The sequence below is a fragment of the Rathayibacter sp. VKM Ac-2929 genome, assembly GCF_022815495.1.
GTDB lineage: Bacteria > Actinomycetota > Actinomycetes > Actinomycetales > Microbacteriaceae > Rathayibacter > Rathayibacter festucae.
Genome location: NZ_JALGRV010000004.1, coordinates 625,473 through 668,480 on the forward strand (window position 1 = coordinate 625,473; position 43,008 = coordinate 668,480).

A 43,008-nucleotide genomic window follows, 5' to 3' on the forward strand; every position below is an offset into this window, starting at 1 on the left:
GCGCGGTGGTGAGGGTCATCGGGCACTCTCCAGTGCTTCGGGGGCGACGGCGCCGGAGGCGATCGCGAGCACGCGGTCGACGCTCAGCTCGCTCCGGGGCAGCTCGGCGCGCACGGCGCCGCGGTGCAGCACGAGAACGCGGTCGGCGAGGCCGACGAGCTCCTCGAGATCGAGCGAGACGAGGAGGATGCCGGCGCCCTCGTCGACGAGCCGGTCGACCAGCGCGTAAACCGCGGCGCGGCTGCCGATGTCGACGCCCGCCGTGGGCTGATCGAGGACGAGCACCCGCGAGCCGGCGGCCAGCCACTTCCCCACGGCGACCTTCTGCTGGTTGCCGCCGGAGAGCGTCCCGACCACGGCCTCCGGATCGGCGGGGCGCACGTCGAGCGCGGCGATCTGCTCGAGCGCGAGCGCCCGGTCGCGACGGCGGCTGGGCAGCAGGCCGCCCAGGCTGATCCGCCCGAGCGAGGCGATCGAGAGGTTCTCCCGGACGGTGTGCGCGAGGAGGACGCCGTCACGGCGCCGGTCGCTCGGCACGTAGCCGCCGCCCGCGGCGACGAAGGCCCGGGCGGAGGAGGTGGCGGTGCCGGCCACGCGCACCCGGCCGCTGCGGCGGGAGAGGCCGACCACGGCGTCCGCGAGCACGTCGACCCCGGAGCCGACGAGGCCGGTGACGCCGACGATCTCGCCCGGGCGGACCACCAGGTCGAGGGCGTCGAGCGCGCCGGGAACGGTCAGCGCCTCGAGCTCGAGCAGCGGCGGGACGTCAGCGGCGATCACGCGGTCGGAGCGGAGCGCGAACTCCTCCACGTCGCGGCCGAGCATCAGCTCGACGATCCGCGCGCCCTGCTCGGCGTCGCCGTCGATCAGGTCGAGCCCGCCGACGTTCGCGCCGTTCCGCAGCACGACCACGCGGCTCGCGACGCGCTGCACCTCCTGGAGGTAGTGCGAGATGTAGATCACGGCGACGCCGCGCGCCTGCAGCCGGCGGATCGAGGCGAACAGCGCCGCCACCTCCTCGGCGGCCAGCGGCGCGGTCGGCTCGTCGAGCACCAGGATCCGCGGCTCGACCAGCAGCGCCCGGGCGATCTGCAGCTGCTGCTGCTCGGCGACGGTGAGGTCGTCGACGAGGGTGCCGCCGCGGACGACGAGGCCGACCAGCTCGGCGAGCACGGCCTCGGCCGAGGTGCCCCGGCGGCGCAGCCGCTCGTGGCCGAGGTAGAGCTGCTCCGCCACGGTCAGGCGGCCGGCGAGGTGCCGGTCCTGGTGCACGACCCGGATGCCCGCCCGCTCGGCGTCGCGCGGGGCGGTGATCGCCACCGGCTCCCCGTCGATCGCGATCGAGCCCGCGTCGGCCGAGTACAGGCCGGTGAGGATCTTGATCAGCGTGGACTTGCCCGCGCCGTTCTCGCCCACCAGGGCGACGACCTCGCCGCGGCCGACGGTGAGACCGACGTCGCGCAGCACCGGCACGCCGGCGAAGGACTTGGAGATCCCCGCCATCTCGAGCGCGGGCGGCTGGACAGCCGCGGGACTAGCCACCGAGACCCAGCTCCGCGGTCTTCTCGGCGATGTTCGCCTTGTCGATGAGCACCGGGGCGAAGTAGGTGGTCGGCGTGACCGCGTCCGCCTCGCCGCCGAGGAAGCGGGCCACGTTGTCGGCCGAGCCGGCGCCGATGGCGAGGTTCTGCTGCGCGACGGTCGCGGTGTAGGAGGAGTCGGGGTCGGCGATCAGGTCGAGCGCGCCCTGGTCGGCGTCGACGCCGTAGATCTTGATCTCGTCGCGGCCCGCCGCGTCGACGGCCTGCGCGGCGCCGATCTGCGGGGTGTCCCAGCAGGACCAGATCGCCGAGATCTCGCCCTTCGGGTAGCGCGAGAGCGCGTCGCCGATCTGCTGCTTCGCGTCCTCGATCGTGCCCTCGTACTTGTCCTGCAGCTCGGGCTGGAGGATCGAGATGTCCGGGTAGTCCTCGAGGACGAGCTTGAGCTCGTTGTAGCGGATGCGGCAGGGCGCGACGCCCGGGAAGCCGTTGAAGACCAGGATCTGCCCGGAGCCGCCGATGTCCTCGGCGATGGTGCGGGCGAGGGTCGAGCCGATCTGCCAGTTGTCGCTGGTGACGTTGTTCTCGGAGTACTCGGACACGTTGTCGATCGTGAACAGCGGGATACCCGCGTCGTGCACCTCCTTCAGCGCCGGTGCGAGGGTCGTCGCGTCGCCGAGGATCACGATGATCGCGTCGGGCTTCTGAGCGACGAGGTTCTCGATGTCCGAGACGTGCTTGTCGTCCTTGGCCTCGGCCTGGGTGGCGACGACGGTGCCGCCGAGCGCCTCCACACGGTCCTGCACCGACTGGTACACGATGCGCGAGAAGTCGTGGACGATGTCCTTCGCCGCGACGCCGACCGTCTTGCCCTCGAGGCTCGGGACGTCGGCGGTCGAGGCCGCGGCGGTGGTCGCCTCGGCGGCGGCGGCGTTCGCGGCGTTCGCGCCGGAGGACTCCTCCTTGAGCGAGCAGCCGGTGAGGACCAGCGTCGCGGCGGCGAGGAGCGCCACCGCGGCGGTGAGGGAGCGGAATCGCATGGGAGGGCCTGCTTCGGGAGGAGACGGATGCTGAGGGGCGCCGGTCCCGCGGAGGAGCGGGCGGCGCTGCTGGCCATCGTGGCGGGGCCGCGGCGGCGCGTCACGTCCGCCGGTCACGCACCGCAACGCGGCGTCACACGGCGCAACACGGCGGCCGTTCGTTACGCCGGGTTGCGCCCCGGCCGACGCGGTGTCGGCCGTCCCTCCTAGGGTCCGAAGCGCACCAGCCCCGAACCGAACGGAATCCCATGGCGTCCCGCATCGTCCTCAACGCCTTCGACATGACCTGTGTCGGACACCAGGCGCCCGGCCTCTGGCGGCACCCCGACTCGCAGGCCGACCGCTACAACGACCTCGAGTACTGGATCGACCTCGCGAGGACGCTCGAGCGCGGCACCTTCGACGCGCTCTTCCTCGCCGACGTGCTCGGCGTCTACGACGTCTACCGCGGCTCCGTCGGCCCCGCGCTGATCGACTCCGCGCAGGTCCCCGTCAACGACCCGCTGCTGCAGATCCCCGCGATGGCCGCCGCCACGAAGCACCTCGGCTTCGGCGTCACCATCTCGCCCACCTACGAGCAGCCGTACGCCCTCGCGCGCCGGCTCTCCACGCTCGACCACCTGACCAAGGGGCGGATCGGCTGGAACGTCGTCACCTCCTACCTCGACAGTGCCGCGCAGAACCTCGGCCTCGAGCGCCAGATTCCGCACGACGAGCGCTACGACATCGCCGAGGAGTTCCTCGACGTGAGCTACAAGCTCTGGGAGGGCTCCTGGGAGGAGGGCGCGGTGCTGCGCGACCGCGAGCGCGGCGTCTTCACCGATCCGCGGAAGGTGCACCCGATCGGCCACTCCGGCACCCACTACCGCGTGCCGGGCATCCACCTCTCCGAGCCGTCGCCGCAGCGGACGCCGGTGATCTTCCAGGCGGGGGCCTCGCCCCGCGGCATCGACTTCTCGGCGAAGCACGGCGAGGCCGTCTTCATCAACGCGATCCGACCGGAGCTGACCCGGCGGACCACCGACGCCATCCGCGACGCCGCGGAGAAGCACGGCCGCGCGCGCACCGACCCGAAGATCCTGATCCTCGCGACCGTGATCGTCGCCGAGACGGACGCCGAGGCCCAGGCCAAGTACGCCGACTTCAAGACGTACTCGTCCCGCGAGGGCGCGCTCGCGTTCTACGGCGGCTGGGCGGGGCTCGACCTCTCGCAGTTCCCGGCGGACGTGCCGCTCGACTACGTCGACACCGACGCGGTGCGCAGCGCCCTCTCGATCTTCACGAAGGCGGATCCCGACCGCGCCTGGACCCCGGACGACGTCGCGGAGTACCTCGGCATCGGCGGCATCGGCCCGGTGATCGTCGGCTCGCCGAGCACCGTCGCGGACGAGCTGGAGCGCTGGGTCGACGTCGCCGGGATCGACGGCTTCAACCTCGCCTACGTGGTCACCCCCGGCACCTTCGAGGACTTCGTCGACCTCGCCGTGCCCGAGCTGCGCCGGCGCGGCCGGGTCTGGGAGGAGTACGAGGGCGCGACCCTCCGCGAGTACCTCCAGGGCCCGGGCAGCGCCCGCGTGAAGGACTCGCACCCCGCCGCCGCCTACCGCGGTGCGTACACCGGCTCGCCCAGCGCCGCCGACGGACTGCCCGACAGCGTCCTCTCCGTCCTGCCCGCCCTCGACCCGGAGCCCGTCCGATGACCCAGACCGCCACTGCCCAGACCGCCACTGCCCCGACCAGCCCCGAGTCCCGCCCCGAGCGCCCGCGCTCGCACTGGGACCGCGTCGCCACCGCCGCCGAGCACGCGCACTGGGACGCCGTCGCGTCCGGCGTCGCCGAGATCCTCGCGGCCGACGTCCTCGAGCGCGACCGCGGCAACCTCGACCCGACCACCGAGCTCGAGCCGCTGCGCTCCTCGGGCCTCGTGAACCTGCTCGACCCGGCCGAGTACGGCGGTGGCGGCGCGGTCTGGAGCACAGCGTTCCGGGTGATCCGGATCCTCGCCGCCGCGGACGCCTCGCTCGCGCAGATCCTGCTGTACCACTACGTCAACTCGGCCAACATCGCGTTCTCGGCGCCGGAGTCGGAGCGCGAGCGGTTCTACCGCGCGACGATCGAGGGCCGCCGGCTCTGGGGCGACTCGGTGAACCCGGTCGACCCCGACCTCGAGCTGACGCCCCGCGGTGACGGCTTCGAGCTGAACGGGCTCAAGCGCTTCTCGACCGGGGTCTCCTCGGGCGACGCCGTGCTGGTCAACGCGGTGATCTCCGGCGGCGACCGCTCCGGCGAGACGCTGACCTTCGTGCTCCCCCGCGACCGCGCGGGCATCGAGCCGCTCGGCGACTGGGACTTCCTCGGCCAGCGGCAGAGCGCCTCCGGGTCGGTCCGCTTCACCGGGGTGCGGGTGGACGCGACCGAGATCCTCGGCGCGCTGGTCGACGAGCCGTTCGCGACCCTGATCACGCCGTCGATCCAGCTCGGCTTCGGCAACCTCTACCTCGGCATCGCCCAGGGCGCGCTGGCGAAGGGCCGGGGGCTGACCCTCGGCCGGAAGAACTCCTGGTTCCTCTCCGGCGTGGAGACCTACGCGCAGGATCCCTTCGTGCGTCGGCTCTACGGCGAGCTGGTCGCGCACACGGCCGCGGCGGAGGCGCTGGCCGACCGCGTCGGAGCGCTGCACGACGCCGAGGTCGCCCGCGGCGCGGCGGTGACGGCCGAGTCGCGCGCCGCCCAGGCGATCGAGATCGCGAAGGTGAAGATCGTGACGGACGCGCTCGCGCTCGACGTGACGACCCGGATCTACGAGGCGACCGGCTCCTCCTCCGCGAAGAGCTCGATCGGGCTCGACCTCTACTGGCGCAACGTCCGCACCCACTCGCTGCACGACCCCGTCGACTACAAGAAGCTCGAGGTCGGCGCGAACTACCTGACCGGCGACGTCCAGCCGCTCTCCCTGTACACATGAGCGGCGCGGGATCCGAGGGCCTGGCGGAGGCGCAAGCCGCGTTCCGCCCGGTCTTCGACGAGATCGCGGCGGGCGCCGTCCAGCGCGAGCTCGACCGCGAGCTGCCCTTCGAGCCGATCGCGCGACTGCGCGCGGCCCGCTTCGGCGGTCTGCGGGTACCGGTCGAGCACGGCGGCCGCGGGTTCAGCCTGCGCGAGACCGCGTCGCTGCTGATCGAGCTGGCGACGGCGGACTCGAACGTGGCGCAGGCGCTGCGCGGCCACTTCGCCTTCGTCGAGGACCAGCTGTCCTTCCCGCCGTCGCCGGCGCGCGACGGCTGGCTGCGCCGGCTCGCGGCTGGTGAGCTGGTCGGCAACGCCTGGAGCGAGATCGGCACGGCCGCGGTCGGCGTCACGCAGACCACGCTCACCCGCCGGGGCGACGAGCTGGTCGTGAACGGCACCAAGTACTACTCCACCGGCACGATCTTCGCGGACTGGACCGACGTCGTCGTTCGCCGCGAGGACGGCACGGACACCGCCGTGGTGGTGCGCGTCGACCAGCCGGGCGTGGTCGCGACCGACGACTGGTCGGGCTTCGGCCAGCGGCTCTCGGGCAGCGGCACCACGGTCTTCACCGAGGCGCTCGTCGAGCCGGAGCACGTCTTCGCCTCCGTCCTGCGCGCGCCGCACCAGACGCCGTTCTTCCAGCTCGAGCTGCTCGCGGTGCTGGCCGGCATCGCCGCCGCCGTCGAGCGCGATGCCGTGGCCGCCGTCCGCACCCGCTCGCGGGTCTACAGCCACGGCCTGGCCGATCACGGCCGGGACGACGCGCAGATCCAGGAGGTGGTCGGTGCGATCTCGGCGATCGCGTTCGGCGCCCGGGCCGCGGTGCTGGTCGCGGCGGAGGCTGTCGGCGAGGCTGCAGTGGATCCGTCACTGGTGCCCGCGGCCGGCGCCGAGGTGTACCGGGCGCAGGTGCTGCTCACCGAGTCGGTGCCGCGCGCGGCGACCCTGCTCTTCGACGCGCTCGGCTCCTCGGGCGTCGCCACCACCGCGGCGCTCGACCGGCACTGGCGCAACGCCCGCACGGTCGGCGCGCACAATCCGGTGATCTACAAGCAGCGGATCGTCGGCGAGTGGGCGCTGAACGGCACGCCGCCGCCGCTCGCCTGGTCGATCGGCGTCGGTCGGCCGCAGGGCTGAGCCTCGGATCAAGCGTGCCGGCTCAGCGCCCCGCCTGCACCGCGTGCAGCGTCGCGTAGCGCCCGCCCGCCGCGAGCAGCTCCTCGTGGCTGCCGGTCTCGACGATCCGCCCGCGCTCGAGCACGACGATCGTGTCGGCCGAGCGGATCGTCGACAGCCGGTGCGCGACGACCAGCGTGGTGCGGCCGCGCATCAGCCGCAGCAGCGCCTCCTTGACGGCCGCCTCCGACTCCGGATCGAGCGCGCTGGTCGCCTCGTCGAGCAGGAGCACCCGCGGGTCGCGGACCAGGGCGCGGGCGATGGCGATGCGCTGGCGCTGCCCGCCGGAGAGGCGGGCGCCGCGCTCGCCGACGACCGCGTCGAGCCCGTCCGGCAGCTCGCGGACGAACTCCAGGGCGTTCGCGTCGCGGAGGGCGGCGAGGATCCGCTCCTCCCCGACGCCGGTCAGCCCGTAGGCCACGTTGTCGCGGATCGAGCCCTCGAAGAGCACCGAGTCCTGCGGCACGACGGAGACGGAGCGGCGCCAGGTGCGCAGGTCGAGGGTCTCGGCGTCGACGCCGTCCAGGAGGATGCGGCCGCCGGTGGGGCGGAGGAAGCCCAGCACCAGGTTGAGCATCGTCGACTTGCCGGAGCCGGAGGAGCCGACGAAGGCGACGGTCCGGCCGGGCTCGATGTCGAGGTCGATGCTCCGGACGCCGACGGTGCTGGCCGCGCCGGCGCCGCTTGCGCCACCGACCCCGTCCGCGCCGTAGCGGTAGGTCACGTCCTCGAGCCGGATGCGCCCGCGCACCTGGGCCGCGCGCGCCTTGCCCTCGTTCTGCTCCAGGTCCGGGTCCTCCAGCAGCTCGCCGATCGAGCGGATCGACTCGGTGCCGCGGGCGATGACGGGCAGCAGCATCAGCAGGTTGGTCATCGCGCCGGTCAGCAGCGCGAAGTAGGAGCTCAGGAGCACGACCTGGCCGGGCGTGATCGGCAGCCAGCCGCTGATCGAGACCCACGCGGCGAGCACCAGGCAGCCGATGCCGAGCAGCTGCAGGCTCACCCAGGAGAGCGAGGCGAAGCGGCCGTTCAGCAGGTCGAGGCTGTAGCCGGCCGAGCGGACGCCCTCGGCGCCGGCGGCGACCCGCGCGACCGCGGTCTGCTCGAGACCGTGAGCTCGGGTGATCGGAATGAGCGTCGCCATCTCGCCGACGCGCGCCGAGAAGTGCTCCACCTCGCGGCGGAACTGCTCGTTGCTGCGGCGCGAGCGGCGGCCCAGGAAGGCGCGCAGCAGCACCGCGAGCGGGATGGCGCAGGCGTAGACCGGGAGGAACGCGGGCACCTCGATCGCGGTCATCACGACCGCGCCGATCGCCACCATCGTCGCGGAGAGCAGCGGGTGGCCGACCTGCTGGTACATCGTCTCGATGTTCTCCACGTCGCGCACGACCTTGGTCTGCACGATCGACGAGCTGGCGCGGGAGTGGAAGCCGATCGAGAGGTTCTGCAGCCGGGCGGCGAGCGCGTTGCGGAGGTCCGTGCCGGTCTGGCGCACGGCGCTCATGTAGAGCCGGGTGTACATCACGTGGTTCGGGTAGTTCTGCAGCAGCGCGAGCAGGGCGATGCCGGCCCACAGCCAGAGCGTCGACTCCGGACCGCCGGCGACGACGACGTCGACGATCGCCCCGGTGACGACCGGGAGCAGCCAGAGCGGGGTGTCCTTGACCGCGAAGAACAGCACGGCGACGACCACGCGCGGGCGGTAGCGGCCGAGCAGGCGGAGGGCGGAGCGGCCGGGGTGGCGGCGGTCGAGCAGCAGCGGGGCCTGCGAGGGACGGGCTTCTCTCACGAGACGGTCGACTCCGATCGGGGTGTCCGCAGCGCCTTCGGGAGCGACCGCTCCGACGGGGACGCCCTCGACGCTACCCGGGCGGCGCGGTCGTGGGCAAGCGTTTTCCTGGCTAGGGTTCTGCCGACCGATGCGCGCGGGCGAGCCGGTGCGCCAGACCCGTGAGGATCCCGATGACCGAGCCGATGCCCCTGCGCGAGGACGCCTTCGCCGTGCCCTACTGCGATCCCGTGTTCGACGGACCGACCGACCCGGTGCTGGTCGCCGACACCCTCCGCGGCGAGTGGCGCCTGTTCTACACCCAGCGGCGCGCGACCCTCGATCTGCCCGGGGTCGAGTGGGTCCACGGCAGCGCGATCGGCGTCGCGGTGTCGAGCGACGGCGGGGCGACCTGGCAGTACCGCGGCACCGTCCCCGGCCTCGACGCCGGGCTGTCGGCCGAGCTGCCGACGCTCTGGGCGCCCGACGTCGTGCGGATCGGGGATCGCTGGCAGATGTTCCTCACCCGGATCGACGGCACCCCCGGCGACTGGACCGGGCGGGCGACGATCGCGCAGTTCGAGAGCGACGACCTCGAGACCTGGCGGCTCCTCGGCGAGATCGACCTCGGCTCCGAGCGGGTGATCGACGCCGCCGTCGCGCGCACCGGCGACGGGCGCCACCGGCTCTGGGCGAAGGACGAGCGGCGCGACTCCAGCACCGTCGTCGCCGTCAGCGACGATCCCGGCGACCCGGCGTCCTGGCGGCTCGAGGGCGTCGCCGTCGGCGGGCGCGCGCACGAGGGGCCGAAGGTGTTCCCGCTGGCCGACCGGTACTGGCTGATCACCGACGAGTGGCGCGGGCTGGCCGTGCACCACTCCCCCGACGGCCTCGGCGACTGGCGGCGTCAGGACGAGCGGGAGGGCCTGATCCTGACCGCCCCGGAGCGGCTGGACGGCGCGCCGATCGTCGCCCGGCACGCGGACGTCGTCCCGCTCGACGAGGACCGCGCCCTGATCGTCTACTTCACCCACCCCGGCTGGGACGGCAGCGACCTCGCGTCGATGCCGCCGAGCGCCGCGATGCGCCGCTCGCACGTCCGCGCGGCCGTGCTCACCGTCGTCGACGGCGCGCTGTCCTGCGCCGCCGACACACTGCTGGTCGAGCAGCCGCCGCAGGCGGCGTATCGAGACCCCGCCGCGAGCCCGGCTTGACGGGCGAGACCCCGGCACGTATTTTGGGGCAAACGCTTTCCCGAAACGTTTCATTGCAGTTCGGGGCTCGAAACGATGATGTTCTCGAAAGGACGACGATGTTCCGCTCACACAGCAAGCGCTACTCGGCGGTGGCCGCCGTGGCCGTGGCCGCCCTCGCTCTGACCGGCTGCTCCGGTGGAGGCTCCGGGGCCTCCGCCACCCTGGACCCCGACGAGGAGATCACCCTCGACTACACGTTCTGGGGCAACGACGACCGCGCCGCCCGCTACGACAAGGCGATCGCCCTGTTCGAGGACGAGCACCCGAACATCACCATCAACTCGACCTTCACCGACTACCCCGGCTACTGGGAGAAGCGCCAGACCGAGGCGGCCGGCGGCGGACTCCCCGACGTGATGCAGTTCGACTACACCTACCTCCGCCAGTACGGCGACAACGGCCTGCTCGGCGACCTGTCCGAGTACTTCGGCGGCGCGGTCGACGAGAGCACCATCTCCCCGGAGCTGCTCGCCACCGGCGAGCTCGACGGCGCGACCTACGCGATCCCCACCGGCTACAGCGCCTGGGCGGTCTTCCAGAACCAGGACCTCCTCGCCGCGAACGGCGTCGAGCCCTACGCCGGCGGCGGCAGCTGGGAGGACTACGCGGCCTACGTCGCCGACGTCACGGCGAAGACCGGCGGCGCCGTCTACGGCGGCACCGACTACACCGGCCGCATCCAGAACTTCGAGCTGCAGCTGCGCGCCGAGGGCAAGGAGCTGTTCACCGAGGACGGCGAGCTCGGCTTCACCGAGGACGACCTCGCCGCGTTCTGGGAGCAGGGCGACGAGATGCGCACCAGCACTGGCGTCCCGGCCGCCCGCCTCCAGGAGCTGCTGCCCAAGTCCGGCTTCGGCGCCGGCATCGCGACCAGCGAGATGAGCTGGAGCAACTTCCTCGGCGGCTACATCGGCGACAGCGGCGCCTCCGAGATCGTGATGACCGCTCCCCCGACCGCGGACGAGGGCAGCAAGGACCTCTACCAGAAGGTCGGCCTGATGCAGGCGATCTCCTCGGCGACCGAGCACCCCGAGGCCGCCGCGACGTTCCTCGACTTCCTGATCAACAGCCCCGAGGTCGGCGAGATCTTCGGCGCCACCCTCGGCATCCCCGCCTCCTCCGAGCAGCTCGCCGGCGCGAACCTCGAGGGCCCGGACAAGCAGGTCGCGGACTACCTCGACTCCGTCGAGGACCGCCTCGGCGAGGCCCCGGCCGCTCCGGTCGCCGGCTACGGCGCCATCGAGGCGAACTTCCTCGACCTCGGCACCAGCCTCGGCCTCGGCGCGGTGAGCGTCGACGAGGCGGTCCAGCAGTTCTTCGACGAGACCGACGTCACGCTCCAGAACTGACCCGGCCGCACTGACCCGACCGCCCCGCACCGCTCCCCACTGATCCCCTTCATCCAGGCCAGGAAAGGCATCACATGACGACGACGTCGACCCCCAGCGGCACCGCCGCGGACGGTCGCGTCGCGCCGATCGCCGACCGGACGAGCACTCCTCGTCCGGTCGGCCCTCAGGCGCGGCGACGCCCCAAGCGGGACACCCTGGCCGGCTACGTGTTCCTCTCGCCGTGGCTGATCGGCTTCGTCGGGCTCACGCTCGGCCCGATGCTGATGTCCCTCTACTTCTCCTTCACCGACTACAACCTCTTCCGGGCACCGGAGTGGATCGGCACCGGGAACTTCGAGCGCCTGTTCGGCGACCCGAAGTTCCTCCAGTCGGTGCAGCTCACCCTCGCCTACGTCTTCATCGGCACGCCGGTGAAGCTGGCCGCCGCCCTCGTCGTGGCGATGCTCCTCAACTACAGCGCGAAGGGCACCGGCTTCTTCCGCTCCGCCTTCTACGCGCCGTCGCTGATCGGCGCGAGCGTCAGCATCGCCATCGTCTGGCGGGCGATGTTCTCGACCGACGGACCGGTCGACTCGGGGCTGCAGATCTTCGGCATCCAGATCGGCGGCTGGGTCGGCGTGCCCGCCCTGATCCTGCCGATGATGATCATCCTGGCCGTCTGGCAGTTCGGCGCCCCGATGGTGATCTTCCTGGCCGGCCTCAAGCAGGTCCCGGCCGAGCTCTACGAGGCCGCGATGGTCGACGGAGCGGGCCCGTGGCGGAAGTTCCGCAGCGTCACGCTGCCGATGCTCTCGCCGGTGATCTTCTTCAACCTGCTGCTCGAGATGATCAACGCCTTCCAGGTCTTCGCCTCGGCGTACATCATCGGCAACGGCACCGGCGGACCGGCCGGCGCCACGAACTTCTACACGGTGTACCTCTACACCCGCGCCTTCACGAACAACCAGATGGGCTACGCCTCGGCGATGGCCTGGGTCCTCCTCCTCTTCGTCGGCGTCCTCGCCTTCGTCCTCTTCAAGACCCAGAAGAGCTGGGTGCACTACTCGGGAGACACACGATGACGACCTTCGACACCACGCTCCCCTCGGCCGACACGCAGGTGCTGACCGAGCCGTCGCCCCGCCGGCGCCCGCGCCGCAAGCGCCCGAAGACGGGGACGCTGGTCTGGATCGCGGCGATGATCGTGCTCACCGCGATCGTGCTCTACCCGCTGGTCTGGATGGGCGCCGCGGCGTTCAAGCCGAACAGCGAGTTCGGCGGGCAGACCTCGCTGCTGCCGCAGAACCCGACGCTCGACAACTTCGTGAAGGTGCTCGCCGGCGTCGGCGGAGTCCCGCTCTGGCGGTTCTTCCTCAACTCGACGATCCTCGCGGTCGGCTCGGTCATCGGAGTGGTGATCTCCTCCTCGATGGCGGCCTACGCCTTCGCCCGGCTCGACTTCCGCGGCCGCCCGCTCTACTTCGCGCTGATGATCGGCACGCTGCTGCTGCCGATGCACGTCCTGCTCATCCCGCAGTACACGATCTTCCGCACCCTCGGGATGATGGACACCTACTGGCCGCTGCTCATCGGCAAGTTCCTCGCCACGGAGGCGTTCTTCGTCTTCCTGATGGTGCAGTTCATCCGCAACCTGCCCCGCGAGCTCGACGAGGCGGCACGGATCGACGGCGCCGGCCACCTGCGCATCTTCGGCTCGATCACGATCCCGCTGATCCGCCCCGCGCTGATCACCTCGTCGATCTTCGCCTTCATCTGGAGCTGGAACGACTTCCTCGGCCCGCTGCTCTACCTGAACACGCCCGACCAGCAGCCGCTGCCGCTCGCGCTCCGCGTCTACAACGACCAGACCTCGGCGTCGGACTACGGCGCGACGATCGCGGTCTCGGTGCTCGCGCTGCTGCCGGTGCTGATCTTCTTCATCGTCTTCCAGCGCTTCCTGGTCGACGGCGTCGCCACCCAGGGTCTCAAGGGATGAGCCGCGCGTCACGGGCGCAGCGCGAGGCCAGCGCGGCCGCCGCCGACGGCACGGCCCTGCGCTGGCCGGGGGCGGCGAACCGGTTCGCGCTGTTCGCCGAGGTCCTCTTCACGGGGCTCCTCGTCACGATCCTCGCGCTGCCGCTCGTGACGCTGCCGCTCGCCCTCGCGGTCGGGGCGCGGCACCTGCGCCGCTTCGTCCTCGACGAGCCGTCCTCGCTGCGCACGGCGCTGGCGGAGGCGCGCGCCGGGGTCCTGCGCTCGCTGCCCGTCGGTCTCGCGCTGCTGGCGCTCTCCGCTGTGCTCGGTCTCGACCTGCTGGTCGCCTCGACCGGCGCCCTGCCCGGAGCGACCGCGGTCGCGGTGATCTGCGCGGCACTCCTCGCGGCCGCGCTCGTGGTCGTGCTGACGGCGTCCGCGCTCTGGGTGCCCGACTCGCGCTGGGTCCCGCTCCTCCGCGAGGCCGCGACGCTGGCGGTCCGCGATCTGCGCGGCTCCGGGGCGCTGCTGGTGGCGCTGGTGCTCGCCGCCGTGGTCACCTGGCAGCTGGCACCCTTGGTGGTGCCGGCGCTCGGCTGCACGGTGTTCGCCGCGCTCGCGGTGCGGCTGTCGCGGACGGCGCCCGCGGCGCGCTGAGCACGACACCACGACGATCGTCTCCGCGACGATCACCACCACGACTCGACGACCACCACTCGACGCACCACTCGACGACCACGACGACCACGGAAGGCCCACGGCACGGATGATCCACTACGGCGGCGACTACAACCCGGAGCAGTGGGACGAGAGCGTCTGGCCGGAGGACGCGCGGCGGATGCACGAGGCCGGCGTCACGACCGTCAGCCTCGGCATCTTCGCCTGGGCGCGGATCCAGCCCGATGAGGACACCTTCGACTTCGGCTGGCTCGACCGGATCCTCGACCTGCTGCACGAGCACGGCATCGCCGTCGACCTGGCGACGGCCACGGCCTCGCCGCCGCCGTGGGCCACGAGCAGGTACCCGGGCATCCTGCCGCAGGACGAGAACGGCGCGACCTACTGGCCGGGCAGCCGCCAGGCCTACCGCCCCACCTCCCCCGACTACCGCCGGCTCGCGGCCCGGCTGGTCACCGCGATCGCCGAGCGGTACCACGACCACCCCGCGATCGTGCTCTGGCACGTGAACAACGAGTACGCCTGCCACCTGCACCACGACTACTCCGACGACGCGGCCGCCGCGTTCCGGGTCTGGCTGGAGCGGAAGTACGGCTCGATCGACGAGCTGAACCGGCGCTGGGGCACCTTCTTCTGGTCGCAGCGCTACGCGTCCTTCGCCGAGATCGTGCCGCCGCGGAAGGCGCCCTACAGCCACAACCCGGCCGGGCTGCTCGACTTCCGCCGCTTCACCTCGGACGCTCTGCTCGAGCTCTACACGATGGAGCGCGACATCCTCCGGGCCTCGGGTGCGACGCAGCCGATCACGACCAACTTCATGGGCGCCTTCCCGCCGCTCGACTACTGGAAGTGGGCGGCCGAGGTCGACGTCGTCAGCGACGACAACTATTTCGATCCCGCCGACCCGGAGTCGTTCCGCACCGCCGCTTTCACCCGCGACCTGATGCGCTCGCTCAAGCCGGGCGTGCCGTGGCTGCTGATGGAGCAGGCGACCGGCGCCGTCAGCTGGCGGCCCTCGAACGCTGTCAAGGCGCCCGGGCAGATGGCCGCGCTGTCGATGCAGGCCGTCGGGCGCGGCGCGGACGGCGTGCTGTTCTTCCAGTGGCGGCAGTCGCGGCGGGGCAGCGAGAAGTTCCACTCGGCGATGCTGCCGCAGGCGGGCGTCGGGACGCGCACCTGGCGCGAGGTCGTCGAGCTCGGCCGGGTGCTCGGCGAGCTGCCGGAGCTGTCGGGGGAGTCCTCCACCGGCGGATCGGCCGGTGGCTCGGCCGACGGATCGGCGGGCGGGCCCACCGGCTCCGGCGCCCGCATCGCGCTCGTCCTCGACTGGGAGAACTGGTGGGCGATCGGCAACCCGGACCACCCGGTCGTGCTCGACTTCCTGGAGCTCGTGCAGCGCTGGTACTCCGCGCTGCACCGGCAGAACCTCGCGGTCGACCTGGTGCTGCCGACGGCGGACCTGGCCACGTACGACCTCGTGCTGCTCGCCCACTCCTACCTGCTCACCGACGCGGCGGCGGAGAACCTGACGGCGTTCGTCGAGCGCGGCGGCCGGCTGCTGGTCACCGCCTTCAGCGACGTGGTCGACGAGGACGACGCCTTCCGCGAGGGCGGCTTCCAGGTCGGGCTCCGCGAGGTGCTCGGTGTGTCGGTCCTAGAGTTCGCGGGGATCGGGGCGGACGGCGCGGAGGTCGCCGGCGCTCCCTTCGGCGTCCTGCGCGGCGAGCTGCTGGCGGAGGAGCTCGGCGTGCTCGTCGACCCGTCCGACGAGCGGCCGGTCGAGGTCCTCGGCCGCTACTCCTCCGGTCCCGCGGCGGGCACCCCGGCGCTGACCTCGCGGCGCACCGGCACGGGCACAGCGCACTACCTCGCGACGATCCCGGACGACGCGGGCATGCTCGCGCTGACCGCCTGGCTGGCCGAGCAGTCCGGCATCTCCCCCGTGCTGCGCACCGGGAGCCCCTGGGTCGAGGCGGCCCGCCGCGGCGACGTCCTCACGGTGATCAACCACGGCCAGGACCCCGTCGACGTCGCCGTCTCCGGCACCGACCTCGTCACCGGCCACCCCGTCGACGCCGTGCACCTCGCCCCCTACGCCTGGACCCTCCTCCGCCCCTGACGCCCTCTCCCCTCTCCCCCTCCGCGAGATGCCACTTGTGCACGCTTCTACCGGCGTGTCGCGCTCACAAGTGGCATCTCGCGGGGGGCGGAGTGGGTGGCCGCGATGTCGGCGGCGACGGCGTGCAGGGCCGAGCGGACGAGGCGGGCGGCGGGGTCGAGCTCGCCGGACCAGGCGACCCGGAGCGAGCGGCCCGCCCAGCGCGGTCCCGCCACCGGCACGGCGACGACGGCGCGCGGCAGGCCGGCGATCGCGAGCGCGGGAACGGTCGTGACGCCCAGGCCTGCGGCGACGAAGGCGAGGCGGCTGCTCCAGCTGTCGATCTCGGCGACCACCCGCGGCAGCGCGAGCGCCGGCCACGCGCCGAACTGCGGCTCGCCCCGCGCGCCGCGGCCGACCACCCAGTCCGCGCCCGCGAGATCGTCGACGCTCAGCTCCCGCGCGTGCGCCCACGGGTGCCGCTCGCCGACGGCGACGTGCAGCGACGCGGCCGGCAGCACCTCCGTGTCGATGCCCTCGAGGCCGTAGCCGTCGGGCTCGGCGCCGTCGGGCTCGGAGCCGACCGCGACGACCGCGAGGTCGAGGCGCCCCGTGCGCAGCCGTCGTAGCTGGACGGGTGTCGAGGACTCGACCAGGACGACGTCGATCGCCGGGTGCGCGCGGGTCACCCGGGCGATCGTCTCGGGCGCGAGGTGCATCGCGGCGGTCGCGAAGGCGCCGAGGCTCACCCGGCCGAGCATCGGACGATCGAGGTCGGCGATCTCGCGGGCCGCGGTGTCGAGGTGGTCCAGGATCGCCGCGGCGTGCCGGGCGAGGCCGAGGGCTGCCGGGGTGGGCACGACGCCGCGCGGCCCGCGCTGGAAGAGCGGCGCGCCGACCGCCTCCTCGAGCGCGGCGATCTGCTTCGAGACGGCGGACTGGGTGAAGCCGGTCTGCTCGGAGGCGCCGGTGAAGGAGCCGGTGCGCAGCACGGCGACCAGCGCGCGGAGCAGCTGCGGGGGCACGTCGAGGGTCACCGCTCCAGTATGCGGGCGGCAGTCCATCGAGGAATGCCCGCGGTGCCGATCATTCGCTACCGGAAGGAGCGCGAGCCGGGGAGAGTGGCGGCATGACGACTCCGAGAACCTGGTTCCTGACCGGCACGTCCAGCGGCTTCGGCCGGCTCTGGGCCGAGGCGGCGCTCGAGCGCGGCGACCGCGTCGCGGCCACGGCCCGCGACCCCCGCAGCCTCGACGACCTCGCCGAGAGCTTCCCCGACCGCCTGCTCCCGCTCGCGCTGGACGTGACCGACCGCGACGGGGTGCTCGACGCGGTCGACCGCGCGGAGCGGCACTTCGGCGGGATCGACATCGTGGGTAACAACGCCGGGTACGGCCACTTCGGCATGGTCGAGGAGCTGACCGAGCGCGAGATCCGCGAGCAGCTGGAGACCAACTTCTGCGGCGCGCTCTGGGTGACCCAGGCCGCGCTCCCGGCGCTGCGCCGCTCCCGGGGCCGGCTGCTGCAGGTCACCAGCGAGGGCGGCGTGCGCGCCTTTCCCGGCATCGGCGCGTACCACGCGTCGAAGTGGGCGCTCGAGGGGCTGAGCGAGTCGCTGCGGCAGGAGGTGGCGGGCTTCGGCGTCCGGATCACCTGCGTCGAGCCCGGCCCCTACGCCACCGACTGGCTCGCACGCGGCTCGCGCCGGAGCGCCGAGCTGCCCGAGTACGCGGCGGTGCACGCGGACGGGCCGGACTTCTCCGTGGGTGACCCCTCGGCGACGAGTGCCGCGATCCTGCAGCTCGTCGACGCGGAGGAGCCGCCGGCGCGGCTCATCCTGGGGACGGTGCTGCCCGCGATCGAGGAGCTCTACGCCGAGCGCCTGCGCACCTGGCGCGAGTGGGACGACGTCTCGGTGCGGGCCTTCGGCACGCCGCAGTGAGCGACGCGGCGGAGGGTCCGCTCGGCCCGGTCCCGGGCTGGACCGGCGTCGCGGTGCGCGAGGTGGTCGACCCGCACGACCACGAGGTGACCGCGCCGGCGACCGACGCGCTGCAGCTGATCCTGGTGACCGCCGGCTCCTACCTGGTCGAGAGCGCCCGCCCGCACGGCCGCTGGGCGCACGGGCACGCGGCGCCGGGACGCTCGGCCGCGACCGCGCCGGGGCGCGAGATCCGTGCGGCATGGCGCAGCACGAGCTCCGAGACGTTCCGGTCGCTGCACGTCACCGTCGCCGCGCCGCTGGTCGCCGGGGTACTGGCGGGCGTCCCCGGGGCGTCCGCCGACCGGCTCGACTTCCTCGCGGTCGGCGACGACTTCGTCCGCTCCGCGATGCTCGAGCTCGCCCGCGCCGCGTGGGCCGGAGCGCCGTCCCTGCTCGCCGACGCGGTGGGCACGGCGCTGGTCGCGCACCTGCTCTCCCTGCCGGAGCCCACACCGGGCACCGCCGGGCTCTCCCGCACGCAGCTCGCCCTGATGACCGACCACCTCGCGGCCCGGCTCGCCGACCCGGTGACCCTCGACGAGCTCGCCGCGCTGGTGCACCTCAGCCCCTTCCACTTCCTGCGCCGCTTCTCCGCCTCGACCGGTTCGACGCCGATGCGGTACCTCACCGCCCTGCGGATGGAGCACGGCCGAGACCTGCTGCGCCGCTCCGACGCACCCGTGGCGGCGATCGCCGCGGCCTGCGGCTACGCGACGCCCGCCGCCTTCGCCGCCGCCTACCGCCGCCACCACGGCGCCAGCCCGCGCGAGCACCGGCCGCCCCGCTGACGCGGCCGGCGCTCTGCCGGCGAGACGTCCCGCCGCCGTCGAGGCGTCCTGCTCCGCGTGGACGCCTCGACCGCACCGGGACGCCTCGCCGTTCGGACGGAGGGTGACTCGGAGTCAGGCGCCTCCCCGCCGCGTGCGACCGCGCAACGCCAGAACGGCCGCGGCGCTGAGCATCGCGCAGCCCGCCGCGGCGACGGTCGCCGCGACGACGGTCTCCGTCCACGGGGTCGTGTCGAAGGACTGGTAGCCGGTGATCGCGGGCGCGACGACGGAGGTCGCGACCAGCAGTCCCGGGAGGGTGCTGCCGAGCAGGCAGGCGTACGCCAGCGCCGCCGACACCGACCTCCGGTGCGCCTTCGCGGCGAGGGCTCCGAGGCCGACGACGGGCACCAGCCCGAGCATCATCTGCAGGAAGGGGAGCTGGAGCGGAGTGGGGGCGCCGATCAGTCCCGACAGCACTCCGTGCAGCCCGTTCAGCCCGAGGACGCCGGCGACCAGGAGCGCCGTCAGGCGAAGGAGCGCGCCCCCGCCGATCGCCCGCGCCGACACCGGCAGGGCGATCGCGACGAGCAACAGGCCCGCGCCGTGCACCTGCGCCGCCGTGCCGAGGGGCTCCCACGGATCCGCGGGGATCATGTAGTCGAAGAGATGGTCCTCGACCGACCGGTCCGTCGCCGTCCAGCCCTCGCTCGCGATGACCCAGCGCTGCAGCGAGGCCTGCAGCTGCAGCAGCGCCGCCCCGAGCAGGAGCGCGGCGGCGAACAGCACCCCGCGCGGCGATCCCTGTCCGCTCCGCACGTTCGCCGCGGACGTGCGCACCGTCTCTCGCTCCGCCATGGGCGGCACGCTAGCGCCGCCCGGCCAACGGCGGGAGAACGAGCGGTGCACGGCCCGGGAGGCGCCGGCCTCGTGCCCGCCCTGTGCCGACGCGGATCCCGGATCCCGCTCGCCGAGGAGCGCTGACCGCCGAGCTCGGGCTCGCAGAACGTGCTCCGGCTCGTCGGAGCACGCGGGTTCCACGAGCCGAGGCGGTTCCGACGAGCCGGACGTTCGCGGGCCGGTCAGCGCCCGTCGCCCGCGGCCAGCAGCTCCCGGACCGTGCGCGGCTCGCGCCCCAGCAGGCTCGCGAGCGTCGGGTCCGTCCCCGCGAAGAAGCCGGCCGCCGCCGCCTGGTGCATGCCGAGCAGGAAGCGCGCCTGCGGCTCCGGCTGCCCGGCGGCGACGCGGCGCGCGAGCCACTCGTCGTCGCCGAGGATCCGGAACTCGATCGGCCGCCCCGCGACGTCCGCGGCGAGCTCCGCGACCTCCGCGAAGGTCGGCGCCTCGAGGGCGGTGAGGGTGACCGGTCCGTCGTGCGCCTCGTCCGCGAGCAGGAGGAGAGCGGCGGCCTCCGCGGCGTCCTCCCGCGCCGTCCACGAGACGGGGCCGTCGGACGGCACCTCGATGACGCCGGTCGAGCGCCAGTCGCCGAGGAAGAACGCGAGGCTGTGGGCGTAGAAGCCGTTCCGCAGCGAGGTCCAGGCGACTCCCGACTCCGCCAGCAGCTGCTCGGTCGCGGCGTGATCTCGGCCCGGCCCGAAGGGGGTGTCCGGCGAGGCGCCCTGGTGGCTGGTGTAGAGGATGCGGCCGACCCCGGCCTCGACGGCGGCCTCGACCGCGGCGCGGTGCAGGGCCGGCGCATCGGCTCCCGGGTCGTTCGAGGAGACGAGCAGCAGCTGGTCGGCGCCCGCGAACGCACCGGGCAGGGACGCGGAGTCGGCGTAGTCACCGCGCCGCAGCGCGACACCCCGGTCGGCGAAGCGCGCGGCCTTCGCGGTGTCCCGCGCGACGACGACGATCTCGGAGGCGGGCAGGGAGTCGAGGAGGTGGTCGACGGTGGCGCCGTTGAGCGCTCCGGTGGCGCCGGTGACGATGATCATGGAGGGCCTTTCGAGAGGAGACCACCGAGGTATCGGTGATACTGCTCGAACGATAACCCTGGAATGCCAGCGATAGCAAGAGTGCGATATCGTCGATCCATGACCGCGCCCCCCACGGACACCCGAGCCCGCATCGTCGACGCGGCGGCCCGCCTCCTGCGCGAGGCCGGCCCATCGGCCGTCACCACCCGCGGCGTCGCGGAGGCGGCCGGCCTGCAGGCTCCGGCGATCTACCGCCTCTTCGGCGACAAGGACGGCCTGCTCGAGGCGGTGGCCGAGCACGTGCTGAGCAGCTGGGTCGCCGAGAAGTCGGCCGTCGTCGAGGAGGCCGCGGCCGGCGACGTCGACCCGATCGAGGATCTCCGCGCCGGCTGGGCGGCGCAGATCGAGTTCGGCCTCGCGAATCCCGCACTCTTCCGCCTGCTCAGCGACCCGGCCCGCGCGGCGGCCTCACCGGCGGCGACGTCGGGGAGGCGGGTTCTCGCGGCGCGGGTCCACCGGGTCGCGGCCGCCGGTCGCCTCCGCGTCCCCGAGGAGCGCGCCGCCGGGCTGATCCAGACGGCGGGGACCGGCGTCGTGACGACCCTGCTCTCCTCCCCCGCGGCCGAGCGCGACGCGGGTCTCGCCGACGCCGCGTTCGAGGCGGTGCTCGCCGGGATCCTGACCGAGCAGCCGCCTGCCGCGGACGACGCGCCACTCGCCGCCGTCGTCGCCGTCCGCGCCCTTTCGCCGCGGCTCGCCGACCTGCGGCCCGCCGAGCGGGAGCTGCTGCGCGACTGGCTCGACCGCGTGCTCGACGGCGGCGTGCGGCGGCGGACCGCGGAGGACTGACAGGATCGCCGGGTGCCCTCCTCCGCCGCCCGATTCCGCCGCGCGCTGCCGATGGTCGTGCTGCTCGCCCTCGCGGCGGCCGGCTGCACGGGCACCGTTCCGATGCAGGCCGCCCCGACCGCGGCGGCGGTCGGCTGCGCGGCGATCGTGACGCGGCTCCCCTCCGACGTCGTCGGTCTGGCCGAGCGGGAGACGGACGCCCAGGGCACGGGGGCCTGGGGCGAGCCGGCCCAGGTCCTGCTGCGCTGCGGAGTCCCGGACCCCGGCCCCTCCGCCGCGTGCATCACCGAGCGCGACGTCGACTGGACGATCGACGACAGCGACGCGGCCGTCGTCGTCGCGACGAGCTACGGCCGGGACCCCGTGGTCGAGGTCGTGCTGGACGCCGGCCTGTCCGGTGGTCGCGAGATCCTCGCCGCCCTCGCCCCGGCGGTCTCCTCGGTGCCGGCGACACGGAGGTGCTCGTGAGCGGCGCGGGACCCGGAGGCTCGGCCGGCCGCGCGCCCGGAGCTCGCGGGCGCGAGCACGCCGTCCGCGCCGTGCTGGGCGCGATGCTGGCGCTCGTGCCGCTCGCGATCGGGGCGCTCGTCGACAGCGCGAACGGGACCGCGGCCACTCCCCTGTCGGCCGACCCGGGCTTCGTCCTCCTCGCCCTCGGCGGGCTCGCCGTCTGCGCGGCGGTGGCGAGCCTGCCGGTCGGCGCCGCGACGTACCTGCTGGACCGCCTGATCGAGCGCGTCTGGATGAGCAGCGGAGGGCGCCTGGCCGCGCAGGTCGTCGCGAACGCCCTCGTCGGCGGCGCGGCCGGCCTGCTCCTCGGCGGACTCGTCGCCCCGCTCTGGCGTCCGATCGAGCGCGCACTCGTCTTCACCGGTCCGTGGGCGCTGGCCGCCGCCGCCCTGGTCCTCCTCTCGGCCGTCCTGCGGAGCCGCCGACCTTCCTGCTGATCGAGTTGTCCGCGCAGCGGGCGTATCGAGACCCGCCGGCGCCGGCACGAGAGCCTGCAGGCCCGACGCCTCTGCGGTGGGCGCATCGAGATCCACCATCGTCCGAGCGTCACTCCGACGCGTTCTCCTTCTGCGGCGGGCAGTCGCCGCCGGGCTCGGTCGCCAGCTCGAAGTGCCACATCTCGTTGCCGTAGGTCTGGCAGAGGCCGTAGTCGGCGCCGTGCTGGCTGAGCCAGCTGTCCGCGTCGGTGTAGCCGATGTCGATCGCGTCGCCGGTCACGTGCGCCGACAGCTCGGGGGTGCTCACCCACTTCCGGGCCTCCTCGAGGCTGCCGTACTCCTGCACGGCGTCATCGAGGAGTGCCTGCTGGTACGCGGCGCTCCGCCAGCCGGACGTGACGACCGTGTCGACGCCGTCGGCCGCCATCGCGTCGACCGCCGCCTCGACGGCCGCCCGCAGCGCGGGGTCGAGGTTCGCGATGACCGGCAGGTGGTCGTCGTGGATCGAGACGGAGTCGCCGACGCCGAGGTAGCCGTCCTCGACGGAGCGGCCGGTGTCGCCGGACACGGTGGTGAGGCCGGCGAGGCCGCCCGAGACCTGATCGGCGGCAGTGCAGCCGGTGAGGCCGAGTGCCGCGACGAGGAGGAGGACGCCGGCGCGGGCCCGGGTTCGCTGGTGGTGCTGCCTCATGGTCGATCCCTTCTGCGGCCGCCGTTCGGATCGGCGGTGCGGGGACCACTCCACCGCGGAGGGTGTTGCGGGGGCGTAGGGCTTTTCCGAGACGCCCGCGATACACCGCGGCTCGTAGCATCGACCGCATGCGTGTTCTGGTGGTCGAGGACGAGCCCCTGATGGCGGAGGCGATCCGCGACGGGCTCCGCCTCGAGGCGATCGCCGCCGACCTCGCCGGCGACGGTGACACCGCGCTGGAGCTGCTGGGACTCACCGCCTACGACCTCGTCGTCCTCGACCGGGACATCCCGGGCCCGTCGGGCGACGAGGTCGCCGCCGCGATCGTCGCGTCCGGGAGCGGCGTCCCGATCCTGATGCTCACCGCCGCCGACCGGCTGGACGACAAGGCGTCGGGCTTCGAGCTGGGCGCCGACGACTACCTGACGAAGCCGTTCGAGCTGCGCGAGCTCATCCTGCGCCTCCGGGCCCTGGACCGCCGACGCGCGCGCAGCCGCCCGCCGGTGCGCGAGATCGCGGGGCTGCGCCTGGACCCGTTCCGGCGCGAGGTGCACCGCGACGGGCGCTACGTCGCGCTCACCCGCAAGCAGTTCGCGGTGCTGGAGGTCTTGATGGGCGCCGAGGGCGGCACGATCAGCGCCGAGGAGCTGCTCGAGCGGGCCTGGGACGAGAACGCGGATCCGTTCACGAACGCGGTCCGCATCACGATCTCCGCCCTCCGCAAGCGCCTCGGCGAGCCGTGGCTGATCGGCACGCTGCCCGGAGTCGGCTACCGCATCCTCACGGACGATGCCGGCGACGAGAGCGGCGACGGCATCCGTGGCTAGGCCGCCCGGCATCACCGCCCGCGTCCGGCTGACCCTCAGCTACGCCGGCTTCCTGCTGCTCGCCGGCGGGCTCCTGCTCACCGTCGTCTGGCTGTTCCTGCTGCGCTACATCCCCGCGGAGGCGGTGGTCGCCGGCGACGGCACCGGCGGCTTCCGCCCCGGGCGCGACGACCTGCTCCGCGCCTTCACGCCCGCCGCCGCCGCCGCCCTGGCGCTCCTGCTGCTCTTCGGAATGGTCGGCGGCTGGTTCCTGGCCGGCCGGATGCTCGCCCCGCTGCGGCGGATCACCCGAGCCACCCGACTCGCCGCGGCCGGTGACCTCTCGCACCGGATCGCGCTCGAGGGCCGGCGGGACGAGTTCCGCGAAATCGCCGACGGCTTCGACGCCATGCTCGAGCGGATCGAGGCGCACGACGCGGAGCAGCGGCGGTTCGCGGCGAACGCCTCGCACGAGCTGCGCACCCCGCTCGCGATCACGCGGACGCTCCTCGAGGTGGCGCGCGACGATCCGGACCGCGACGTCGACGCGCTGGTCGCCCGCCTCGGGAGCGTGAACACGAGGGCGATCGAGCTCGTCGAGGCGCTGCTGCTGCTCGGCCGCGCGGATCAGCGCTCCTTCGCCCGCGAGAGCGTGGACCTGTCGCTCCTGGCGGAGGAGGCGGTCGAGACGCTGCTGCCCCTCGCCGAGCGGGGCGGCGTCGCCCTGGAGACCGCCGGTGGCGTGTCCCGCACGTCGGGCTCGCCGGCGCTGCTGCAGCAGTTGAGCGTCAACCTGCTGCACAACGCGATCGTGCACAATCTGCCGTCGGGCGGCTGGGTGCGGCTCGACACGAGCGTCGACGCGGGCTCCGCCGTCCTCGTGCTCGAGAACTCCGGGGCGCACCTCGATCCGCTGTCCCTTCCCGCGCTGACGGAGCCGTTCCAGCGCGGAGCCGCGCGGGTCCGCTCCGAGCACGCGGGGACGGGCCTCGGCCTCGCCATCGCGGCGAGCATCGTCCGCGCTCACGGCGGCGAGCTGGACCTCACCGCACGACACGAGGGCGGGCTCCGCGTCGCGGTGCGGCTGCCCGAGGCCTGAGTCCGGCGCTGCTGAGCCCGGGCTACTGCTCGCCGCCCTGCTCCCCCGCGGCGAGCGCCGCCTGCAGCGTACGGATGAACGCGCCGAGCGCGCCGGAGGCCAGGAGTCCCGGCCCGAGCGGACCGGACGGGTCTTCGCCGAGCAGCGGCAGGCGCGCCAGGGCCGTCCGCACCGGGGCGCTCATCCCCGCCAGCTGCCGGTCGATCTCGGCCGCGCCGCCGCGGCCCGGGTCGGCCAGCTCGGCCGCCTTCGCCGCGAACGCCCCGGCGCCGAGCGCGTGCGCGCCGAGGTGCGCGACTCCGGAGGCCTGCCCCGCCGACCAGGCCGCCGCCTTCGCCGCGGGCGACGTCGCCGACTGCGACGCCCGGCCCGCCTCGAAGCGGCGCCGGATCTCCCCGGCCGCGCTCAGCTCGCCGCGGGCGAAGGCGCGTGCCCGGGCGATCCCGTCCCGGGCCCGGTCGTCGTCGGGAGCCTCTGCCTCGAAGAGCGGCAGGACCCGCTCGGCGCAGTCGGCGGCCCAGGCGGCGACGAGCCGGCGGTCCTCCTCGGTCAGGGTCTGCGGAGAGGGCATGCCAGCACTCTGGCAGACGCCCGGCGGACGCTCCGGGCGCGGATCCTCCCCGGCCTCTTGTCGTGCCGCGCACTTCTGGGCAGTGTTGCCCGCATGAGCCTCTACCTCTCCTGCCCCGTCGCGAGCGTCGAGCGCGCCACCGCCTTCTACACCGCCCTCGGCTGGAGCCGGAACGAGGCGATGTCGAACGAGAACGTCGCCTGCTTCGCGATCGCGCCGGATCAGTACCTGATGCTCAGCAGCCGCGAGATGTACGCGAGCGTCGGCGGCTCCGAGGAGCTGATCGGCGGCCCGGACACCCCGTCCAAGATCACCGTCTCCTTCGACCTCGGCAGTCGTGAGGCCGTCGACGAGCTCACCGAGCGCGCCGGCGCCGCGGGCGGCCGCATCGGCGACACCGACGAGTACCCCTTCATGTACCAGCGCCAGTTCGACGACCCCGACGGCTACCACTACTCCCCCTTCTGGATGAACCCCGACGCCTGACGCCCGCACCGGCGGCAGTCGAGGCGTCCTCGCACCGTCGAGACGTCCACCTGCGCCGGGACGCCTCGACCGTTCGGGGGCGCCTCGACCGTTCGGGGACGCCTCGGCGCCGCCGCCGGGCATAGTGGAGGCATGAGTGCTGCAGCCGACGTCCTCCTCAGCGGGCCCCGGGGGCGCCGCCTCTGCTGGGAGTACGCGACGGCGGCGGACCCCGAGCTGCGCACAGCGGCGTTCCTGCTCGCGCACGCCGCGGGCGGTCGCGGGGAGTCGGTCCTGCTGTACGCCTCCGAGGACGGCGCGGACGCTCGCGATCTGCCGGTCCCCACTCCCGACGGCCTCGCCGCGATGTTCGCGGCACTCCCGCCGACCCCGGCGGAGGACGACGCCGTCCGCGCCGCGTTCCGCAGGAGCGTCGACACGGCGTACTCCTGGCAGGAGCCCGACGCCGAGGACGTCCTCGCCGCACTGCCGGAGCTCCGCGCCGCGCTGCTTCCCGTCGCCGAGCGCGTGCTCGCTTCCCCGGACGCGGCGACGTGGACGAGCCCCGCCACCCGGACTCAGTGGGCCGTCGACTGGCGCCCCGACACCGCCCGGCCGCTCCCGACCGGCGCCGCCGCGCTCCTGGACGAGTGGTCCGCCGCCCGCCGCGCCGACGAGGAGCAGTCCGCGCGGGAGCGCCCGGCCGACCCGCGCGCGAGCTTCTCCGGCTCGTGGTGGTCGCTCCCCCTGCGGCTGCTGCGCACGCAGTCCCGGATCGAGGACCTGCTCGAGCTGGTCGAGGACTCCGCCGGTCTCGACGCCGCGACCGTGATCCCGGTGAGCGGCGCGGGCCGCACGCTCGAGATCGGCGGCGCCGAGGACTGGGCCGAGCTCTGCCGCGCCTTCCCGGCCGAGGTCACCGCCTCCCGCCGGCACGACTGGTACCAGGTGACCGGCTGGGAGGGCCGCTGGCTGATCCCGGACTGGCAGCGCGTCGCCGCCGAGTGGGACGCCGTGCACCTCACCGTGCTCGGCTACCTCTCGAGCGCGACCCGGCTGATCCCGGTCGACGACGGCTACGCCTCCGTGATCGCCGGCTGGGCTCCGGACAGCACACTGCGGCTGACGGACACCGCCCGGGAATCGGACGGGCCCCGCCAGCAGTGGCGCCGGAGCGGCCGGGACCGCTGGGAGCGGACCGGCTGACGGCGCGGGTTCAGCCGAGCTGCGTCAGCGCCTCCCGCAGGCGGTCGAGCGCGGCGGTGGCGAGGGCCGGCAGCTCGCCGTCCCGGCCCTCGGACCACTCGGCGAACGACTCCTTGAAGGCGAGCACCCCGAGCTCGGCGGCGGCATCGGCGACCGCCGGGGCGACCCCGCGCTCGCGAAGGGCGTCCGCCATCGCCGTCGCCATCCCGACCTTCTTCAGCAGAGCCCGCTGCTGCAGCTCGGCGCTGGTGGCGATCACCGCCTCGAGCCGCGGCCCGAGCTCACGGTTGAAGGGCGTCATCGCGCCGGACGCCGACACCAGACCGGCGGCGACCGCCTGCATCGGCGTCGCCCCGGCCGGAGCCTCGCGCACCCCCTGCGCGAGCAGCGCCGAGAGCGTCTCCTGACCGGCGGCGAGCACGTCGCGCTTGTCGGGGAAGTGCCGGAAGAACGTGCTCCGGGTCAGCCCGGCCCGGTCGGCGATCTGCGCCACGGTGGTCTCGTCGTAGCCCTGCTCAGTGAACAGGTGCAGAGCGGCGGAGACGAACCGCTCGCGGGCATCGGGTTCCCAGCGTGGCATGGGGAGATCCTACCGTGACGCGACACGCGTCCCATCACGGGGCTACAGTGATGGGACATCGATCCCATCACTCAGAAGGAGTCCTCCCATGCGCATCCTCCTCACCGGCGCCCCGGGCGCCATCGGCCTCGCCGTCACCGAGGATCTCGTCGCCCACGGCCACGAGGTGCTCGGTCTCGCCCGGTCGGAGTCGGCCGTCCGCCGGGTCCTCGACGCCGGCGGCGAGCCCCTCCGCGGCGAGCTCGCCGACCTGGAACTGCTGGCGGAGGCCGCCCGTGCCGCCGACGGCGCGATCCACCTCGCCTTCAGCAACGACTTCTCCGACCTCGAGCGCAGCATCGCGGAGGAGGGCGCGGCGATGGACGTGATCGGCGCCGCGCTCGTCGGCACCGGCAAGCCGTTCTCCCTCGTCTCGGGCACGACCTTCTCCGCGGGTGCCGTCGCGACCGAGCACGATCCGCTGACCACCACCGGCCCGGTCGGCGGCCGCGGCGCCAACGCCGCGCGGGTCCTGGGTCTGGCGGAGCAGGGCGTCCGGACGACCGCCGTCCGGCTCCCCCGGTCGGTGCACGAGCGCGACGTCGCCTACGGCTTCGCCGGCCTCCTCATCCAGGCCGCGCAGCGCTCCGGGGTCTCCGCCTACGTCGGCGACGGCGGCCAGCGCTGGCCGGCCGTGCACCGTCGTGACGCGGCGTCGCTGTTCCGCCTGATGATCGAGCGGGGCGAGGCGGGGACGGCCGTGAACGCCGTCGCCGACGAGGGCGACACGATGCTCGCGATCGCCACGGTCATCGGGCGGCGCCTCGGCCTGCCGGTCGAGCAGGTGCCGGCGGAGACGTTCGGACCCCTCGGCGAGATCTTCGCGATGGACCAGCCCGCGTCGAGCGCCTGGACCCGCAGCACCTACGGCTGGGCGCCGACCCACCCGAGCCTGCTCGCGGACCTCGAGGCGGGCGACTACCCGGACCGGAGCTGACCCCGGCCTCCGTGCGATTCGGCGGTCGAGCGCCGCGCGTCGCCGTCCGCCCGGGCGGCGCGCAGGCCCTACCGTGGGTGGTCGGTTCCGGGGAGGCGACGTGCGCAGTGCAGTGGTGAAGGACGGTGTCCGCAGGCGGACGCCGCTGCGGGACCCGGACACCTCGTCGCGGGCGGTGATGACCCGCCGCGCCTGGTGGCTGCTCGGGCTCGGCCTGCTGATCCCCGGGTCCGCGCAGGTGCTCGCCGGCTCGCGGCGTCTCGGCCGGATCGGTCTCGCCGCGACCCTGCTGCTGTGGGCGGTCGTCGTCCTGCTGCTGCTGGCACTCCTCGTCGTCCCGTCGCTCGTCTTCTCGGTCGCCGCGCTCGACGGGACGCTGGCCGTCCTGCAGGTCGTCCTGTTCGCCTGCGCCGCGCTCTGGCTCGTGCTCACCCTCGACACGCTCAGGCTGACCCGGCTCGTCAAGCTCCGGCCGCGCGCCCGCGTCGCGCTCGGGGTGGCGACGGTGCTCGCGCTGCTCGTCTCGGTCGGGTCTGCGGGTTACGGCGGGCACCTCGTCGGGATCTCCCGTGGACTTCTGTCGACGGTGTTCGGCGACGGGCCGGTGGCCGCGCCCGTCGACGGCCGCTACAACGTCCTGCTCCTGGGCGGCGACGCCGGCGAGGACCGCGCGGGACTCCGCCCGGACAGCATCTCCGTCGCCTCGATCGACACGGCGACCGGAGCGGCGACGGTCATCGGGCTGCCGCGGAACCTCCGGTGGACGCCCTTCCCCGAGGACTCGCCGATGCACGAGCTCTATCCGGACGGCTATCCGTGGAAGGGCTGTGCGGTCGATCCCTGCATGCTCAACTCCATCCACACGGAGGTCGAGCTGAAGAGCCCCGAGCTCTACCCGGACGCGGTGGCCGACGGCAGCTCCCCCGGCATCGAGGCGACGCGCGACGCCGTCGAGGGCGCGCTGGGGCTGCCGATCCAGTACTACGCCTTCGTCGACATGCAGGGCTTCGCGAGCCTGATCGACGCGCTCGGCGGCATCGACGTCGACTACACCGGCGACGGCGACCTCCCCTTCGGCGGCGTCCTCGACGAGACCACCGGCGAGCTGGTCGGCGTGAACGCCTGGCTCGCCCCCGGGGAGCACCACCTCGACGGCAGCAACGCGCTGGCCTACGCCCGCTCCCGCTACGGCTCGGCCGGCGGCGACTACGACCGGATGGTCCGCCAGCGCGAGGTGCAGGGCGCGATCCTCGCCCGCCTCTCCCCGGTGAACGTGCTGCTGCAGTTCCAGGGGATCGCGGACGCCGGCGCGCGCGTCGTCCGCACGGACATCCCGCAGGGCGCGCTGGGCGGTTTCCTGCAGCTCGCGCTCCGGACCCGCTCGCAGCCGATCGGCTCGGTCGAGCTGACACCCCCGGCGGTCGACCCCGAGGACCCGGACTACGACGCGATCCACGCGTCGGTCGCCGAGGCGCTCACAGGCGGCTGACCCGCCCGCGTCGGGGGGACTCGCCGCGGAGAGCGGCCGCGCCGCTGAGACGCGGAAAGTCGACGAGCGCGATGTCGCGGGGTCGCGGTAGCGTCGACAGTGGTCGTCAGCCCTCACCAGAGAACGGGAGAACGCCGTGAACGCCGTGAAAGCCGTGATCCATCGCCTCCGATCCGTCGCCGCAGCGCTGCGGAGCGCTGTCTCGAGGACTCCGGCCGAGCTGCCGGTCGACCCCTTCGGCGAGCCGCCGCGGGCGCCGCACGATCCGCACGCCTACCGGACGGAGGCGTGGAAGGCGCCGTCGCCGTCCACGATGAACTTCCACTGACCGTCGGAGCTCGATCGTGCGCGGGACGTGCGGCGCACTGGCGGTCGTTTCCGCGGTCGCTCTGCTGCTCTCCGGGTGCTCCTCGGAGCCGGAGCCGGTGCTCGTCGGAGCCACGGGCGACCTGCACGTGAGCCCCGACGGCGAGACGCGCTTCTGCGAATCGGTCATCGACACCGGCTTCGGCACGGACTGCCGCGACGGCGTCCCGACGGCCGGGATCGACCCGGCGGCTCTCGCGAGCACGCCCGGCGACACGGTCGTCCTCTCCCGCCAGGGCGAGCGGTCGACCTCCCCCGGCGGCCTGGTGCGCACCCTCGAGGACGGCACCCGGGTGTACTCGCTCTTCCTCGTCGGCACGAGGGACGCCGACGTCTTCACCGTCTCCTCGATCGGGACCGCGGACTTCACCCTCCCCGACGAGTACCGGGAGCCGGACGTCGACGTCCCCGGCGGCTTCCTCGTCCCGGTGGTCCCGACGGGCTGACCGTCCGGGCCGGGCGAGCGCGTCGGTGCCGAGCCGCGCGCCATCACGGCAGTGCGCCATGAGGGCACTGCGCCATGCCGGCACTGCGCCATGATCGAGTCATGGTCGCGTCGGTCGAGGTCGTCACCCGCTCGGAGCGGTCGGTCGAGGACCTGTTCGACCGCGCGCGGAGCATCGACCTGCACACGGAGTCGCAGGCCGCGGCCGGTGAGCGGGCCGTCGGCGGAGTCGTCAGCGGCCGCATCGGCCTCGGCGAGGAGGTGACCTGGCAGGCCCGGCACTTCGGCGTCCGCCTGCGGCTGACCAGCCGGATCACCGCCTTCGACGCGCCGCACTCCTTCACGGACGAGCAGACCCGCGGCCCGTTCCGCTCCTTCCGGCACGAGCACCGCTTCGAGCCGGACGGCAGCGGCTCGGTGATGACCGACCGACTCGCCTTCCGCGCCCCCTTCGGCATCCTCGGCCGGGTCGCCGAGCGGCTCGTCCTGGCGCGCCACCTGCGCCGGCTGCTCGAGGAGCGCGGCGCGTTCCTCGCGGCCTCGCCCGCTCCGGGAGACGACCGGCGCTACTGACGGCCGCCCGATACTCCTGCCGTTGAAGTATGGTGTCGCCCGTGCCCGAGGAGATGCGAGAGACGACCTTCTGGATCCTGACCGCGCTCGCTCTCGGGCGCCGCCACGGCTACGCGCTGCTGCAGGAGATCGAGGAGCAGTCGGAGGGCCGCGTGCGGCTGCGGGTGACCACGCTCTACGCGGCGCTCGAGCGGCTGGGGTCGGCGGGCCTCATCGCCCCCGACGGCGACGAGCGGGTCACCGGCCGCGTGCGCCGCTACTTCCGGCTGACGGACAGCGGCCGATCCGCACTCGGCGCCGAGGTCGCCCGGATGGAGGCGAGCGCCGTGCGGGCGCGGATCAACCTCGGGCTCTCGCCGTCCGCCGCGTTCTGACCCGACCACTCGACGAAGGAGAACGGCATGACGACGAACGAGGACGCGCGGCGCACCGACCGCTTCCGCCGCGCGCTGCGCTGGTACCCGGCCGCCTGGCGCGACGAGCACGGCGAGGTCCTGCTGGGGATCCTGCTCGACGAGGCCGACGACCGCGGACACCGCGGCCCGGGCATCGGGCAGCGGACCACCCTCGCGGTCGGCGGTCTGCGCCACCGCCTCCGATCCGCTCCCGGGCGCTCCCCGTCGACGATCGTCCCCCTCGCGCTCGCCACGGCGTTCTTCGCCTTCTACGCCGTCGTCAACTGGTCCCCCGGCGTCAGCTACCCCGGTGCGATCGGACCGTTCACCAACCCCTCCTTCCTCGCCGGGGCGCTCTTCGCGATCGCCCTCGGCCTCGCCCTCGCCGCCCGGACCGGCGCCGCTCGGGTCACCGCCCTGCTCGCCTCCGCCACAGAGTTGAGCATCGCGCTCGTCGCTGCGGCGGCCGGCTGGCTCGGTCCCGATCTGTCGACGGCGGGGCCGGTGGCGGCGCTCGGGGTCCTCGCGGTCATGCCCTGGCGCGGTCGGGTGGCGGCCGTGATGTCGGTCCTCCTGCTGGTCGGCTTGTCGGCGCTGCTGACCGCCGTCGACGCCCTCGGCGCGACGGTGCTCACGGACGTGCCGGCCGCCCGGGTCGTCCTGCCGCTCCCCGTCATCGCCGCCGTGCTGCTCGCACTCGCCCTGGCCGCCCGCCGGGCCACCCTCCTCGAGCGGAGTCTCCCCCGCGGCGTCGGGGCGTGACGCGCGAGGCGTCCCCGAGCGGTCGAGGCAGCCCGTTCCGGCGGGACGTCTCGACCGTTCCGGGACGCCTCATGGAGAAGTGACGGCTGACGGCGGGCCGACCCGCGGCAGGGGTGCCCCGGCAGGGAGTCCCAGCCGTGCGCCCGGCGCTCCTAGCCTGGGCGGACCCGAGGAGAGGACGACGACATGGACCCGGACCCGGACCTGGACCTGGACATGGACCTGGACGACCTGATCGCCGCGTTCGACGCGCGGCGGACGATCGAGGGCGGCTCCCCGCTGCACGCCGTTCTGCACGCGGCGAGCCAGGAGGCGCTGCGCATCACCGGGGAGCTGAACAGCGGCTACCACCCGCCGGAGCGCGTGCGCGAGCTGCTGGCGGAGCTGACCGGCCGGCCGATCGACGAGTCGGTGACCCTGTTCCCGCCGCTGCGCGCCGACTTCGGCCGCAACCTCCGGATCGGCGCCCGGGTCTTCATCAACTCCGGCTGCGCTTTCCAGGACCAGGGCGGCATCACGCTCGGCGACGACTGCCTCATCGGGCACGACGTCGTCTTCGCGACCCTGAACCACGACCTCGATCCGGCGCGACGCGGCGACCTGCACCCCGCCCCGATCGTCGTCGGCTCCAACGTCTGGATCGGCGCGAAAGCCGTCCTGCTCGCCGGCGTCACGGTCGGCGACGACGCGGTGATCGCCGCCGCCGCGGTCGTCACGAAGGACGTCCCGGCGGGAGCGGTCGTCGTCGGCGCCCCGGCCCGTGTGGTCCGGAACGTGCGTCAGGCCGGCGCGGACGCGACGGCCTGAGGGCCCGCCCGTGGCCGGTTCCGTGCGTCACTCCGACGGGACAGCGCAGGTCTCCTCGGCGGCGGTCTGCCCGGGGGCGTCGAGCGGTTCCGGAGCGGGCTCCGCGGCGGCGGGGTCGGTCGGCGCAGGAGCGGAGGTGCCCCCCTCGACCGGCGGCGCGGGCTGCTCCTCCGCGGGAGTCGACGCGAGCACGACCGGCTCGTCGTTCAGAACCTTCGCCATCAGCTCGCCGCCGAGCACCGTGTCCGGCACGACCTTGCCCGGCCGGTCCGGGTCGTCCAGCGCCGGGTACTGCACGAACACCATCTGCGCGAGGTCGACGTCCTTGAGGGCCAGCGCGAGCGAGATCATCGTCGACGGGTTCGTCAGCGTGGTGGAGAGGTGCACGTTCGAGGACACCGCCTGCGCGAGTCCGTAGAGCGCGGGCACGTTCGACAGCGTGTCGGCCGAGCGGACCGTGCGCATCAGCGAGGCCAGGTACTGCTGCTGCGAGGAGATCCGGCTGAGGTCGCTCTCGTCGCCGACGCCGTGCCGGGTGCGGAGGAACGCGAGCGCGGTCGCTCCCGAGACGGTGCTCGTGCCGGCGGGGAGGTCGAGCCCGGAGTCGGTGTCGCGGATCGGCCCGGTGAGGCAGATCGGCACTCCCCCGACGGCGTTGCTCATCTCGATCACGCCGTTGAAGGAGACCCACCCCGCGTACGGCACGGTCAGGCCGGTGAACTGCTGCACCGTGTCGTTGACGCAGGAGAGCCCGCCGGCCTCGAACGCGGAGTTCAACGGGACGTCGGCGGTCGCCTCCGTGACCTCGCCGGTCTCCGGATCGGTGCAGGCCGGGCGGTCCAGGACGAGGTCGCGCGGGAAGCTGATCACCGTGGCGCTGCGGTGATCGGCGGAGACGTGCAGCAGGATCGTGACGTCGTTGAGCGTGCCGTCGCGGACCCCGAAGGCGTCGCCCTGCACCGCGTCGTTGTCGGTGCCCACGATGAGGACGTTGAAGCCGCCCTCGATCGCGCCCAGCTGTGCAGCCCGCGGCTGCGCGGAGGGCGCGATCCCGAGGTCGACCGCGTTGCCCGCGACGTTGCTCGTGATGCTCGCGGTCGCGATCCCGACCAGGCAGGCCCCGCTCACGGCGAGGACCGCGACGGCGGCCGCAGCGCCGCGGAGCAGAGTCCGCGGTCCCGAGCGCGGCCTCAGCCGTCCGTGCCGTGCGCCACCCGCCGTCGCCATCCGTCCCCGCCACCCCCGCAGCTCGTGCCGCCGTCCGCGCGGCGCCCGGGCCAGTGTACGGAAGCGCTTCGACCGGGAGCGGACGGCGTCGCGCCGGGTAGCCTTCCCCGGTGACGACCCCCACCGCAGCGCTCGATCTCGGCTACGCACGCCTGGCGGTCGGCGCCTGGGGCCTCGTGCACGCGGCACTCGCCGCAGTGCTGGTGCCGTTCGTGCTCCTGGGCACCGCGTCCGCGATCGACCCGGGCATCGACGGCTGGTAGGACCTGCGCGTGCTGTCGCCCGCGGTGCAGTGGGCCGTGCTCGGCGCGTGGCTGCCCGTCCTGATCACGCCCGTCGTCGGGTTCGCGGCGGTCCGGCGGCTCGCGAGACCGCTGCGCTGGTGGTGGGTCTGCGCCACCGTCTGTGCCACCGTCGCCCGGTACGCTCGTCAGCGGATCCGAGAGGGAGGCGACCGGTGCTGGAGACGATCCTGGAGGCGCTCTCCCTCATCACGCTCCCGCTGGGGCTGCTGTTCCTGTTCGCGGCGTTCGTGGGGCTGCTGATCGACGGGCGGTGGTCGACGACGACCGCCTACCTCGAGGACGGTCCGCCGCGCGCGCTGCACTGGGTCACCCGTGCGGGCGAGGTGCGCTCGCGGCCGCTCACCGCCGACGACCCGCTGACGCCGGTCGGCTCTGACCAGCGCGAGGTCTACTACCGCGAGGAGGACCCGGAGCGGATCCGGCTGCACCGGCGCGCGGATCCGGTGCGGGCGCTGCGGCTGACGGGCCTGATCCTGCTCGGCACCGGCGCGGTCTGCGGGATCCTGTCGACGGTGCTCGCGATCCTCGGGAGCTGAGGCCGCGGCGGTGTGCTCGGCTCACCTGCGCCGCGCTCACGTGCGCCGGGCTCGGGCGCGCCGGGCTAAGGTGCGCCGGGCTCAGGCCTCCGGACGCCGCTCGTCGTCGATCGCGCGGCGGTGCGCCTCGTCCTCGCGATCGAGGGCGGCGGCGCTCGCCGGAGTGATGACTCCGGCCCGCCGCAGCGCGCTCGTCACCGCCGATCGGACGACGAAGTAGACCGCGACGAGGACGAGCGCGAACCAGAAGAGGTTGATCACGAGACCGGTGAGCAGGGCTCCGAAGCTGGGTTCCATGCCCTCCACGCTAACCACCGAGTCCGTCCGGAGCCGAGTGCGCCCACCCCTGAAGTCGCGGCGATCCGCCGATCGACCCGTCACGAACGGCTCTCTCAGCACGTCGGCGAGAGCCGTCCGCGACGGTTCGACCGCCCACGGGGTGCGCTGCGGAGCCTCAGCGCCAGTGCGCGAGCGTCGCCTCCATCAGCAGGCGGGCTCGGGAGAGCTGCCCGCGGACCACGGTCGCGCTGACGCCGAGCTCGGCGCCGATGTCGTCGTAGCTGCGCTGCTGCAGCTGACGGAGCTCCCAGCAGCGGCGCTGCAGCTCCGGCATCCGGCCGAGCACGGCGCGCGCCTCGGCGACGAGCGCCGCCCGCTCCGACACCGCGGTCGGGCAGTGGTCGAGCGACTCGGGCAGGTCCTGCTCCAGCTCGGCGTGGTTCTGGTGGTCGCTCGAGCGCAGCCGGTCGTAGCAGCGCCGGCGCGCCGTGGTCAGCAGCCAGCCGACGATCGTCTCGCCGTCGATCACGCTGTCCATGTGCGTCCAGGCGGCGAGGAACGTCTCCTGCACCACGTCGTCCGCCTCGCTCGAGGCGCGGAGGATGCGCAGCGCCGTCGCGCGCAGCAGAGAGGTGTGCCGGCGGACGATCTCGGCGAACGCGCGGTCGTCGCCCGAGGCCGAGCGGATGACGAGCATCCGATCGGAGTCGGGCGGGAGCAGCGGAAGCGCGGGCGCGAGGACGGCGCGCGAGCGGCGGGCGGCAGCGGTGCCGGCAGTGGGGGCAGTGGCGGACGCGGTGGCGGTGGCGAGCATGCGGGCTCCGGTCGTGAGGTTGATGTGTACGCATGATTCGGAGCAGACCTGGGAGCGGATGGCGGGAAGGGCCGCTCTGGCGCGACAGGACGGCCGGAACGTCGCCACATCAACGATTCTGAGCACCTGCGCAGCCGCTGCCGGTGGGGCGTCCGTTGTTGCCGGTCGAGCAGCCCGGAGGGGCGTATCTCCTTGGCAGAGGCGCTCGCACACATGCTGGTCGAGTAGCCCCGGAGGGGCGTATCGAGACCCACCGTCGCCAGCAGGGCAGCCTGCAGCCCCGCCTTCCGACTCCGGTGGATCTCGATGCGCCCGCTCTGCGGGCTACTCGATCAGCATGAGCGCGACCACCACCGCCGGACACCGACTCTGAGAACCGGCGCCGCGCAGCGCACGGTTCGCTGACAGGCCGCGCGGATCGACCTGCGGCGGGGTGAGAGTGACGGGATGACCACGACATCGACGACACCGACCCCCCCGTCCGGCACCGCACGCACCGCCCTCCTCGCCGGCGCCTCCCGTGGGCTGGGCCACGCCCTCGCAGCGGAGTTCCTCGGCCGCGGCTGGGACGTGATCGGCACCGTCCGCGATCCCGGCCGGCGCACCCCTCTGCACGAGCTCCAGGACGAGGTCGGCGCGGACCGCCTGGCGATCGAGCGGCTCGACATCACCGACGAGGAGGGGACGCGGGCGCTTCGGGAGCGCCTGACGGGTCGCGTGCTCGACCTGCTCTTCGTGAACGCCGGCACCACGACGAGCGAGGACACGCCCATCGGCCAGGTCTCGACGGAGGACTTCGTCGAGGTCTTCGTCACCAACGCGCTCAGTCCGATGCGCGTGATCGAGACGCTGCAGGACCTCGTCGCTGGCGACGGCCTGATCGGCGCGATGTCGTCGGGGCAGGGCAGCATCGCGAACAACACCGGCGGCGGGCGGGAGGTCTACCGCGGCAGCAAGGCGGCGCTCAACCAGTTCCTGAAGAGCTTCGCGGTGCGGCAGTCCGGCACGGGCCGGGCGATCGTCCTGATCGCGCCGGGTTGGATCCGGACCGCGCTCGGTGGCGACGACGCGCCGTTCACGATCGAGGAGAACGTGCCGAAGGTGGTCGACGTGCTGATCGGCCGCCTCGGCACGCCCGGGATCGCCTACCGCGACTTCCGCGGCGAGGTGGTGCCCTGGTGACGGCGGTGCGGCGCCGGTCCTGCGACTCAGGTCCTGCGGCGCCGAGCCTGCGATGGCGCTCCTCCGGAGCCGGTCCTCCGGTGACGGTGGTCCTCCGTACGCTCGGGGGGTGCCCTCTCCTCGACCCTTCCAGCAGCGACTCCTCCGGCAGCTCGTCGGCACGCTGAGCGGCCAGCGCCCCGCCGCGCCGGTGAGCCGGCGCTCGCAGCGCGCCGTCCTCGCCGAGCAGACCGTGCGCGGCGTGCTCGAGCTGGCGGTGCGGCTCGGCGAGACCCTGCTCTCGCTGGGGTCCGCGGCCGCGGAGGTCACCGAGACCATCGAGCGGGTCTGCCGCGCCTACGGCATCGAGGTGCAGGTCGACCTCACCTTCACCTCGATCCTGGTCGTGCACGACGGCAGCGAGGACTCGCCCAGCGTGAGCGTGCTGCGCGTCGTCGCCTCCCGCAGCGCCGACTACGAGCGGCTCGCCCGCGTGACGACGCTGGTCACCGCGATCACCGACGGCTCCCCCGAGGTCCGGGTCGCCGACACCGTCGACTCGTCGACCGCGCGCGACCAGGCCCGGCAGCAGTTCGAGGACGCGCATGAGCGGCTCGACGCGATCCTCGTCCAGCCGCACCGCTACCGGCGGAGCGTCGTGACGCTCACCCTCGCGGTGATGGCCGCGGGCGTCGCGATCCTGCTCGGCGGCGGGCCGCTCATCGTCCTCCTCGCCGCGCTCACGACCGCCGCGATCGACGGCGTCAACCAGCTGCTCGGCCGCTGGGGGCTGCCCGCCTTCTTCCAGCAGATCGCCGGAGCCGCGCTCGCGACCGGAGTCGCGGTGCTGCTGCTCGCGGTCGTGCCGCAGCTGCCGGTCGAGTTCGCCGTGCTGCCGCCGGCACTGGTGGTCGCCTCCGGAGTCGTCGTGCTGCTCGCCGGGCTCTCCTTCGTCGGAGCGGCGGACGACGCCATCAACGGCTTCCCGATCACGGCCGGCGGCCGGCTGCTCGAGGTCGGGCTGCTGACGCTCGGCATCGTCGTCGGGATCGCCGCCGTGCTCGACGGCGCGCGCACCCTCGGCGTCGAGCTGGTGCTGGTCGACTCCTATGCCCGCCCCTGGCCGGCGAGCGTGCAGGTCCTCGGTGCCGGCATCGCAGCCGGGGCCTGGGCGCTCTCGTCGCACACTCCCCCGCGGCCGGCGCTCGTCGCCGCGCTCACCGGTGCGGGAGCGTGGGTCGCCTCCGACGCGCTGAGCGGGCTGGGCGCCGCGCCGCTGCTCGCCAGCGCCGTGCCCGCGATCGTGATCGGCCTGCTCGGCGAGACCCTGGCCGAGCGCTGGCGCGTGCCCGCCGTGGTGACCACCGCCTGCGGCATCGTGCCGCTGCTCCCCGGCCTGACCCTCTACCGCGGCGTGCTCGACCTCACCTCCGGCCGTGGCCCCGAGGGCGGGATCGAGCTGCTGCTCCAGGCGGGCATGATCGCGATCGGGCTCGCGGGCGGCGTCACCCTCGGCCGCATCGCGTACCGGCGGCTGCGCACTCCGGTCGTCCGCGCGGTGGCGCCGGTGCGGGCGCGCCGCTCCCCGCATCCGGAGTCGGCGCCGACCGCCGAGGAGCCGCTCGCGCGGACGGGCACGATGCCGATCATCAGCACGATCGGGGTGACCGAGCCGACGGAGGACGACCTCGCCGGAGGGGCTGCGGCGGCGAAGGACTGACGCCCGATGGCAGTGCGCGGCGTCACTCGCTGTCGATGCGGCCGATCTCGCGCCCGTCCTCGCGGAACGCCGCCCGCGCCGCCGACCAGCTGCTCTCGTCGACGCCGAGCGCCGTGCGGAGGTAGGCCGTGGTCAGCTGCTGGATCGTGGAGAGTCGCGCGGGATCCGCGTCCGTCGTCTCGGCGACCTCCTCGCCGACGATGCCGCCGAGCGAGTGCTCGCCGCCGTGCAGGGTGAGCAGGTCGGTCGCGCCCGGGCTCTGCGTGTAGGCGTCGGTGAACCAGTCCGGCCCGCGCCGGGAGAGCCGCGACTGATCGCGGTCGCCCGCGACGACGAGGGTCGGCGTGCTCAGCTGCGCGAAGGAGGGGCGGAGGAAGGGGAAGGCCGCCTGCGCGAACGGCTCGAGGTCGTCGCCGGCGACGCCCGTCGCGGCGAGGAGGACGCCGGCGCGCACCCGGCGGTCGGAGCGGTCCGGGCTGAGCGAGCCGTCCTCTCCGACGATGCGGGCGCCGAGCAGCGTCTGCGCCGTCTGCGCGCCCCAGGAGTGCCCGGCGACGGCGACGCGGCTCGAGTCGACCCGGCCGGCGAGACCGGGCACGGCCGCCTCGAGGACGTCGAGCCGGTCGAGCACGCGGGTGAGATCGGCGATCCGCTCCTCCCAGATCGTCGGGAAGACGGGATGGTCGAAGCCGAAGCCGTGACGCCTCGAGTCGAGGTGTGTCGGCTGGATCACGACGAAGCCGCGCGAGGCCCAGTACGCGGTGAGCGGCGCGTAGCCGTCGTGGTTCCAGCCGTTGCCGTGCGAGAAGAGCACGACGGGGAGGTCCGTGCCGGTCGCCGGGGCGGAGATCCGCACGGTGAGCGGGACGGGGCGGCCCGGAGCGTCGAGCTCGACGGGGGCGACCGAGACGACGGGGAGTGCTCCGGAGAGTACTTCTGGGAGTGCTTCGGGCAGAGAGGTGGGGACGGTGCTGGTCATGCTGGTGCCTTCCGGTTCGCGCTCTGCGATACTGCTTATCGGAGCGACGTTCCGCAACGATACGGAGCGCTGTTCCGTTAAGCAAGCGGAGCGTTCGGAGGAGGAGCAGCAGTGACGGATCATGGCGGCGCCGACCCGGCGGTCCCCCGCGTCGGCCGACCCCGGCGCGACTCGCAGGCCCTGCTCGACGCGGCCGCGGCGGTCTTCGTCGAGTCCGGCGTCGACGCCCCCGTCCGCGAGATCGCGAGGCGCGCCGGCGTGGGCACGGGCACGATCTACCGGCACTTCCCCACCCGGGCCGACCTCGTGGTCGCCGTCTACCGGCACCAGGTCGAGGCCTGCGCCGAGGCCGGGCCGCGACTCCTCGCCGAGAGCGACTCGCCCGAGGCGGCGCTCCGCGCGTGGCTGGCGCTGTTCGTCGACTTCCTGGTCACCAAGCACGGGCTGCCGGATGCGCTGCAGGGCGACGGCGCCGGCTCCGACGCCCTGCACGCCTTCTTCGTCGACCGGCTGGTGCCGGTCTGCGCGACGCTGCTCGAGGCGGCGATCGCGCCGGACGCCCCGCCGGTCGAGGCGTACGGCCTGCTGCGCGGCATCGGCAATCTCTGCATCGGCGGCGCGGGCGACCCGCGCTACGACACGGACGCCCTCGTGCAGCTGCTCGTCACCGGTGTCCTGGCGCGCGGCGGGTCCTGAGGCGCGGTCCGAGGCGCGGCCGCCTCAGTCGCCGAAGCGGGTCCCCTTGTGCGGGGCGCCGGTGCGGTCGTAGGTGGTCCAGACTCCGACCTGGCGCCCGCGATCGAACGACCCGCTGCGCAGGCGGGTGCCGTCCAGGCGGAACCACTCCCAGTAGCCGTGCAGCTCGCCGTCGAGCGTGGCGCCGCGAGCGCGGAGGCTGCCGTCGCGGTGCAGGACGTCCTGCGGTTCCGGGTCGGTCATCGGTCTCCTCCTCGTTCGTGCTGTCGCATGCCGCGTCGTCGCACGCCGGATCGTCGCACGCCGAGCCGGCCGGCTGCGCTTGGATGGACGGATGACCGCGCTCATCGTCGCCGCCCACCCCGATCGGGACTCGCTCACCCTCGCTCTGGCCCGACGGCTCGCGGAGGAGCTGCCGCCGGCCGAGCTCGCGGATCTCGCCGCGGAGGGCTTCGACCCGCGCTTCAGTGCGGCCGACCGGCACAGCTACCGCGTCGCGGGCGAGTACCCGGCCGACGTCGCGAGCGAGCAGCGCCGGCTCGACGCCGCCGAGCACCTCGTGCTGGTCTTCCCCGTCTACTGGTGGTCGATGCCGGCGCTGCTGAAGGGCTGGATCGACCGCGTCTTCGTCAACGGGTGGGCCTTCGAGATCGACCCGGCCGACGGGATGCGCCGGAAGCTCGGCGGGCTCACCGTCCACCTCGTGCCGATCGCCGGCGACAGCGCCGGGGTGTACGAGCGGCACGGCTACGAGCAGTCCCTGCGCACCCAGATCGAGCACGGCGTCGTCGACTACTGCGGCGCCGTGCGCGGCACGACGGCCTTCGTCCACGACTCTGAGCAGGAGGACGCCGCTGCCCGCGCGGCGAGCATCGACCGCGCGGTCGCGGCCGTCGTCGCCGCGGTCCGCGGGCGTGCCCCCGCGTCGGCCGAGTAGCCGCCTCGGCCGCCCTCCTTCTCGCCCTCGCCGCCCTTCGTGCCGGTCGAGCAGCCGCCTCCGGCGGCATTCATTCTGGTCGAGTAGCCCTGGAGGGGCGTATCGAGACCCGCCCAGCTCAGCACGGTGGATCTCGATATGCCCGCTCCGCGGGCTGCTCGATCGCCATGGGGTCGCCGTCCGCAGCCGCGATGCGGGCGGCGGGCTTCATGCTGGTCGAGTAGCCGTCTTCGGCGGCCCTTGCATGCTGGTCGAGTAGCCGCCACCGGCGGCGTATCGAGACCCACGATCACTGAGAGATCCGGGAGCGAGCCTCCTCCACACTCGGGTTCCGACGACGTTGTCCCCGATCAGCCCGTGGTTCCGACCCGGCCGTCGGTGGCCCCTGCTTCGATATCCGTATGTCAGAAGATGAGAACGCGGCAGCACTGGCGGAGGTGCGCGACTGCTTCGACGACTCCGCGGCCGCCGAGCGCGCCGCCTCGCCGACGCGCCTCAGAGCCGCGGAACGGATGCACCGCGGCCACCGCATCGCGCTCACCGTCCCAAAGGCGTTCGCCCGCGGCGCGACGCGCAGCGAGACGCGAGATCTCGTCGAGCGCTCCATCCGCGCCGAGCTCGCGGTGACGCTCGGCTGTCCGAGCGGGAGGTCTGCCGACGCCTCGAGACCGCGCAGATGCTGATGGAGCACCTTCCCCTCACTCGCGCCCTACTGCGGGACGCGCGGATCCTCTGGGAGGTCGGCGAGGCGATCTGCAGAACCGCGAGCACCCTCCCGGA

48 protein-coding genes (1 of these 48 cut by a window edge) are annotated in these 43,008 nt (G+C 73.8%); 33 read left to right on the forward strand and 15 right to left on the reverse strand.

The genetic code is table 11. The features are described 5' to 3' along the window. The 3 genes in view from MT355_RS15495 to MT355_RS15505 are tightly spaced (each overlapping or abutting the next) and all read right to left on the reverse strand, a layout consistent with a single transcriptional unit that may run on beyond the window. Window positions 1–19, reverse strand: the beginning of a protein-coding gene (locus MT355_RS15495; protein ID WP_243600229.1) for an ABC transporter permease. The gene continues 1,004 nt to the left of window position 1, outside the view; the window shows 19 of its 1,023 coding nt (coding positions 1–19); the start codon lies at window positions 17–19; the stop codon falls past the left edge of the window. Next, a complete protein-coding gene (locus MT355_RS15500) occupies window positions 16–1,542 on the reverse strand; it encodes a sugar ABC transporter ATP-binding protein (RefSeq protein ID WP_243600230.1) in 1,527 nt (508 codons plus the stop codon). Before MT355_RS15500 ends, MT355_RS15495 begins: the two co-directional genes overlap by 4 nt. Beyond that, a complete protein-coding gene (locus MT355_RS15505; RefSeq protein ID WP_243600231.1) occupies window positions 1,535–2,581 on the reverse strand; it encodes a sugar ABC transporter substrate-binding protein in 1,047 nt (348 codons plus the stop codon). The genes MT355_RS15500 and MT355_RS15505 overlap by 8 nt, the downstream gene beginning before the upstream one ends. 248 nt (window positions 2,582–2,829) lie before the next feature. Here MT355_RS15505 and MT355_RS15510 point away from each other — a divergent pair, with 248 nt between their 5' ends. The 3 genes from MT355_RS15510 to MT355_RS15520 are packed head-to-tail and all read left to right on the forward strand — an operon-like array spanning window position 2,830 to window position 6,730. Next, window positions 2,830–4,281 (forward strand): LLM class flavin-dependent oxidoreductase, encoded by a 1,452-nt coding sequence (locus MT355_RS15510; protein WP_123732386.1) that lies wholly within the window; start codon window positions 2,830–2,832, stop codon window positions 4,279–4,281. Next, window positions 4,278–5,546: an acyl-CoA dehydrogenase family protein gene (locus tag MT355_RS15515; RefSeq protein WP_243600232.1), complete on the forward strand. Its 1,269-nt coding sequence runs from the start codon at window positions 4,278–4,280 to the stop codon at window positions 5,544–5,546. The genes MT355_RS15510 and MT355_RS15515 overlap by 4 nt, the downstream gene beginning before the upstream one ends. Next, window positions 5,543–6,730 carry an acyl-CoA dehydrogenase family protein gene (locus tag MT355_RS15520; RefSeq protein WP_243600233.1) on the forward strand — a complete coding sequence of 396 codons (1,188 nt, stop codon included), beginning with the start codon at window positions 5,543–5,545 and terminating at the stop codon, window positions 6,728–6,730. The genes MT355_RS15515 and MT355_RS15520 overlap by 4 nt, the downstream gene beginning before the upstream one ends. Before the next feature lie 22 nt (window positions 6,731–6,752). Here MT355_RS15520 and MT355_RS15525 read toward each other — a convergent pair whose 3' ends face one another. Further along, a complete protein-coding gene (locus MT355_RS15525; protein ID WP_243581938.1) occupies window positions 6,753–8,558 on the reverse strand; it encodes an ABC transporter ATP-binding protein in 1,806 nt (601 codons plus the stop codon). Between the two features lie 173 nt (window positions 8,559–8,731). On the opposite strand from MT355_RS15525, the gene MT355_RS15530 reads away from it, so the two are divergent. The 6 genes from MT355_RS15530 to MT355_RS15555 all read left to right on the forward strand — a co-directional run bounded on the left by MT355_RS15530 (window position 8,732) and on the right by MT355_RS15555 (window position 15,895). Further along, entirely contained in the window at window positions 8,732–9,751 is a 1,020-nt protein-coding gene (locus tag MT355_RS15530) for a glycoside hydrolase (protein WP_243600234.1), read from the forward strand. 98 nt (window positions 9,752–9,849) lie between these two features. After that, window positions 9,850–11,142, forward strand: a complete 1,293-nt coding sequence (locus MT355_RS15535; protein WP_243600235.1) for an ABC transporter substrate-binding protein — start codon at window positions 9,850–9,852, stop codon at window positions 11,140–11,142. Window positions 11,143–11,216: 74 nt separating this feature from the next. Next, complete coding sequence (locus MT355_RS15540) at window positions 11,217–12,206, forward strand: carbohydrate ABC transporter permease (RefSeq protein WP_123703775.1); 990 nt, start codon at window positions 11,217–11,219, stop codon at window positions 12,204–12,206. Then, window positions 12,203–13,120, forward strand: a complete 918-nt coding sequence (locus tag MT355_RS15545; RefSeq protein ID WP_243600236.1) for a carbohydrate ABC transporter permease — start codon at window positions 12,203–12,205, stop codon at window positions 13,118–13,120. Before MT355_RS15540 ends, MT355_RS15545 begins: the two co-directional genes overlap by 4 nt. Then, on the forward strand, window positions 13,117–13,755 hold the full coding sequence (locus MT355_RS15550) for a hypothetical protein (RefSeq protein ID WP_243600237.1): 639 nt from the start codon (window positions 13,117–13,119) through the stop codon (window positions 13,753–13,755). The genes MT355_RS15545 and MT355_RS15550 overlap by 4 nt, the downstream gene beginning before the upstream one ends. Window positions 13,756–13,864: 109 nt before the next feature. Further along, window positions 13,865–15,895: a beta-galactosidase gene (locus MT355_RS15555; RefSeq protein ID WP_243600238.1), complete on the forward strand. Its 2,031-nt coding sequence runs from the start codon at window positions 13,865–13,867 to the stop codon at window positions 15,893–15,895. Between the two features lie 47 nt (window positions 15,896–15,942). On the opposite strand, the gene MT355_RS15560 is transcribed toward MT355_RS15555, so the two are convergent. Then, entirely contained in the window at window positions 15,943–16,911 is a 969-nt protein-coding gene (locus MT355_RS15560; protein ID WP_243600239.1) for a LysR family transcriptional regulator, read from the reverse strand. 92 nt (window positions 16,912–17,003) lie between these two features. Between MT355_RS15560 and MT355_RS15565 the strand changes: the two genes are divergently transcribed. Both MT355_RS15565 and MT355_RS21655 read left to right on the forward strand, forming a co-directional pair. After that, window positions 17,004–17,816 (forward strand): SDR family NAD(P)-dependent oxidoreductase, encoded by an 813-nt coding sequence (locus MT355_RS15565; RefSeq protein WP_243600240.1) that lies wholly within the window; start codon window positions 17,004–17,006, stop codon window positions 17,814–17,816. Beyond that, window positions 17,813–18,646 carry a helix-turn-helix domain-containing protein gene (locus MT355_RS21655; RefSeq protein WP_243600241.1) on the forward strand — a complete coding sequence of 278 codons (834 nt, stop codon included), beginning with the start codon at window positions 17,813–17,815 and terminating at the stop codon, window positions 18,644–18,646. Before MT355_RS15565 ends, MT355_RS21655 begins: the two co-directional genes overlap by 4 nt. A gap of 114 nt (window positions 18,647–18,760) precedes the next feature. On the opposite strand, the gene MT355_RS15575 is transcribed toward MT355_RS21655, so the two are convergent. Further along, window positions 18,761–19,483, reverse strand: coding sequence for a hypothetical protein (locus tag MT355_RS15575; protein ID WP_243600242.1), 723 nt, complete (start codon window positions 19,481–19,483; stop codon window positions 18,761–18,763). Window positions 19,484–19,707: 224 nt separating this feature from the next. Continuing rightward, window positions 19,708–20,565 (reverse strand): NAD(P)H-binding protein, encoded by an 858-nt coding sequence (locus MT355_RS15580; RefSeq protein WP_243600243.1) that lies wholly within the window; start codon window positions 20,563–20,565, stop codon window positions 19,708–19,710. Window positions 20,566–20,664: 99 nt separating this feature from the next. On the opposite strand from MT355_RS15580, the gene MT355_RS15585 reads away from it, so the two are divergent. Genes MT355_RS15585 through MT355_RS15595 form a run of 3 tightly spaced genes read left to right on the forward strand, consistent with a single transcriptional unit; the run spans window position 20,665 to window position 22,343 of the window. Continuing rightward, window positions 20,665–21,396 (forward strand): TetR/AcrR family transcriptional regulator, encoded by a 732-nt coding sequence (locus MT355_RS15585; protein WP_243600244.1) that lies wholly within the window; start codon window positions 20,665–20,667, stop codon window positions 21,394–21,396. Between the two features lie 12 nt (window positions 21,397–21,408). Beyond that, window positions 21,409–21,864 carry a DUF3515 family protein gene (locus tag MT355_RS15590; RefSeq protein ID WP_243600245.1) on the forward strand — a complete coding sequence of 152 codons (456 nt, stop codon included), beginning with the start codon at window positions 21,409–21,411 and terminating at the stop codon, window positions 21,862–21,864. Further along, window positions 21,861–22,343 carry a hypothetical protein gene (locus MT355_RS15595; protein ID WP_243600246.1) on the forward strand — a complete coding sequence of 161 codons (483 nt, stop codon included), beginning with the start codon at window positions 21,861–21,863 and terminating at the stop codon, window positions 22,341–22,343. The genes MT355_RS15590 and MT355_RS15595 overlap by 4 nt, the downstream gene beginning before the upstream one ends. 109 nt (window positions 22,344–22,452) lie before the next feature. On the opposite strand, the gene MT355_RS15600 is transcribed toward MT355_RS15595, so the two are convergent. After that, window positions 22,453–23,034: a M15 family metallopeptidase gene (locus MT355_RS15600; protein ID WP_243600247.1), complete on the reverse strand. Its 582-nt coding sequence runs from the start codon at window positions 23,032–23,034 to the stop codon at window positions 22,453–22,455. A gap of 128 nt (window positions 23,035–23,162) precedes the next feature. Here MT355_RS15600 and MT355_RS15605 point away from each other — a divergent pair, with 128 nt between their 5' ends. Next, complete coding sequence (locus tag MT355_RS15605; protein ID WP_243600248.1) at window positions 23,163–23,861, forward strand: response regulator transcription factor; 699 nt, start codon at window positions 23,163–23,165, stop codon at window positions 23,859–23,861. Beyond that, complete coding sequence (locus MT355_RS15610; RefSeq protein ID WP_243600249.1) at window positions 23,854–24,939, forward strand: HAMP domain-containing sensor histidine kinase; 1,086 nt, start codon at window positions 23,854–23,856, stop codon at window positions 24,937–24,939. Before MT355_RS15605 ends, MT355_RS15610 begins: the two co-directional genes overlap by 8 nt. Before the next feature lie 22 nt (window positions 24,940–24,961). On the opposite strand, the gene MT355_RS15615 is transcribed toward MT355_RS15610, so the two are convergent. Further along, window positions 24,962–25,510 carry a putative immunity protein gene (locus MT355_RS15615; RefSeq protein WP_243600250.1) on the reverse strand — a complete coding sequence of 183 codons (549 nt, stop codon included), beginning with the start codon at window positions 25,508–25,510 and terminating at the stop codon, window positions 24,962–24,964. Window positions 25,511–25,603: 93 nt separating this feature from the next. Here MT355_RS15615 and MT355_RS15620 point away from each other — a divergent pair, with 93 nt between their 5' ends. Both MT355_RS15620 and MT355_RS15625 read left to right on the forward strand, forming a co-directional pair. After that, complete coding sequence (locus MT355_RS15620) at window positions 25,604–25,996, forward strand: VOC family protein (protein WP_243600251.1); 393 nt, start codon at window positions 25,604–25,606, stop codon at window positions 25,994–25,996. A gap of 132 nt (window positions 25,997–26,128) precedes the next feature. After that, window positions 26,129–27,181, forward strand: coding sequence for a hypothetical protein (locus MT355_RS15625; RefSeq protein ID WP_243600252.1), 1,053 nt, complete (start codon window positions 26,129–26,131; stop codon window positions 27,179–27,181). Between the two features lie 10 nt (window positions 27,182–27,191). Here MT355_RS15625 and MT355_RS15630 read toward each other — a convergent pair whose 3' ends face one another. Beyond that, window positions 27,192–27,761, reverse strand: a complete 570-nt coding sequence (locus MT355_RS15630) for a TetR/AcrR family transcriptional regulator (RefSeq protein ID WP_132437129.1) — start codon at window positions 27,759–27,761, stop codon at window positions 27,192–27,194. Between the two features lie 88 nt (window positions 27,762–27,849). On the opposite strand from MT355_RS15630, the gene MT355_RS15635 reads away from it, so the two are divergent. The 8 genes from MT355_RS15635 to MT355_RS15670 all read left to right on the forward strand — a co-directional run bounded on the left by MT355_RS15635 (window position 27,850) and on the right by MT355_RS15670 (window position 33,574). After that, window positions 27,850–28,737: an NAD-dependent epimerase/dehydratase family protein gene (locus MT355_RS15635; RefSeq protein ID WP_243600253.1), complete on the forward strand. Its 888-nt coding sequence runs from the start codon at window positions 27,850–27,852 to the stop codon at window positions 28,735–28,737. Window positions 28,738–28,837: 100 nt separating this feature from the next. Beyond that, window positions 28,838–30,226: an LCP family protein gene (locus MT355_RS15640; RefSeq protein WP_243600254.1), complete on the forward strand. Its 1,389-nt coding sequence runs from the start codon at window positions 28,838–28,840 to the stop codon at window positions 30,224–30,226. Between the two features lie 136 nt (window positions 30,227–30,362). Beyond that, on the forward strand, window positions 30,363–30,554 hold the full coding sequence (locus tag MT355_RS15645; RefSeq protein ID WP_243600255.1) for a hypothetical protein: 192 nt from the start codon (window positions 30,363–30,365) through the stop codon (window positions 30,552–30,554). 16 nt (window positions 30,555–30,570) lie between these two features. Then, complete coding sequence (locus MT355_RS15650) at window positions 30,571–31,038, forward strand: hypothetical protein (protein ID WP_243600256.1); 468 nt, start codon at window positions 30,571–30,573, stop codon at window positions 31,036–31,038. A 101-nt stretch (window positions 31,039–31,139) separates the two neighbouring features. Next, window positions 31,140–31,610, forward strand: a complete 471-nt coding sequence (locus MT355_RS15655) for an SRPBCC family protein (protein ID WP_243600257.1) — start codon at window positions 31,140–31,142, stop codon at window positions 31,608–31,610. A 41-nt stretch (window positions 31,611–31,651) separates the two neighbouring features. Then, window positions 31,652–31,984, forward strand: a complete 333-nt coding sequence (locus tag MT355_RS15660; RefSeq protein WP_243600258.1) for a PadR family transcriptional regulator — start codon at window positions 31,652–31,654, stop codon at window positions 31,982–31,984. Between the two features lie 27 nt (window positions 31,985–32,011). After that, entirely contained in the window at window positions 32,012–32,767 is a 756-nt protein-coding gene (locus tag MT355_RS15665; RefSeq protein WP_243600259.1) for a hypothetical protein, read from the forward strand. Window positions 32,768–32,983: 216 nt separating this feature from the next. Further along, window positions 32,984–33,574, forward strand: coding sequence for a DapH/DapD/GlmU-related protein (locus MT355_RS15670; protein ID WP_243600290.1), 591 nt, complete (start codon window positions 32,984–32,986; stop codon window positions 33,572–33,574). 27 nt (window positions 33,575–33,601) lie between these two features. Here the strand turns inward: MT355_RS15670 and MT355_RS15675 are convergent, their stop codons facing one another. Further along, window positions 33,602–34,702 (reverse strand): LCP family protein, encoded by a 1,101-nt coding sequence (locus tag MT355_RS15675; RefSeq protein WP_243600260.1) that lies wholly within the window; start codon window positions 34,700–34,702, stop codon window positions 33,602–33,604. 209 nt (window positions 34,703–34,911) lie between these two features. Between MT355_RS15675 and MT355_RS15680 the strand changes: the two genes are divergently transcribed. Both MT355_RS15680 and MT355_RS15685 read left to right on the forward strand, forming a co-directional pair. Continuing rightward, window positions 34,912–35,064 (forward strand): hypothetical protein, encoded by a 153-nt coding sequence (locus MT355_RS15680; protein ID WP_243600261.1) that lies wholly within the window; start codon window positions 34,912–34,914, stop codon window positions 35,062–35,064. Between the two features lie 194 nt (window positions 35,065–35,258). Further along, window positions 35,259–35,642 (forward strand): hypothetical protein, encoded by a 384-nt coding sequence (locus tag MT355_RS15685; protein WP_243600262.1) that lies wholly within the window; start codon window positions 35,259–35,261, stop codon window positions 35,640–35,642. A gap of 81 nt (window positions 35,643–35,723) precedes the next feature. Here MT355_RS15685 and MT355_RS15690 read toward each other — a convergent pair whose 3' ends face one another. Then, window positions 35,724–35,939, reverse strand: a complete 216-nt coding sequence (locus tag MT355_RS15690) for a hypothetical protein (protein WP_243600263.1) — start codon at window positions 35,937–35,939, stop codon at window positions 35,724–35,726. 157 nt (window positions 35,940–36,096) lie between these two features. Continuing rightward, window positions 36,097–36,735 carry an RNA polymerase sigma factor gene (locus MT355_RS15695; protein ID WP_243600264.1) on the reverse strand — a complete coding sequence of 213 codons (639 nt, stop codon included), beginning with the start codon at window positions 36,733–36,735 and terminating at the stop codon, window positions 36,097–36,099. A gap of 447 nt (window positions 36,736–37,182) precedes the next feature. Here MT355_RS15695 and MT355_RS15700 point away from each other — a divergent pair, with 447 nt between their 5' ends. Further along, window positions 37,183–37,917, forward strand: a complete 735-nt coding sequence (locus MT355_RS15700; protein ID WP_243600265.1) for an SDR family NAD(P)-dependent oxidoreductase — start codon at window positions 37,183–37,185, stop codon at window positions 37,915–37,917. Between the two features lie 109 nt (window positions 37,918–38,026). Next, window positions 38,027–39,616 (forward strand): threonine/serine exporter ThrE family protein, encoded by a 1,590-nt coding sequence (locus MT355_RS15705; RefSeq protein ID WP_132437122.1) that lies wholly within the window; start codon window positions 38,027–38,029, stop codon window positions 39,614–39,616. A gap of 22 nt (window positions 39,617–39,638) precedes the next feature. On the opposite strand, the gene MT355_RS15710 is transcribed toward MT355_RS15705, so the two are convergent. After that, a complete protein-coding gene (locus MT355_RS15710; protein ID WP_243600266.1) occupies window positions 39,639–40,595 on the reverse strand; it encodes an alpha/beta fold hydrolase in 957 nt (318 codons plus the stop codon). A 111-nt stretch (window positions 40,596–40,706) separates the two neighbouring features. Between MT355_RS15710 and MT355_RS15715 the strand changes: the two genes are divergently transcribed. Next, window positions 40,707–41,291, forward strand: a complete 585-nt coding sequence (locus MT355_RS15715) for a TetR/AcrR family transcriptional regulator (RefSeq protein ID WP_243600267.1) — start codon at window positions 40,707–40,709, stop codon at window positions 41,289–41,291. A gap of 24 nt (window positions 41,292–41,315) precedes the next feature. Here the strand turns inward: MT355_RS15715 and MT355_RS15720 are convergent, their stop codons facing one another. Next, window positions 41,316–41,534, reverse strand: a complete 219-nt coding sequence (locus tag MT355_RS15720; RefSeq protein WP_243600268.1) for a toxin-antitoxin system YwqK family antitoxin — start codon at window positions 41,532–41,534, stop codon at window positions 41,316–41,318. 91 nt (window positions 41,535–41,625) lie between these two features. Between MT355_RS15720 and MT355_RS15725 the strand changes: the two genes are divergently transcribed. After that, the gene (locus MT355_RS15725; RefSeq protein WP_243600269.1) at window positions 41,626–42,228 is read left to right on the forward strand and encodes an NAD(P)H-dependent oxidoreductase; all 603 of its coding nucleotides are present in this window, start codon (window positions 41,626–41,628) and stop codon (window positions 42,226–42,228) included. Window positions 42,229–42,629: 401 nt separating this feature from the next. Further along, window positions 42,630–42,911 carry a hypothetical protein gene (locus tag MT355_RS15730; RefSeq protein ID WP_243600270.1) on the forward strand — a complete coding sequence of 94 codons (282 nt, stop codon included), beginning with the start codon at window positions 42,630–42,632 and terminating at the stop codon, window positions 42,909–42,911. The last annotated feature ends 97 nt before the right edge of the window (window positions 42,912–43,008 follow it).

What these genes read in the sequence shown, in the direction of transcription:
- MT355_RS15505 (WP_243600231.1), bottom strand. Translation starts at nt 2,581, where the DNA reads ATGCGATTCCGCTCCCTCACCGCCGCGGTGGCGCTCCTCGCCGCCGCG.
- MT355_RS15510 (WP_123732386.1), top strand. Translation starts at nt 2,830, where the DNA reads ATGGCGTCCCGCATCGTCCTCAACGCCTTCGACATGACCTGTGTCGGA.
- MT355_RS15515 (WP_243600232.1), top strand. Translation starts at nt 4,278, where the DNA reads ATGACCCAGACCGCCACTGCCCAGACCGCCACTGCCCCGACCAGCCCC.
- MT355_RS15520 (WP_243600233.1), top strand. Translation starts at nt 5,543, where the DNA reads ATGAGCGGCGCGGGATCCGAGGGCCTGGCGGAGGCGCAAGCCGCGTTC.
- MT355_RS15530 (WP_243600234.1), top strand. Translation starts at nt 8,732, where the DNA reads ATGACCGAGCCGATGCCCCTGCGCGAGGACGCCTTCGCCGTGCCCTAC.
- MT355_RS15535 (WP_243600235.1), top strand. Translation starts at nt 9,850, where the DNA reads ATGTTCCGCTCACACAGCAAGCGCTACTCGGCGGTGGCCGCCGTGGCC.
- MT355_RS15540 (WP_123703775.1), top strand. Translation starts at nt 11,217, where the DNA reads ATGACGACGACGTCGACCCCCAGCGGCACCGCCGCGGACGGTCGCGTC.
- MT355_RS15545 (WP_243600236.1), top strand. Translation starts at nt 12,203, where the DNA reads ATGACGACCTTCGACACCACGCTCCCCTCGGCCGACACGCAGGTGCTG.
- MT355_RS15550 (WP_243600237.1), top strand. Translation starts at nt 13,117, where the DNA reads ATGAGCCGCGCGTCACGGGCGCAGCGCGAGGCCAGCGCGGCCGCCGCC.
- MT355_RS15555 (WP_243600238.1), top strand. Translation starts at nt 13,865, where the DNA reads ATGATCCACTACGGCGGCGACTACAACCCGGAGCAGTGGGACGAGAGC.
- MT355_RS15565 (WP_243600240.1), top strand. Translation starts at nt 17,004, where the DNA reads ATGACGACTCCGAGAACCTGGTTCCTGACCGGCACGTCCAGCGGCTTC.
- MT355_RS15575 (WP_243600242.1), bottom strand. Translation starts at nt 19,483, where the DNA reads ATGGCGGAGCGAGAGACGGTGCGCACGTCCGCGGCGAACGTGCGGAGC.
- MT355_RS15580 (WP_243600243.1), bottom strand. Translation starts at nt 20,565, where the DNA reads ATGATCATCGTCACCGGCGCCACCGGAGCGCTCAACGGCGCCACCGTC.
- MT355_RS15585 (WP_243600244.1), top strand. Translation starts at nt 20,665, where the DNA reads ATGACCGCGCCCCCCACGGACACCCGAGCCCGCATCGTCGACGCGGCG.
- MT355_RS15600 (WP_243600247.1), bottom strand. Translation starts at nt 23,034, where the DNA reads ATGAGGCAGCACCACCAGCGAACCCGGGCCCGCGCCGGCGTCCTCCTC.
- MT355_RS15605 (WP_243600248.1), top strand. Translation starts at nt 23,163, where the DNA reads ATGCGTGTTCTGGTGGTCGAGGACGAGCCCCTGATGGCGGAGGCGATC.
- MT355_RS15615 (WP_243600250.1), bottom strand. Translation starts at nt 25,510, where the DNA reads ATGCCCTCTCCGCAGACCCTGACCGAGGAGGACCGCCGGCTCGTCGCC.
- MT355_RS15620 (WP_243600251.1), top strand. Translation starts at nt 25,604, where the DNA reads ATGAGCCTCTACCTCTCCTGCCCCGTCGCGAGCGTCGAGCGCGCCACC.
- MT355_RS15625 (WP_243600252.1), top strand. Translation starts at nt 26,129, where the DNA reads ATGAGTGCTGCAGCCGACGTCCTCCTCAGCGGGCCCCGGGGGCGCCGC.
- MT355_RS15630 (WP_132437129.1), bottom strand. Translation starts at nt 27,761, where the DNA reads ATGCCACGCTGGGAACCCGATGCCCGCGAGCGGTTCGTCTCCGCCGCT.
- MT355_RS15635 (WP_243600253.1), top strand. Translation starts at nt 27,850, where the DNA reads ATGCGCATCCTCCTCACCGGCGCCCCGGGCGCCATCGGCCTCGCCGTC.
- MT355_RS15655 (WP_243600257.1), top strand. Translation starts at nt 31,140, where the DNA reads ATGGTCGCGTCGGTCGAGGTCGTCACCCGCTCGGAGCGGTCGGTCGAG.
- MT355_RS15665 (WP_243600259.1), top strand. Translation starts at nt 32,012, where the DNA reads ATGACGACGAACGAGGACGCGCGGCGCACCGACCGCTTCCGCCGCGCG.
- MT355_RS15670 (WP_243600290.1), top strand. Translation starts at nt 32,984, where the DNA reads ATGGACCTGGACGACCTGATCGCCGCGTTCGACGCGCGGCGGACGATC.
- MT355_RS15690 (WP_243600263.1), bottom strand. Translation starts at nt 35,939, where the DNA reads ATGGAACCCAGCTTCGGAGCCCTGCTCACCGGTCTCGTGATCAACCTC.
- MT355_RS15695 (WP_243600264.1), bottom strand. Translation starts at nt 36,735, where the DNA reads ATGCTCGCCACCGCCACCGCGTCCGCCACTGCCCCCACTGCCGGCACC.
- MT355_RS15700 (WP_243600265.1), top strand. Translation starts at nt 37,183, where the DNA reads ATGACCACGACATCGACGACACCGACCCCCCCGTCCGGCACCGCACGC.
- MT355_RS15710 (WP_243600266.1), bottom strand. Translation starts at nt 40,595, where the DNA reads ATGACCAGCACCGTCCCCACCTCTCTGCCCGAAGCACTCCCAGAAGTA.
- MT355_RS15720 (WP_243600268.1), bottom strand. Translation starts at nt 41,534, where the DNA reads ATGACCGACCCGGAACCGCAGGACGTCCTGCACCGCGACGGCAGCCTC.
- MT355_RS15725 (WP_243600269.1), top strand. Translation starts at nt 41,626, where the DNA reads ATGACCGCGCTCATCGTCGCCGCCCACCCCGATCGGGACTCGCTCACC.
- MT355_RS15730 (WP_243600270.1), top strand. Translation starts at nt 42,630, where the DNA reads ATGTCAGAAGATGAGAACGCGGCAGCACTGGCGGAGGTGCGCGACTGC.